General features: G+C 60.0%; 58 protein-coding genes (1 of these 58 cut by a window edge). 29 read left to right on the plus strand and 29 right to left on the minus strand.

Annotated features, from left to right (window positions below):
- Positions 1–247 precede the first annotated feature (247 nt).
- On the minus strand, positions 248–1,468 hold the full coding sequence (locus EI969_RS15070; protein ID WP_160388497.1) for a CaiB/BaiF CoA-transferase family protein: 1,221 nt from the start codon (positions 1,466–1,468) through the stop codon (positions 248–250).
- A gap of 11 nt (positions 1,469–1,479) precedes the next feature.
- Positions 1,480–2,661, minus strand: coding sequence for an acyl-CoA dehydrogenase (locus EI969_RS15075; protein WP_007969743.1), 1,182 nt, complete (start codon positions 2,659–2,661; stop codon positions 1,480–1,482).
- Between the two features lie 157 nt (positions 2,662–2,818).
- Here EI969_RS15075 and EI969_RS15080 point away from each other — a divergent pair, with 157 nt between their 5' ends.
- From EI969_RS15080 to EI969_RS15125, 10 genes are all read left to right on the plus strand, one after another.
- Positions 2,819–3,718 (plus strand): LysR family transcriptional regulator, encoded by a 900-nt coding sequence (locus EI969_RS15080; RefSeq protein WP_160388498.1) that lies wholly within the window; start codon positions 2,819–2,821, stop codon positions 3,716–3,718.
- 435 nt (positions 3,719–4,153) lie between these two features.
- The gene (locus tag EI969_RS15085; protein WP_160388499.1) at positions 4,154–5,275 is read left to right on the plus strand and encodes a Re/Si-specific NAD(P)(+) transhydrogenase subunit alpha; all 1,122 of its coding nucleotides are present in this window, start codon (positions 4,154–4,156) and stop codon (positions 5,273–5,275) included.
- 11 nt (positions 5,276–5,286) lie between these two features.
- Positions 5,287–5,637: an NAD(P) transhydrogenase subunit alpha gene (locus EI969_RS15090; RefSeq protein ID WP_053152987.1), complete on the plus strand. Its 351-nt coding sequence runs from the start codon at positions 5,287–5,289 to the stop codon at positions 5,635–5,637.
- On the plus strand, positions 5,634–7,067 hold the full coding sequence (locus EI969_RS15095) for an NAD(P)(+) transhydrogenase (Re/Si-specific) subunit beta (protein WP_095967830.1): 1,434 nt from the start codon (positions 5,634–5,636) through the stop codon (positions 7,065–7,067). Before EI969_RS15090 ends, EI969_RS15095 begins: the two co-directional genes overlap by 4 nt.
- 213 nt (positions 7,068–7,280) lie before the next feature.
- Positions 7,281–8,774 carry an acetyl-CoA hydrolase/transferase family protein gene (locus EI969_RS15100; protein WP_160388500.1) on the plus strand — a complete coding sequence of 498 codons (1,494 nt, stop codon included), beginning with the start codon at positions 7,281–7,283 and terminating at the stop codon, positions 8,772–8,774.
- Between the two features lie 321 nt (positions 8,775–9,095).
- Entirely contained in the window at positions 9,096–9,311 is a 216-nt protein-coding gene (locus tag EI969_RS15105) for a DUF1127 domain-containing protein (RefSeq protein WP_007969750.1), read from the plus strand.
- Between the two features lie 409 nt (positions 9,312–9,720).
- Positions 9,721–10,041, plus strand: a complete 321-nt coding sequence (locus EI969_RS15110; RefSeq protein ID WP_095967832.1) for a DUF2388 domain-containing protein — start codon at positions 9,721–9,723, stop codon at positions 10,039–10,041.
- 109 nt (positions 10,042–10,150) lie between these two features.
- On the plus strand, positions 10,151–10,468 hold the full coding sequence (locus EI969_RS15115; RefSeq protein ID WP_160388501.1) for a DUF2388 domain-containing protein: 318 nt from the start codon (positions 10,151–10,153) through the stop codon (positions 10,466–10,468).
- A gap of 27 nt (positions 10,469–10,495) precedes the next feature.
- Positions 10,496–10,816 carry a DUF2388 domain-containing protein gene (locus EI969_RS15120; protein ID WP_103397965.1) on the plus strand — a complete coding sequence of 107 codons (321 nt, stop codon included), beginning with the start codon at positions 10,496–10,498 and terminating at the stop codon, positions 10,814–10,816.
- Positions 10,813–12,774 (plus strand): DUF4105 domain-containing protein, encoded by a 1,962-nt coding sequence (locus tag EI969_RS15125; RefSeq protein ID WP_160388502.1) that lies wholly within the window; start codon positions 10,813–10,815, stop codon positions 12,772–12,774. The genes EI969_RS15120 and EI969_RS15125 overlap by 4 nt, the downstream gene beginning before the upstream one ends.
- A 108-nt stretch (positions 12,775–12,882) precedes the next feature.
- On the opposite strand, the gene trpA is transcribed toward EI969_RS15125, so the two are convergent.
- Together trpA and trpB are read right to left on the minus strand one after the other, a co-directional pair.
- Positions 12,883–13,695: a tryptophan synthase subunit alpha gene (gene trpA, locus EI969_RS15130; RefSeq protein ID WP_160388503.1), complete on the minus strand. Its 813-nt coding sequence runs from the start codon at positions 13,693–13,695 to the stop codon at positions 12,883–12,885.
- Positions 13,695–14,930 (minus strand): tryptophan synthase subunit beta, encoded by a 1,236-nt coding sequence (gene trpB / locus EI969_RS15135; RefSeq protein WP_160388504.1) that lies wholly within the window; start codon positions 14,928–14,930, stop codon positions 13,695–13,697. Before trpB ends, trpA begins: the two co-directional genes overlap by 1 nt.
- Before the next feature lie 112 nt (positions 14,931–15,042).
- Here trpB and EI969_RS15140 point away from each other — a divergent pair, with 112 nt between their 5' ends.
- The gene (locus EI969_RS15140; protein WP_160388505.1) at positions 15,043–15,936 is read left to right on the plus strand and encodes a LysR family transcriptional regulator; all 894 of its coding nucleotides are present in this window, start codon (positions 15,043–15,045) and stop codon (positions 15,934–15,936) included.
- Here EI969_RS15140 and EI969_RS15145 read toward each other — a convergent pair.
- A complete protein-coding gene (locus tag EI969_RS15145) occupies positions 15,933–16,256 on the minus strand; it encodes a YqjD family protein (protein WP_095967836.1) in 324 nt (107 codons plus the stop codon). The genes EI969_RS15140 and EI969_RS15145 overlap by 4 nt on opposite strands.
- A 157-nt stretch (positions 16,257–16,413) precedes the next feature.
- Here EI969_RS15145 and EI969_RS15150 point away from each other — a divergent pair, with 157 nt between their 5' ends.
- Positions 16,414–16,629 carry a dodecin gene (locus EI969_RS15150; RefSeq protein ID WP_095942957.1) on the plus strand — a complete coding sequence of 72 codons (216 nt, stop codon included), beginning with the start codon at positions 16,414–16,416 and terminating at the stop codon, positions 16,627–16,629.
- A 121-nt stretch (positions 16,630–16,750) separates the two neighbouring features.
- Positions 16,751–16,972 carry a DUF1161 domain-containing protein gene (locus tag EI969_RS15155; protein WP_160388506.1) on the plus strand — a complete coding sequence of 74 codons (222 nt, stop codon included), beginning with the start codon at positions 16,751–16,753 and terminating at the stop codon, positions 16,970–16,972.
- 68 nt (positions 16,973–17,040) lie between these two features.
- Here EI969_RS15155 and EI969_RS15160 read toward each other — a convergent pair whose 3' ends face one another.
- The gene (locus tag EI969_RS15160; protein ID WP_160388507.1) at positions 17,041–18,042 is read right to left on the minus strand and encodes an LLM class flavin-dependent oxidoreductase; all 1,002 of its coding nucleotides are present in this window, start codon (positions 18,040–18,042) and stop codon (positions 17,041–17,043) included.
- 240 nt (positions 18,043–18,282) lie between these two features.
- Between EI969_RS15160 and EI969_RS15165 the strand changes: the two genes are divergently transcribed.
- Entirely contained in the window at positions 18,283–18,714 is a 432-nt protein-coding gene (locus EI969_RS15165) for an OsmC family protein (protein WP_160388508.1), read from the plus strand.
- A 180-nt stretch (positions 18,715–18,894) separates the two neighbouring features.
- Positions 18,895–19,128, plus strand: a complete 234-nt coding sequence (locus EI969_RS15170; RefSeq protein ID WP_160388509.1) for a DUF1161 domain-containing protein — start codon at positions 18,895–18,897, stop codon at positions 19,126–19,128.
- A gap of 4 nt (positions 19,129–19,132) precedes the next feature.
- Here the strand turns inward: EI969_RS15170 and EI969_RS15175 are convergent, their stop codons facing one another.
- Positions 19,133–19,555, minus strand: a complete 423-nt coding sequence (locus EI969_RS15175) for a hypothetical protein (RefSeq protein WP_150718202.1) — start codon at positions 19,553–19,555, stop codon at positions 19,133–19,135.
- Between the two features lie 40 nt (positions 19,556–19,595).
- The gene (locus tag EI969_RS15180) at positions 19,596–20,018 is read right to left on the minus strand and encodes a hypothetical protein (protein WP_160388510.1); all 423 of its coding nucleotides are present in this window, start codon (positions 20,016–20,018) and stop codon (positions 19,596–19,598) included.
- Between the two features lie 59 nt (positions 20,019–20,077).
- Between EI969_RS15180 and EI969_RS15185 the strand changes: the two genes are divergently transcribed.
- Positions 20,078–21,175: an aminopeptidase gene (locus tag EI969_RS15185; RefSeq protein ID WP_160388511.1), complete on the plus strand. Its 1,098-nt coding sequence runs from the start codon at positions 20,078–20,080 to the stop codon at positions 21,173–21,175.
- Here EI969_RS15185 and EI969_RS15190 read toward each other — a convergent pair.
- The 4 genes from EI969_RS15190 to EI969_RS15205 form a co-directional block, all read right to left on the minus strand.
- A complete protein-coding gene (locus tag EI969_RS15190) occupies positions 21,157–22,386 on the minus strand; it encodes a nucleoside recognition domain-containing protein (protein WP_150718205.1) in 1,230 nt (409 codons plus the stop codon). The two genes, EI969_RS15185 and EI969_RS15190, sit on opposite strands and share 19 nt — an antisense overlap.
- Positions 22,387–22,578: 192 nt before the next feature.
- Positions 22,579–23,910 (minus strand): glutamate/aspartate:proton symporter GltP, encoded by a 1,332-nt coding sequence (gltP, locus tag EI969_RS15195; protein ID WP_110662245.1) that lies wholly within the window; start codon positions 23,908–23,910, stop codon positions 22,579–22,581.
- A gap of 841 nt (positions 23,911–24,751) precedes the next feature.
- Entirely contained in the window at positions 24,752–24,916 is a 165-nt protein-coding gene (locus EI969_RS15200; protein WP_003177151.1) for a DUF1328 domain-containing protein, read from the minus strand.
- A 71-nt stretch (positions 24,917–24,987) separates the two neighbouring features.
- Entirely contained in the window at positions 24,988–25,275 is a 288-nt protein-coding gene (locus EI969_RS15205) for a hypothetical protein (RefSeq protein ID WP_160388512.1), read from the minus strand.
- Positions 25,276–25,713: 438 nt separating this feature from the next.
- Here EI969_RS15205 and algB point away from each other — a divergent pair, with 438 nt between their 5' ends.
- Positions 25,714–27,060, plus strand: coding sequence for a sigma-54-dependent response regulator transcription factor AlgB (gene algB / locus EI969_RS15210; RefSeq protein WP_160388513.1), 1,347 nt, complete (start codon positions 25,714–25,716; stop codon positions 27,058–27,060).
- 10 nt (positions 27,061–27,070) lie between these two features.
- Positions 27,071–28,861, plus strand: a complete 1,791-nt coding sequence (locus EI969_RS15215) for a KinB sensor domain-containing domain (protein WP_160388514.1) — start codon at positions 27,071–27,073, stop codon at positions 28,859–28,861.
- Between the two features lie 7 nt (positions 28,862–28,868).
- Here EI969_RS15215 and EI969_RS15220 read toward each other — a convergent pair whose 3' ends face one another.
- From EI969_RS15220 to EI969_RS15250, 7 genes are all read right to left on the minus strand, one after another.
- Positions 28,869–30,488 (minus strand): EAL domain-containing protein, encoded by a 1,620-nt coding sequence (locus EI969_RS15220; protein ID WP_160388515.1) that lies wholly within the window; start codon positions 30,486–30,488, stop codon positions 28,869–28,871.
- A gap of 76 nt (positions 30,489–30,564) precedes the next feature.
- On the minus strand, positions 30,565–31,344 hold the full coding sequence (locus EI969_RS15225; protein ID WP_160388516.1) for an N-acetylmuramoyl-L-alanine amidase: 780 nt from the start codon (positions 31,342–31,344) through the stop codon (positions 30,565–30,567).
- A 92-nt stretch (positions 31,345–31,436) separates the two neighbouring features.
- Entirely contained in the window at positions 31,437–33,440 is a 2,004-nt protein-coding gene (locus tag EI969_RS15230) for a GGDEF domain-containing protein (protein ID WP_160388517.1), read from the minus strand.
- Positions 33,437–34,315 carry an endonuclease/exonuclease/phosphatase family protein gene (locus tag EI969_RS15235; RefSeq protein WP_160388518.1) on the minus strand — a complete coding sequence of 293 codons (879 nt, stop codon included), beginning with the start codon at positions 34,313–34,315 and terminating at the stop codon, positions 33,437–33,439. Before EI969_RS15235 ends, EI969_RS15230 begins: the two co-directional genes overlap by 4 nt.
- 14 nt (positions 34,316–34,329) lie before the next feature.
- On the minus strand, positions 34,330–34,971 hold the full coding sequence (locus EI969_RS15240) for a thiol:disulfide interchange protein DsbA/DsbL (protein WP_160388519.1): 642 nt from the start codon (positions 34,969–34,971) through the stop codon (positions 34,330–34,332).
- A gap of 200 nt (positions 34,972–35,171) precedes the next feature.
- Entirely contained in the window at positions 35,172–35,801 is a 630-nt protein-coding gene (locus EI969_RS15245) for a cytochrome c (protein ID WP_103397942.1), read from the minus strand.
- 46 nt (positions 35,802–35,847) lie between these two features.
- On the minus strand, positions 35,848–36,138 hold the full coding sequence (locus EI969_RS15250) for a cytochrome c5 family protein (RefSeq protein ID WP_060540368.1): 291 nt from the start codon (positions 36,136–36,138) through the stop codon (positions 35,848–35,850).
- Between the two features lie 191 nt (positions 36,139–36,329).
- On the opposite strand from EI969_RS15250, the gene yihA reads away from it, so the two are divergent.
- Complete coding sequence (yihA, locus tag EI969_RS15255) at positions 36,330–36,974, plus strand: ribosome biogenesis GTP-binding protein YihA/YsxC (protein ID WP_008002192.1); 645 nt, start codon at positions 36,330–36,332, stop codon at positions 36,972–36,974.
- Positions 36,975–37,296: 322 nt separating this feature from the next.
- On the opposite strand, the gene polA is transcribed toward yihA, so the two are convergent.
- Positions 37,297–40,101 carry a DNA polymerase I gene (gene polA / locus EI969_RS15260; RefSeq protein WP_160388520.1) on the minus strand — a complete coding sequence of 935 codons (2,805 nt, stop codon included), beginning with the start codon at positions 40,099–40,101 and terminating at the stop codon, positions 37,297–37,299.
- A 74-nt stretch (positions 40,102–40,175) separates the two neighbouring features.
- On the opposite strand from polA, the gene EI969_RS15265 reads away from it, so the two are divergent.
- Both EI969_RS15265 and EI969_RS15270 read left to right on the plus strand, forming a co-directional pair.
- Entirely contained in the window at positions 40,176–40,466 is a 291-nt protein-coding gene (locus tag EI969_RS15265; protein ID WP_110658219.1) for a DUF2782 domain-containing protein, read from the plus strand.
- Positions 40,467–40,523: 57 nt separating this feature from the next.
- Positions 40,524–41,474: a homoserine kinase gene (locus EI969_RS15270; RefSeq protein WP_160388521.1), complete on the plus strand. Its 951-nt coding sequence runs from the start codon at positions 40,524–40,526 to the stop codon at positions 41,472–41,474.
- Positions 41,475–41,567: 93 nt separating this feature from the next.
- Here EI969_RS15270 and znuA read toward each other — a convergent pair whose 3' ends face one another.
- Complete coding sequence (gene znuA / locus EI969_RS15275; RefSeq protein ID WP_160388522.1) at positions 41,568–42,488, minus strand: zinc ABC transporter substrate-binding protein ZnuA; 921 nt, start codon at positions 42,486–42,488, stop codon at positions 41,568–41,570.
- 66 nt (positions 42,489–42,554) lie between these two features.
- On the opposite strand from znuA, the gene zur reads away from it, so the two are divergent.
- Genes zur through EI969_RS15295 form a run of 4 tightly spaced genes read left to right on the plus strand, consistent with a single transcriptional unit; the run spans position 42,555 to position 45,357 of the window.
- A complete protein-coding gene (gene zur, locus EI969_RS15280; protein ID WP_160388523.1) occupies positions 42,555–43,037 on the plus strand; it encodes a zinc uptake transcriptional repressor Zur in 483 nt (160 codons plus the stop codon).
- The gene (znuC, locus tag EI969_RS15285) at positions 43,037–43,822 is read left to right on the plus strand and encodes a zinc ABC transporter ATP-binding protein ZnuC (RefSeq protein WP_007989407.1); all 786 of its coding nucleotides are present in this window, start codon (positions 43,037–43,039) and stop codon (positions 43,820–43,822) included. The genes zur and znuC overlap by 1 nt, the downstream gene beginning before the upstream one ends.
- Positions 43,815–44,603, plus strand: coding sequence for a zinc ABC transporter permease subunit ZnuB (znuB, locus tag EI969_RS15290; RefSeq protein WP_015092904.1), 789 nt, complete (start codon positions 43,815–43,817; stop codon positions 44,601–44,603). The genes znuC and znuB overlap by 8 nt, the downstream gene beginning before the upstream one ends.
- Positions 44,604–44,640: 37 nt before the next feature.
- Positions 44,641–45,357, plus strand: a complete 717-nt coding sequence (locus EI969_RS15295; RefSeq protein WP_160388524.1) for a PA5502 family lipoprotein — start codon at positions 44,641–44,643, stop codon at positions 45,355–45,357.
- A 119-nt stretch (positions 45,358–45,476) separates the two neighbouring features.
- Here EI969_RS15295 and katE read toward each other — a convergent pair whose 3' ends face one another.
- Complete coding sequence (katE, locus tag EI969_RS15300; RefSeq protein WP_160388525.1) at positions 45,477–47,615, minus strand: catalase HPII; 2,139 nt, start codon at positions 47,613–47,615, stop codon at positions 45,477–45,479.
- A 209-nt stretch (positions 47,616–47,824) separates the two neighbouring features.
- Between katE and EI969_RS15305 the strand changes: the two genes are divergently transcribed.
- The 3 genes from EI969_RS15305 to EI969_RS15315 all read left to right on the plus strand — a co-directional run bounded on the left by EI969_RS15305 (position 47,825) and on the right by EI969_RS15315 (position 50,339).
- Positions 47,825–48,832 (plus strand): methionine ABC transporter ATP-binding protein, encoded by a 1,008-nt coding sequence (locus EI969_RS15305; RefSeq protein ID WP_160388526.1) that lies wholly within the window; start codon positions 47,825–47,827, stop codon positions 48,830–48,832.
- Positions 48,832–49,506, plus strand: a complete 675-nt coding sequence (locus EI969_RS15310; RefSeq protein WP_008002212.1) for a methionine ABC transporter permease — start codon at positions 48,832–48,834, stop codon at positions 49,504–49,506. The genes EI969_RS15305 and EI969_RS15310 overlap by 1 nt, the downstream gene beginning before the upstream one ends.
- Positions 49,507–49,568: 62 nt before the next feature.
- Positions 49,569–50,339: a MetQ/NlpA family ABC transporter substrate-binding protein gene (locus EI969_RS15315; protein WP_160388527.1), complete on the plus strand. Its 771-nt coding sequence runs from the start codon at positions 49,569–49,571 to the stop codon at positions 50,337–50,339.
- 154 nt (positions 50,340–50,493) lie between these two features.
- Here EI969_RS15315 and EI969_RS15320 read toward each other — a convergent pair whose 3' ends face one another.
- The 5 genes from EI969_RS15320 to EI969_RS15340 are packed head-to-tail and all read right to left on the minus strand — an operon-like array spanning position 50,494 to position 54,396.
- Positions 50,494–51,129 (minus strand): SCO family protein, encoded by a 636-nt coding sequence (locus EI969_RS15320; protein ID WP_160388528.1) that lies wholly within the window; start codon positions 51,127–51,129, stop codon positions 50,494–50,496.
- Entirely contained in the window at positions 51,126–52,025 is a 900-nt protein-coding gene (gene cyoE / locus EI969_RS15325) for a heme o synthase (RefSeq protein WP_160388529.1), read from the minus strand. Before cyoE ends, EI969_RS15320 begins: the two co-directional genes overlap by 4 nt.
- On the minus strand, positions 52,013–53,086 hold the full coding sequence (locus EI969_RS15330; RefSeq protein ID WP_160388530.1) for a heme A synthase: 1,074 nt from the start codon (positions 53,084–53,086) through the stop codon (positions 52,013–52,015). Before EI969_RS15330 ends, cyoE begins: the two co-directional genes overlap by 13 nt.
- A gap of 10 nt (positions 53,087–53,096) precedes the next feature.
- Entirely contained in the window at positions 53,097–53,690 is a 594-nt protein-coding gene (locus EI969_RS15335; RefSeq protein ID WP_160388531.1) for a hypothetical protein, read from the minus strand.
- Positions 53,656–54,396 carry an SURF1 family protein gene (locus EI969_RS15340; RefSeq protein WP_160388532.1) on the minus strand — a complete coding sequence of 247 codons (741 nt, stop codon included), beginning with the start codon at positions 54,394–54,396 and terminating at the stop codon, positions 53,656–53,658. The genes EI969_RS15335 and EI969_RS15340 overlap by 35 nt, the downstream gene beginning before the upstream one ends.
- Before the next feature lie 71 nt (positions 54,397–54,467).
- Here EI969_RS15340 and EI969_RS15345 point away from each other — a divergent pair, with 71 nt between their 5' ends.
- Positions 54,468–54,671, plus strand: a complete 204-nt coding sequence (locus EI969_RS15345) for a twin transmembrane helix small protein (protein ID WP_160388533.1) — start codon at positions 54,468–54,470, stop codon at positions 54,669–54,671.
- Positions 54,672–54,737: 66 nt separating this feature from the next.
- On the opposite strand, the gene EI969_RS15350 is transcribed toward EI969_RS15345, so the two are convergent.
- A complete protein-coding gene (locus EI969_RS15350; RefSeq protein ID WP_160388534.1) occupies positions 54,738–55,625 on the minus strand; it encodes a cytochrome c oxidase subunit 3 in 888 nt (295 codons plus the stop codon).
- A 25-nt stretch (positions 55,626–55,650) separates the two neighbouring features.
- Positions 55,651–55,936: the 3' portion of a cytochrome c oxidase assembly protein gene (locus EI969_RS15355; RefSeq protein WP_160388535.1), read on the minus strand. The gene runs 266 nt beyond the window's last position; only the last 286 of its 552 coding nucleotides appear in the window; its start codon lies beyond the right edge, outside the window — the gene reads right to left on this strand; its stop codon occupies positions 55,651–55,653.

Genomic DNA, 55,936 nt, shown 5'->3' on the forward strand with positions numbered 1-55,936 from the left:
CCTCTTTTTCAACTTCCTTTTGGCTTCGATGACCTGAAGCACCTGCTGTCGAAATCTGCGTAACTCATTGTTTACCAAGGAGTTTTCCGTTTCGACTGCGCCGGAAGTGGGGCGAATTATAGGCTTCCAGAATCTGCCGTCAAGCACTGATTTAGCTTTTCTATCAATGACTTGCAGAAAGGGCCAAAACAGCCCAAAGGGGACTATATAGAAGAGCCGGAACGCCCCTCTATATAGAAGAGACCAATCAGAGAACGCCCGAAGCCTTGAATGCAGACACCGTCCCGGCATCCAGGCCCAACACCCGCTGCAAAACCTCCAGCGTGTGCTCTCCCAGCAAAGGAGGTGCATAGCGGTATTCCACCGGCGTCTGCGACAGTCGAATCGGACTCGCCACCTGAGGCACCATTCCGGCCAGCGCATGCGGCAGCTCGATAGCCAATCCGCGTGCCTTGACCTGAGGGTCGGCAAACATCTGCGCCAGGTCATTGATAGGCCCGCAAGGCACGCCAGCCTGCTCAAGCTGCGCCACCCACTCGGCAGTGGTCTTGAACACCGTAGCCTGGCGGATCAGCGGAATCAGTACCGCCCTGTTTGCCACCCGCAGCTTGTTGGTCGCAAAACGCGGATCATCCGCCCATTGCGGCTGCCTGGCCACTTCCGCGAACTTGCGGAACTGCCCATCGTTCCCGACGGTAAGGATGAAATCGCCATCCGCCGTAGGAAAATCCTGATAGGGCACGATGTTCGGATGAGCATTACCCAGGCGTTTAGGCGCATTGCCTGTCGTCAGGTAGTTCATTGCCTGGTTGGCCAGACAAGCCACCTGCACATCCAGCAGCGCCATGTCGATATGCTGACCACCGCCGTCGTGGTCCCGATGCGCGAGCGCGGCCAGGATCGCGACAGTCGAATACAGCCCGGTCAGGATGTCCGTGAGTGCCACGCCAACCTTCACCGGCCCCTCGCCATCTTCGCCTTCAGGTCTGCCCGTCAGGCTCATGAGGCCGCCAAGCCCCTGGATCATGAAGTCATAACCCGCACGCTTGGCGTAAGGACCGGTCTGGCCGAACCCGGTGATCGAGCAGTAGATCAGATCCGGATTGATCGCCTTCAACGATTCATAGTCCAGGCCATAAGCCGCCAGACCACCGACCTTGAAGTTCTCGATCAGGATGTCCGACTTGGCCGCCAGCTCGCGCACCAGCTTCTGGCCTTCGGGGCGCGTGAAGTCGATGGTGACCGATTGCTTGTTGCGATTGGCCGACAGGTAATAGGCGGCCTCGCTGGTGTTCTCGCCATAAGCGTCCTTGAGGAAAGGCGGCCCCCAGGCGCGCGTGTCATCGCCGTTACCCGGGCGCTCGACCTTGATCACTTCGGCGCCAAGGTCGGCCAGGATCTGTCCGGCCCAAGGCCCGGCCAGCACCCGCGATAAATCCAGTACCCGTAGATGCGATAGCGCGCCCATGGACGTTCTCCTTAATAGAACGCCTGGATGCCGGTTTGCGCACGGCCAAGGATCAGCGCGTGGACGTCATGAGTACCTTCATAGGTATTCACCACCTCCAGGTTGACCAGGTGACGCGCTACGCCGAACTCGTCGGAGATGCCGTTGCCACCGAGCATGTCACGAGCCATGCGCGCGATGTCCAGGGACTTGCCGCAGGAGTTGCGCTTCATCATCGAAGTGATTTCGACCGCCGCAGTGCCTTCGTCCTTCATGCGACCCAGACGCAGGCAGCCTTGCAGCGCCATGGTGATTTCGGTCTGCATGTCGGCCAGTTTCTTCTGGATCAACTGAGTGGCGGCCAATGGGCGACCGAACTGCTGACGATCCAGGGTGTACTGGCGAGCGGTGTGCCAGCAGAACTCGGCCGCACCCAGCGCACCCCAGGAGATGCCGTAGCGCGCCGAGTTCAGGCAGGTGAAGGGACCTTTCAGGCCGCGCACATCCGGGAAGATGTTCTCTTCCGGCACGAACACGTTGTCCATGACGATTTCACCGGTGATCGATGCGCGCAGGCCAACCTTGCCGTGAATCGCCGGAGCGCTCAGGCCTTTCCAGCCTTTCTCCAGAACGAAGCCGCGGATGTCGCCGGCATCGTCTTTGCCCCAGACCACGAACACGTCGGCAATCGGGCTGTTGGTGATCCACATCTTGCTGCCAGTGAGGCTGTAGCCGCCTTCCACTTTGCGTGCACGAGTGATCATCGCGCCCGGATCGGAACCGTGGTTAGGCTCGGTCAGACCGAAGCAGCCGATCCACTCGCCCGAGGCCAGTTTCGGCAGGTACTTCTGCTTCTGCGCTTCGGTACCGAATTCATTGATTGGCACCATCACCAGCGAGGACTGCACACTCATCATCGAACGATAGCCGGAGTCGATACGTTCGACTTCACGGGCAATCAGGCCGTAGCTGACGTAGTTCAGGCCACTGCCTCCGTACTGCTCGGGGATGGTTGCGCCCAACAGACCCACTTCGCCCATTTCGCGGAAGATCGCCGGATCGGTCTTCTCATGGCGGAAAGCTTCAAGAATGCGCGGCGCGAGGCTCTGCTGAGCGAACTGCGCAGCCGTGTCGCGAATCATGCGTTCTTCTTCAGTGAGCTGTTGATCCAGCAGCAGGGGATCGATCCAGTTGAAGCTAGCTTTACCGCCCATGAGTGTGTCCTCTCGAATCGGGTCAAATAACGTGGACTGATCCTAGGCCCGGATCGGCTCTACGGCAAACGAGGATTTCGCATACTGTTGTGCTATTTTCTCACTCCGAAAGGTCGAAAAAGAGCTTTTATGCGATCCATTAGTGAGGTTGACGTACATGCGCAGAAAGATACCCAGTACCACGGCCCTGATCAGCTTCGAGGCAGCGGCGCGCCACGAGAGCTTCACCAAGGCCGCCCAGGAACTTTCGCTGACCCAAGGGGCGATTTGCCGACAGATCGCCAGCCTTGAAGAATTCCTCAGCGTGGAACTGTTCCGACGCTCGCGGCGTGGAGTGAAGCTGACGGAGGCCGGGCTTTCCTACAGCCGTCGAGTGGCCACTCAGCTTGATGCGGTCGAGCGAGACACGCTGTCGGTCATGGGCCAGCAGGGCGCCAACGTGATCGAGCTGGCCGTGGTGCCGACCTTCGGCACCCAGTGGTTGCTGCCGCGACTCAAGGACTTCCAGCAAAAACACCCGGAAGTGACCGTCAACCTGACCAACCGGACGCGGCCGTTCCTGTTCGCCGACACTGATTTTGATGCCGCCATCTACTTCGGTGATGCGGATTGGTCAGGTACAGAATCCCACAGGCTGATGGGTGAAAATCCGATGCCTGTTTGCAGCCCCAGCCTACAGGGAAACAAGACCAGCCTGACGCCCGCGGACATCGCCGAGCTGCCTCTTCTGCAACAGACCACACGCCCCTACGCCTGGCGCCAATGGTTCGACTCCCAACACCTGAATGTCCCGCGAGACATGACAGGCCCGCGCTACGAGCTATTCTCAATGCTCGCCCAGGCGGCCATGCACGACATGGGGATTGCGTTGATCCCGCCGTTCCTGATTCAACGCGAGTTGAAAGAAAAACGCCTGGTGATCGCCAACCCCCAGGCACTGTCCAGCATCAAGGCTTATTACCTGATGATTCCTGAGCGAAAGGTCGAATCTGCGTCTTTGAGGGCATTTCGTGACTGGCTGGTAAATCAGGCGCACAGCTACAGCCTAGAGGGTTAAAGGCTCTCCAATGTTATTTGACCTCGTAGTCAGAAAAATAAAAGCCCTACAGATATACGTATTTGTCGCATAGCAGCAAACTGTATCGAGAAGTCGTACAAACGTCCCACAAGCGCCTGACCACGCGGCTTTGCGCCACTATTTCGAAGCGATGCCGCATCATTCATACGGCCGATGTGTAAATTCTTCAATTTCGGCCAGAATCCTTGAAAAGCACGGTCTGCAAGGGATCGAGCCGGTTGGTTGCGACATTCGGTCACGGGGTGACTTGTAGTTAATTTTCCGTCACCCGTCATAATCCCTTGAAGGGCACAAAGTTCGCCTGCAAAATGCCGCGCCCCGCCTCATTTTGGCGGGATCGTGCTGATCGGCCGCCCCAGCCGCACCATCCGTAGTGCATGGGTTTACTCAATAAGATCACGCAGGAGATTTGACGTGCACATTGGTGTTCCTCTCGAAACCCAGACCGGTGAAACACGGGTTGCTGCAACCCCGGAAACCATCAAGAAGCTGATCGGCCAGGGCCATAAGGTCACTGTACAAAGCGGCGCCGGCATTAATGCCAGCGTTGTCGACAGTGCCTATGAAGCGGCAGGCGCAACCATTGGCAGCGCCGATGACGCGTTTGGCGCAGAGCTGATTTTGAAGGTGGTCGCGCCCAGCGACAGCGAGTTGGCGCTGATTAAAAGCGGCACCGTCGTGGTCGGGATGCTCAATCCGTTCAACAACGAAACCATCGCCAAAATGGCCGAGTGCGGCATTACCGCATTTGCCCTGGAGGCTGCGCCTCGCACTTCCCGTGCGCAGAGCTTGGATGTGCTGTCGTCGCAAGCCAACATCGCCGGCTATAAAGCCGTGTTGCTGGCCGCGCACTACTACCCGCGCTTCATGCCGATGCTGATGACCGCTGCCGGTACCGTAAAAGCCGCTCGCGTGCTGATTCTCGGTGCTGGCGTGGCCGGTTTGCAGGCAATCGCTACCGCGAAACGCCTGGGTGCGGTGATCGAAGCGTCCGACGTGCGTCCTGCGGTTAAAGAGCAGATCGAATCCCTCGGCGCCAAATTCGTCGACGTGCCTTACGAGACCGACGAAGAACGCGAATGCGCCGTTGGTGTCGGCGGTTACGCCCGTCCGATGCCGGCCAGCTGGATGCAACGTCAGGCCCTGGCCGTGCACGAACGCGCCAAACAAGCTGACATCGTCATCACCACCGCACTGATTCCGGGCCGCAAGGCGCCGACGTTGCTCAGCGCGGAAACCGTGGCACAGATGAAACCGGGCTCGGTGGTCATCGACCTCGCGGCGGCGCAGGGTGGTAACTGTCCGCTGACCGTGGCCGATCAGGTGGTCGTCGAAAATGGCGTGACCATCGTTGGCCCGACCAACCTGGCCGGCGCAGTGGCGGCCGATGCTTCGGCGCTGTACGCACGCAACCTGCTGGACTTCATGAAACTGTTGTTCGATAAAGAAGGACAACTGGTGATCAACCTTGAAGACGATATCGTCGCCGCGTGCCTGATGTGCCGCGACGGCCAGATCGTGCGCAAGAACGGCTGAGGATAAAAACAATGGAAGACATGCTGATCTCTCACGGTATCTACAACCTGATCATCTTCGTGCTGGCCATCTATGTCGGCTACCACGTGGTCTGGAATGTGACACCTGCACTGCACACCCCACTGATGGCCGTGACCAACGCCATCTCGGCCATCGTCATCGTCGGCGCCATGCTCGCCGCCGCCCTCACCGTGACTCCACTGGGCAAGACCATGGGCACCCTGGCCGTGGCCCTGGCCGCCGTCAACGTGTTTGGTGGCTTCCTGGTGACTCGCCGCATGCTGGAAATGTTCAAGAAGAAAGCGGCCAAGGCTCCGGCTGCCAAGGCCGAAGCAGTCAAGGCTGAGGTGCAGCAAGCATGAGCATGAACCTGGTTACGTCCCTGTATTTGATCGCCTCGGTCTGCTTCATCCAGGCGCTCAAGGGCCTCTCGCACCCCACCACGTCGCGCCGCGGCAACCTGTTCGGCATGCTCGGCATGGGCCTGGCGATCCTCACCACGGTCGGCCTGATCTACAAGCTCGGTGCCGAGTTGGCGCAAGACGGTATCGTCTACGTGATCGTCGGCCTGCTGATCGGCGGCACTGCCGGCTCGATCATGGCCAAACGCGTTGAAATGACCAAGATGCCCGAGCTGGTCGCCTTCATGCACAGCATGATCGGCCTGGCCGCGGTGTTCATCGCCATTGCGGCGGTCGTCGAGCCGCAGTCGCTGGGTATCGTTGCGCAACTGGGTGACGCGATCCCGGCCGGTAACCGCCTGGAGCTGTTCCTCGGTGCCGCCATTGGTGCGATCACCTTCTCCGGTTCGGTCATCGCCTTCGGCAAGCTCTCGGGCAAGTACAAGTTCCGCCTGTTCCAGGGCGCACCGGTACAGTTCACCGGCCAACACAAACTGAACCTGCTGCTGGGCGTGGCTACACTGGGCCTGGGCATCACCTTCATGTTGACCGGCGACCTCAGCGCCTTCGCCCTGATGCTGGCCCTGGCCTTCATCATGGGTGTGCTGATCATCATCCCGATCGGTGGCGCGGACATGCCAGTGGTCGTGTCGATGCTCAACAGCTACTCCGGCTGGGCGGCGGCAGGTATCGGCTTCTCGCTGAACAACTCGATGCTGATCATCGCCGGTTCGCTGGTGGGCTCAAGCGGTGCGATCCTCTCGTACATCATGTGCAAGGCGATGAACCGCTCCTTCTTCAATGTACTGCTCGGCGGTTTCGGCAATACAGCCGACGCAGGCCCTGCAGGCGCCAAGGAAGCCCGTCCGGTGAAATCCGGTTCGGCTGACGATGCGACCTTCCTGCTGACCAACGCCGACACCGTGATCATCGTTCCGGGCTACGGCCTGGCGGTAGCACGGGCACAGCATGCGCTGAAGGAACTGACCGAGAAGCTGACCCATCGCGGCGTGACCGTGAAGTATGCGATCCACCCGGTGGCCGGTCGTATGCCGGGCCATATGAACGTATTGCTGGCCGAGGCCGAAGTGCCTTACGACCAGGTGTTCGAGATGGAAGACATCAACTCCGAGTTCGGCCAGGCCGACGTGGTGCTGGTGTTGGGCGCCAACGACGTGGTCAACCCGGCCGCGAAGAACGATCCGAAATCGCCGATTGCCGGCATGCCGATCCTCGAAGCGTTCAAGGCCAAGACCATCATCGTCAACAAGCGCTCGATGGCCAGCGGCTATGCCGGCCTGGATAACGAACTGTTCTACCTGGACAAGACCATGATGGTGTTCGGTGACGCTAAAAAGGTCATCGAAGACATGGTAAAAGCCGTCGACTAACCCTCTGCGGCACATAGAACGCCCCGACTTGTCGGGGCGTTTTTGTTTGCGCAAATCGTCGGACAAACTATTCTTTTGTTACCGATCCGGTAACGGTGTTTTGCTTGAAAGGCCCGGAATAGACGCCTCGATTGCGACCTTGGTAGCGGGACAGAAGCCGGCGCAATTCACTAGACTGCACGTCCTGCTACCTGTTGCCCGAGATAACAATCCATGTACCGTGACCGTATTCGCCTGCCTTCGTTGTTGGACAAAGTGATGAGCGCTGCCGACGCCGCCGCCCTGATTGAAGACGGCATGACCGTCGGCATGAGCGGCTTTACTCGCGCCGGCGAAGCCAAGGCCGTTCCTCAGGCGCTGGCCGAACGTGCCAAGGTCACGCCGCTGAAGATCAGCCTGATGACTGGCGCTAGCCTGGGCAACGACCTCGACAAGCAGTTGACCGAAGCTGGCGTGCTGTCGCGACGCATGCCGTTTCAGGTCGACAGCACCCTGCGCAAGGCGATCAACGCCGGTGAAGTCATGTTCATCGACCAGCACTTGTCGGAAACCGTGGAGCAATTGCGCAACCAGCAACTGAAACTGCCGGACATTGCCGTGATTGAAGCCGTGGCGATCACCGAGCAAGGGCATATCGTGCCAACCACCTCGGTAGGCAACTCGGCCAGCTTCGCGATTTTCGCCAAGCACGTGATCGTCGAGATCAACATGGCGCACAACCCGAACCTGGAAGGTCTGCACGACATCTATATCCCGACTTATCGCCCGACCCGCACGCCGATTCCACTGGTCAAGGTCGACGACCGCATCGGCAGCACCGCCATCCCGATTCCAGCGGAAAAGATCGTCGCCATCGTGGTCACCAACCAGGCTGACTCGCCCTCCACGGTGTTGGCACCGGACACCGAGACCCAGGCCATCGCCGACCACCTGATCGACTTCTTCAAGCAGGAAGTGGCAGCAGGACGCATGACCAACAAGCTCGGCCCGCTACAAGCCGGTATCGGCACCATCGCCAACTCGGTGATGTGTGGCCTGATCGACTCGCCGTTCGAAGACCTGACGATGTATTCCGAAGTACTTCAGGACTCTACCTTCGACCTGATCGACGCAGGCAAGCTGAGTTTTGCTTCGGGCAGTTCGATCACCCTGTCGAGCCGGCGCAACGCCGATGTGTTCGGCAACCTCGAGCGGTACAAGGACAAGCTGGTTCTGCGCCCGCAGGAGATCTCCAACCATCCTGAAGTCGTGCGCCGCCTCGGTATCATCGGCATCAACACGGCTCTGGAGTTCGACATCTACGGCAACGTCAACTCCACTCACGTCTGCGGCACGCGGATGATGAACGGCATCGGTGGCTCGGGCGACTTCGCACGCAACGCGCACCTGTCCGTGTTCGTGACCAAGTCAATCGCCAAGGGCGGCGCGATCTCCAGCGTGGTGCCGATGGTCAGCCACGTCGACCACACCGAGCATGATGTCGACATCCTCGTGACCGAAGTGGGCCTGGCAGACTTGCGAGGCCTGGCGCCCCGGGAGCGTGCCCGGGTCATCATCGACAAATGCGTGCACCCGGATTACCGCCAGGCGTTGAACGATTACTTCACCGCCGCGTGCGCCATCGGCGGGCACACCCCACACATCCTGCGTGACGCCCTGAGCTGGCACATCAACCTGGAAGAAACCGGGCAGATGCTGAAGAAGTAATTGGTACAGAAAAGCAGCTGGCGCAAACACAGTTTCGTCAGCTTGCTCTGACCATTCTCAAGAAGTGAAAAAAACTGTACTGCTGTACTGGTCATTTCTGACGGAAAACTCCTACCTTTTCGAGCAGAAACTGCATTTTTGCACTTAAACAGTGCAGATAGGTACAGTTGCCTCAATTTTGACCAGTACACCCCCTATAAACAGTTAACTGAGCTCTCACAATACAGATGAACTGTATCTACAGAGACTAGGCAAACAAGAGGATCATGGGCACCAGTTAAACCACTACCTAATCCCGCCACAAGCGGAAGGATGACCACCATGGAACGTACACTCAGTTCCGATCTGTTCTTCGAAGACACTGCTGCAAAAACCCAGGCTTCCCTGCCTCTGCGCGTTATCGCCAACCTGATGCTGTGGCAGCGCCGCATCACCAGCCGCCATCAACTGGCTCGCCTGGATTCGCGTCTGCTGGCTGACGCCGGGATTAGCGAAGCACAACGCTACGAAGAGCTGAGCAAGCCGTTCTGGCGCTAACTCAGCGTCGCTGGCTCTGACCTCAAGGTCCACCGCCAGCAACCCGAATTGAAAAAACAAAACCCGTCGTGGGAAACCACGACGGGTTTTGTCGTTTTGGCCTGTCGATTCTGCACTTACAGTAGGGAAACCTCGATACCAGTACAGTTTGAAAAACATGCAAACTGAATGAGTACAATATCGCCTTCGAGGCTCGTCAGCTCTCGGACCCGGGCATCAGCCACGCCGAGCGCAGCAATGAATTGGACAAACCGTTCTGGCGCTGACTGCCTGCTCGCATGGCCAGGACTGTTCGAACCGACACATACAGGCCTAATATCAATGCAGAACGTGGCGAACGCCGAGTGCCTGGCGTCTGACTTGCAGACACTGCGCCATATTTCAAATGGTCTACCAAAAGGAGTTACCCATGTCCCGTCTTCGCCTGCTTAGCGCTGCGGCTCTGTTTGCCGTGGCTGCCAGTGCCCAAGCCACCAGCTTCATCGTGACCACGGATGCGGTTGTCAACGCGCTCAAAGCCACGTCCGATGCGACCACCAACATCGTCTCGTCGTCGTTCAAGGATGACAAGATCGTCCTCGCCGCCCGTGACGACGCCGCCAGCTTCGTCGCCAGCGAAGGCTCCATCCGCGGCGTGAAACTGGAAAGCGCCCTCGACCACATTCGTCACAAGGCGCCGCAACTGAGCGCAACAGACGCACAACTGGCGCAAGCGATCCTGACGATCTAAGCGACAGCTCAAGACTTGGGGGCACGCTTGAAGTGTCCCCATGTTTCGACGCTGGCTCAAGAATGGACCTTGCGTTAGCCTTGCGGCTCACTTTCAACAGTCGAGTCACATGCGCTTTCTTTCAAATACACTGATCGCTCCAGTCTTTCTTGCGCTTGGCTACTCGGGTTCGGCCCATGCCTTCGACGCCTTCAATCTGTCCACCCAGGGCACCGTTGCCAGTGGTTACGCCACAAGCCTCGTGACCTCCGCCCCCTTCGACCATAAACTACTGCTCGCCGCCCATGATGACGCCGCGGCGTTCATTGCCAGTGACGGCCAGTTGCGAGGCGCACGGCTGGAGTCAGCCCTGCGGTACCTGCGCCAAACCCGGGCAAAACTTCATGCCAGCGACCTTGAACTGGCGCAAGCAATTCTCGTCCAATAGTTATCCCTGTTTTTCTGGAGTCGTTCCATGCGTAATCCGCTGATTGCCGCCACCTTAGGCCTGCTGCTGTTGGCTGACGTGACCCAGGCACATACTCTGGTTGCCACCAGTAACATTCTGATCCGTGCTACCCAGCGCACCCTCGATTTCACCTCCGATACCACCACGTCCATCCGCGACTCGAAAATCGTGCGCGAGGCCCAGGACGATGCCGCCAGTTTCGTTGCCAGCAACGGCGACATTCGCGGCGCTCACCTGGAATCCGCTTTCGACTTGCTGCGCACCCGCGTGCCGGAAGCGCGCGACGCCAGCGATCAGGATCTCGCCGAAGCCATCCTCGCACTGTGAGGCGTGCACGCGCCTGGCTGCTGACCGGGGCCCTGTTGCTGTTCGGCAACACGGCCCACGCAGGCCTTCAGCTACAACTCAAGACCGAAGGTCTGACTCCCACGCAACAGCAAGCCAGCCAGGCGTTGCTCGATGAGGCCATGCAGGCATTGCCGCCACGCTTTATCGAGCAACTGGATCGACGCATCGTTGTCGGCTGGACTGATGACATGCCGCGCAACGCCTACGGCCAGGCCTCGCTGGTGTCCGAGCTGGATCTGAACCGCAACCTGCTGGCCGGCCTCACCGATGGCAGCGCCGCGAGCAAGAAAACCCATCGCCCCCACGGCACCGTGCGCCGGGAAATGCTGGCCACGGTGTTGCACGAGCTGACTCATATCTATGATCGCTCGCGCCTGTGGCCGGACCCCGAACGCAAGCTGATCCAGCGCTGCACCCAGCGCAGTGACAGCTCAGGGCTGGTTGGCATTCCCGACCAATGCCGGGGTCAGTCCGGTCGGCGTTTTACCCTCAGCGACGATCCGCGCCTGCTCGACCTCGCCGGCTGGCAGCAATACGTAGGCCGCCGCGGGGAACGCGAACAGCACAATCGCCAGATTGCCCGCACTCCGGATATCTACGAGACCAGCAGTCCAAAGGAATTCGTCGCGGTCAACATGGAGTATTTCCTCCTCGACCCGACCTACGCTTGCCGCCGTCCCGCACTGTACCGCTACTACAAAGAGCATTTCGGCTGGGCGCCTGCCGCCAGGGAAACCTGCAGCAAAACCGTCTCCTTCCTCAATGCCGGTAACGACTTCGCCAAGACGCCATTGGGTCAGGTCGATCCGGAGCGGGTCTATGCCGTCGACTATCTGCTGGCCGAAGCCAACCAGAACCTGTTCAGCCGCTGGGGCCACAGCATGTTGCGCCTGGTGATCTGCGCACCCGGCCGACCACGCGGACCGGACTGTCGACTCGATCTCGATCAGCATCTGGTGCTGTCGTACCGCGCCTTTGTCGGCGACGTGCAGCTGTCGAGCTGGGATGGCCTGGTCGGCAAATACCCGTCGCGGCTGTTTATCCTGCCGCTGTCCCAGGTCATCGACGAATACACCAAGACCGAACTGCGCAGCCTGGCCTCCGTGCCCCTGAACCTGTCGCGCACAGAGATTGAAGACGTCGTGGAACGTGCCGCCGAGATGCACTGGAGCTACGACGGCAACTATTTCTTCCTGTCCAACAACTGCGCGGTGGAAGAGCTGAAGTTGCTGCGCGGCGGCACCAACAACCCGAAGTTGGTAGGGCTCGACAACATCATGCCCAACGGCTTGCTGGAAGTGCTCAAGGGCCGCGGGCTCGCCGATACCAGCGTGCTCGACGATCCCAAGGAAGCGCTGCGCCTGGGCTATCGATTCGATTCTTTCCGCGAGCGCTACCAGGCCATGTTCGAGATCCTGAAAAAGCACTTGCCGATCAAGCAGGAAACCGTCGAAGACTGGCTGGACCTGAAAGCCGCGCAACGCCGGCAGTGGTTCGAGCAGGCCGATTTGCGCACCAGCGCCGCGTTGCTCCTGTTGGAGCAGGCCAGTTACCGTCAGCAGTTGCTGCTGGCCCAGGATGAAGTGAAACAGCGCTATCTGGGCGCCCGGGAACTGAAGAGTGGTGGCATGGACAAGGCCAACGAGACCCTCAAGGACATTCTCGCCAACAGTGGCTTCCTCAGCCGTCCGGCGGAACTGCTGGGCACCAACGGTTATGGCTTGCCGCAGCCGAGCGAGTGGGAGCATCTGGAATCGGAAAGCAGCCAGCGCCAGAAACAGCTCCTGGCGCTGTCCGGGGATCTGGACAAGGAAGTGAGAGCGTTGCTTGAACCAGACCGCGCCGCCGAAATGGCCGCCAACGAGGCCAACCTGAAGCAGATTGGCGAGCACTTGCGCAAACTGCATAAGGCAGCGGGCGGGCTAGAGTTGCCTTGACCCGTAACCTGGAGGAGCGAGCCTGCTCGCGAAAGCGGTGAATCAGTCAACATGGATGTTGAAGCTGATGGCCTATTCGCGAGCAAGCTCGCTCCCACAGGGTTTTAGTCAGCTGACGCGGGCTTTACGCACGCCTTCGGCCAACGCCGAACACAGGCTCAGCACGCCATCCACGGCTTGCTCCGGGGTGGTGGCATTGGCGATGTGATCGATCAGTGCCGAACCCACCACAACACCATCAGCCAGACGCGCAATGGACGCTGCCTGCTCCGGCGTCCGGATACCGAAACCGATGCTGATCGGCAGGTCGGTATGGCGACGCAGACGGGCGACAGCCTCTTCGACGTGTTCCAGCGTGGCGGCACCGGCACCGGTCACACCGGCTACCGAGACGTAGTAGACGAAACCCGAGCTGCCATTGAGAACGGTCGGCAGGCGCACATCGTCGGTGGTTGGCGTCGTCAAACGGATAAAGTCCAGGCCCGCAGCCTGTGCCGGGTCGCACAGTTCGCCGTTATGTTCAGGCGGCAGATCGACCACGATCAGGCCATCGACACCAGCCTCCTTGGCTTCGGCAATGAAGCGCGGTACGCCGTACATGTGGATCGGATTGAAGTAACCCATCAGCACCAGCGGCGTTTCGTTGTTGTCCTGGCGGAACTCGCGAACCATTTGCAGGGTTTTCGCCAGATTCTGTTTGGCACCCAACGCACGGATGTTGGCGAGCTGGATGGCCGGGCCGTCAGCCATCGGGTCGGTGAAGGGCATGCCCAGTTCGATCACGTCGGCGCCGGCGGCCGGCAAGCCCTTGAGGATGGCCAGCGAGGTGTCATAGCCCGGGTCGCCAGCGGTCACGAAAGTCACGAGGGCGGCGCGGTTCTGTTCCTTGAGTTCGGCAAAACGCGTTTGCAGGCGGCTCATCAGTGTTTCTCCTGCTTTACTGGCTCTTGTAGAGAGTTTTCCATGTGGTGCATCACGGTCTGCATGTCTTTGTCGCCACGGCCGGACAGGTTGACGACCATCAGGTGATCCTTTGGCAGGCTCGGCGCGCGCTTGAACACTTCAGCCAGGGCATGGGCGCTTTCCAAGGCAGGAATGATCCCTTCCAGGCGGCAGCACTGGTGGAACGCAGCGAGAGCTTCGTCGTCAGTCACCGAGGTGTACTGAACGCGGCCGATGTCATGCAACCAGGCGTGTTCCGGGCCGATACCCGGGTAGTCGAGGCCGGCAGAAATCGAGTGGGCGTCGATGATCTGGCCATCGTCGTCCTGCAGCAGGAAAGTGCGGTTGCCGTGCAACACGCCCGGTACGCCGCCATTCAGGCTGGCAGCGTGCTTGCCGGTTTCGATGCCATAACCGGCGGCTTCAACGCCGATGATCTCGACACTCTTGTCGTCGAGGAACGGGTGGAACAGGCCCATGGCGTTGGAACCACCGCCAATGCACGCCACCAGGCTGTCCGGCAGGCGGCCTTCCTGGGCTTGCAGTTGCTCACGGGTTTCCTTGCCGATCACGGCCTGGAAGTCGCGAACCATTGCCGGGTAAGGGTGCGGACCGGCCACTGTGCCGATCAGGTAGAAGGTGCTGTCGACGTTGGTCACCCAGTCACGCAGGGCTTCGTTCATCGCATCCTTGAGCGTACCGGTGCCGGCGACCACCGGGATCACTTCGGCGCCCAGCAGCTTCATGCGGAACACGTTGGCCTGCTGACGTTCGATGTCAGTGGTGCCCATGTAGATCACGCAATCCAGGCCGAAACGCGCAGCCACGGTAGCAGTTGCCACACCGTGCATGCCGGCGCCGGTCTCGGCGATGATGCGTTTCTTGCCCATGCGCCGCGCCAGCAGGATCTGGCCGATGCAGTTGTTGATCTTGTGCGCGCCGGTATGGTTCAGCTCTTCGCGCTTGAGATAAATCTTCGCGCCACCGCAGAACTCGGTCAGACGTTCGGCGAAGTACAACGGGCTTGGACGTCCGACGTAGTCGCGCTGGAAGTAGGCCAGCTCTTCCTTGAATGCAGGATCTTCCTTGGCCAACTCATATTCGCGGGCCAGGTCGAGGATCAACGGCATCAGGGTTTCGGCGACGTAACGGCCGCCGAACGCGCCAAACAGGCCGTTGGCGTCAGGGCCGTTGCGCAGATTAGTCTGGGTCATGGGGCGCTCCAGTTGAATGCGGGAAGTGACAATGAAGTCCACTCTACCCCTGACGTACCAGACTGAAAACCGATAAGATCGCCGCAACCTGTTAGGAAAACTCACAGATCCCATGAGCCACGACCTCCCACCGTTGAACGCCCTGCGCGCCTTCGAGGCGACGGCCCGCCTGAACAGTGTCAGTCAGGCCGCCGAGCAGCTACATGTCACGCATGGTGCGGTCAGCCGACAGCTGAAAGTGCTTGAAGAGCACCTCGGCGTGAGTCTTTTCATCAAGGATGGTCGCGGCCTGAAACTCACAGATGCCGGCCTGCGTTTGCGCGACGCCAGCGCAGAAGCGTTCGAGCGCCTGCGTACCGTGTGCGCTGAACTCACCCAGAGCACGGCCGATGCGCCTTTTGTCCTCGGCTGTTCGGGAAGCTTGCTGGCCCGATGGTTCATTCCGCGTCTTGGACGGTTGAATGCCGACTTGCCCGACCTTCGATTGCACCTGTCGGCCGGAGAAGGCGATCTCGACCCACGCCGTCCGGGCCTGGACGCCTTGCTGGTGTTTGCCGAGCCACCCTGGCCGGCGGACATGCAGGTATTCGAGCTCGCCAGCGAACGGATCGGCCCGGTCATGAGTCCACGGTTTTCCGGATATGAACGGCTCAAGTCGGCGCCCGCCACAGCGCTGCTGAGCGAAACAGTACTGCGCACCACTTCGCGTCCGCAAGCCTGGCCTAGCTGGGCGCAGCAAAGCGGCCTCGATGCCAAGGCGTTGAAGTACGGACAAGGTTTTGAGCATTTGTATTACTTGCTGGAAGCGGCCGTGGCCGGGCTGGGCGTGGCGATTGCCCCTGAACCACTGGTGACCGAAGACTTGAAGGCGGGTCGCCTGGTCGCACCATGGGGTTTCAGCGAAACCCCGGCGCATCTGGCGTTGTGGTTACCCAAGCGCGCCGCGGACGGGCGCGCCCGGCAACTGGCGCAGTGGCTCAAGAACGAACTGCGGCGAGCGGATTAATCACGCTTGCACAACAGATAAGCGGCCAGCAGGCCCAATGCGCCCACGGCGACACCGGCTGTTGTCCAGGGGTGTTCCTGGGCGTAGTCCCGGGTGGCAATTCCGGTTTCGCGGGTTTTGACCTTGACCTCTTCATAGGCGTCGGCAAGCAGATGGCGCGAGTGCTTCAAGGCATTCTCGGCGTTGCCTTTCAGGGTCTTGAGGGTTTTACGCGACTCGTCCGAGGCGTCGTCCTTCAGATTTTCCAAAGACTTGAGCAGACTCTCGATCTCCGCTTCCATGCTTTGCAATGAGGCTTTGCGTAACGAGGTGTTGGCCATGGTGGCTCTCCTGCATTGGTGATGAGTGGCGTGTGTTGGTTGGGACTTCAGGGGTTGGAGAAAGTGCAGAAAATCTGAACTTCATCCTCAGAACGGCCAACAGAAGAAATAGGAAAAATCACTGCTAGGCTGTAATTCACACGCCGAGGAGAACGCCATGTCTGACCATCACACCTACAAGAAAGTCGAGCTGATCGGCTCGTCCACCAGCAGTATCGAAGATGCAATCAACAACGCGCTGACCGAAGCCAGCAAAAGCATCAAGTACATGGAATGGTTTGAAGTGACCGAGACCCGTGGGCATATCAGGGACGGCAAGGCTGCACACTTTCAGGTTACCCTGAAAGTAGGATTCCGCATTGCCAGCAGCTGACTTTGCGCTAGTCTTCTGAACTTGCACGCCGGCCGAATGCCATAGGGAATGGCAAAACGCTGAATGAGTACGTCCGGCTGACGGCTGGTTACCCCTATGATCCGACCAGGGAATGCAACCGATGAAGAAGTTTATGTTGGCGGTAGGTTTGTTAAGCCTTGCGGGGAGCGCATTGGCGGGTGGCAAGCCATGCGAAGAGCTGAAAGCCGAAATCGCAGCGAAACTTGATGCCAAGGGCGTTTCCGGTTATTCGCTGGAGATTGTCGATAAAGGTACCGCTGCCGGCGGCAAAGTCGTTGGTAAATGCGAAGCGGGCGCCAAAGTGATCGTCTATAAAAAATAGGCCGGTACGCGCCCGAATGAAAAAGCCGGCGTCCTGGCGCCGGCTTTTTCATGCCTGCCGTTTGAGTGTCAGCCTCGCATGACCTGCGCCAGCAGCTCGTAGGAATGCACGCGATCGGAATGTTCGTACAGGTCAGAGGTGAAAATCAGCTCGTCTGCCTGAGTCTGTTCGATCAGGACCTCGAGCTTGGCGCGAATTTTCTGCGGACTGCCGATCATCGCCAGACCAAGGAAATCATGCACAGCGTCTTTCTCATGGGGCAGCCACAGGCCGTCCATGGTCTTCACCGGGGGACGCTGCACCAGGCTTTGCCCGCGCATCAGGGCCAGTATCCGCTGGAACACCGAAGTCGCCAGGTAATCGGCCTGCTCGTCGGTATCGGCCGCCACCAATGGCACGCCGAGCATCACGTAGGGCTTGTCCAGAACTGCCGAGGGCTTGAAGTGGTTGCGGTAGACCCGAATCGCTTCATGCATGTAGCGCGGCGCGAAATGCGAAGCGAAGGCGTAGGGCAAACCGCGTTCACCGGCCAGCTGTGCACTGAACAGACTCGACCCCAACAGCCAGACCGGTACATTGGTCCCGGTTCCCGGCATGGCGATGATGCGTTGATCCGGGGTTCGTGGCCCCAGGTAGCGCACCAGCTCCGCCACATCTTCCGGGAAGTCGTCGGCGCTGCCCGAGCGCTCGCGGCGCAGTGCCCGTGCAGTCATCTGGTCGGAGCCGGGGGCGCGCCCCAGGCCCAGGTCGATCCGGCCCGGATAAAGGCTTTCCAGGGTGCCGAACTGCTCGGCAATCACCAACGGTGCGTGGTTGGGCAACATCACTCCGCCCGAACCGACCCGAATGGTTGACGTACCACCGGCCAGATAACCCAGAAGCACCGAGGTCGCGGAACTGGCGATGCCGTCCATGTTGTGGTGTTCGGCCACCCAGAAGCGGTTGTAGCCGAACTTCTCGACGTGCTGCGCCAGGTCCAGCGAGTTGCGCAGCGACTGGGCCGCGCTGCCGTTCTCGCGCACCGGCACCAGGTCGAGGGTCGAGAACTTGATATCGGACAGTCGTTTCATAAACCTGCTTCTCCAATTGAGGGCGCAGGTTTGTTCTTGCGAACGCAAACCTGCCGAATCCAAAAGCCTGTTCATGCAATGTGGGCATATACCCGAGTTTCAATAGCCAGGCTGAAAATCCCGCGGAAAAAAACAGATTGATCGGACGAGATGAACTTTGCCCCTGCGTCTATCCTCACAAGCCTTGCAACCGAAAACCACGCAGGCGCGACGTTTCGCGCCGATCTTGAGGAGGCAGACATGGCTATCGTGAAGAAAGCATCGGCTCATTGGGAAGGTGATCTGAAAACCGGCATCGGCTCGATCTCCACAGAAACCGGGGTACTGCGCGAAGCACCCTACGGTTTCAAGGCACGCTTCGAAGGCGGCCGGGGCACCAATCCGGAAGAGTTGATCGGCGCGGCCCACGCCGGCTGCTTCTCCATGGCGTTTTCGATGATTCTCGGTGATGCCGGCCTGAAGGCCGATAGCATCGACACCCAGGCAGAAGTCACCCTGGATCAAGTGGACGGCGGCTTTGCGATCACCGCAGTGAAATTGATTCTGAAAGCGAAAATCCCCGGGGCATCCCAGGCGCAGTTCGAAGAACTCAGCAACAAGGCCAAAGAGGGCTGTCCGGTATCCAAGGTACTGAATGCGAAGATCAGCCTGGAAGCAACATTGGTCGGCTAGATTTTAGTTGAAATCAAAAGATCGCCGTCTTGCGCAACCTGCCGGGATCATTCGGTAGAGGTTACTCAGGGTTGCGATCTTTTTTGCGTCGCGACAGATTTGCCCGCTAAAAATATGGTCGAATAAATGACAGCAGCGAAAACCCGTGAATCGGCGTGCTGCCTCAAAGGAGCTTCAACCATGAAACGTTTTGCCCTGGCGGTTATCTGTTGCGTACTGGCCACCTCCGCCCTCGCAGCACCGAAACCCTGCGAAGAACTCAAGGCCGAGATCGAAGCCAAGATCCAGGCCAGTGGCGTCACCGCCTACACGCTGGAAATCGTCACCAACGACGAAGTACACGACCAGAACATGGTCGTGGGCTCGTGCGAAAATGGCACCAAAAAAATCATCTACCAGAAGAACGAGCGCTGACCCCTCACATCAGGCAGTAGGATTCCCGATCTTCAGCGACGATCTCCCGCTTGGCGTTGTAAAGCCGGGCGCCGGGCGTGAAGGCGATTGAGCGACCTTCGAGCACATAACGCTGCCCGGCTTCGAAATGATCGTATTTGATGGTCAGGTAGCACAGCCGCTCAGAGGGCCCGCTCATCGTACTCAGGCCACCGCCGCCGGGCACCTCAAAGTCGAAGCGCACGATCAGTTCGTGGCTACCGGGCATCACTTCGAAATAACGCCCGTCACGCAGGCGTTGTTTATCCAGCCGTTCGGCCATCAACAATTTGTCGTTAGGGAAGGGCGTCGAGAATTCAACCCAGGCCATTTGTGGATTGGGTGTCGGCATCGGGCTTTGACAGCCCGCGACGACACCGGCGGCGAGTAACAGCATCAACCTGCGCATGATGAATGTCCCTAGGGATATTCATTCAGCATAACGCCGATCAGGTTCGTTGGCAGCCCGCAGGAGTGCCCTGGCCGATCACTTTGCGCTGTTGATCATAGAGTTTCGCCCACGGCCGGAAACCGATGTTTCCCGCTTGCAGTTGATAACGTTCGCCCGCGTTGAAGCCATTGAATTTCACGTTCAACTGACAATCGCGCCACAACGGTTCGGCATCTGGGCCGATGTTGGTGGGTTGCACCGCAAACTGGTAGCGCACCGTCAATTCGTGGCTTCCAGGCTGGACTTCGAAGTAGCGTTTATCATCCGTGGTCTTGTCATCGACCTCCAGCGCCTGCAACGCCGTGTCTTCCTGCTTTGAATCCAGGTCGATCCAGGCTTGCGCAGGATCAGGGCGGGGTATTCCGAAGCCGGCACAGCCGGCCAGCAACAGCAGGCTTGCTGTCAGTATCAACGTGCGCATAGCGGAGCTCCAGTCTGGCGGGATAGTCTTGCGGGAAGACTCTCCAAGGAAGAATTATTGTGATCAGGCCGCTTCCTAGCCTTGGGTTACTTGATCGCGTTTTTCGCGTTTTGTTTCCGGGTGTGTTGTTTTTGTTGCTCAACGGTTGCGCCAGCGTCAGCTATTACAGCCAGCTGGCCAGCGGTCAACTGCAGTTGCTGCGGGCCAGGGAGCCGGTTTCCCGCGTGGTTGCCGACCCGACGCGCGACCAAAAACTGCGGACACACCTGGAGCAATCACAAAAAGCGCGCACGTTCGCCAGCCGGCAATTGCACCTGCCGGACAACCAGAGCTACCGCTTGTACGCGGACATCGGGCGTCCCTTCGTCGTCTGGAATGTCTTCGTCACGCCGGAGTTTTCCCTGAAACCCGTAAACCACTGCTTCCCCATCGCCGGTTGCGTGGCCTATCGCGGTTACTACAGCCAGGGCGCAGCCCGCGGCGAAGCGGCTGTGCAACGCTTGCAGGGCATGGACGTGTCGATTGGCGGCGTTGAAGCCTATTCGACACTTGGCTGGTTCAACGATCCGATTCTCAACTCGATGATGGGTTGGGGCGATGAGCGCCTGGCCACGCTGATCTTTCACGAATTGGCCCATCAACGCGTCTATGTGAAGGACGACACGGAGTTCAACGAGTCCTTCGCCACCTTCGTCGAGCAGGAAGGTACCCGCCAATGGCGCGCCTACCGCCACCTGCCACCCGACAACAATGCACAGGCGCGTCAACGTGACCAATTTACCGAGTTGGTGCTGAGGGCTCGCACCCGCCTGGAAAAACTCTACACTTTGCCGTTGCCAGCCGAACAAATGCGCCAGCGCAAGGCGGCCGAGTTCGAGCGCTTGCGCAGTGAATACCGCCAGCTGCGTGACAGTCAGTGGGCTGGAGACAAACGCTATGACGCCTGGATCAATGCCCCCATGAACAACGCCCGGCTATTGCCCTTTGGTTTGTACGACCAATGGGTGCCGGCATTCGACGCGCTGTTCCATCAGGTGGAGGGCGATTGGCTCAGGTTTTATGCCTCCGTGGAAAAGCTCGGCAGCCTGCCGACGGCTGAGCGCAAGGCCGCGCTGAAGGCGTTGGCTGATGGCGCGGATCAACCAAAGAACCAGTAGCAGACCCCGATTGCACCCAGCACCCCGGCCAACTCTGCCAGCAGTGCACAGCCAACCGCATGGCGTGCGCGCTGGATGCCCACGGCACCGAAGTACACCGCCAGCACATAGAACGTGGTCTCGGTGCTGCCCTGGACAGTCGCCGCGACCAGCGCCGGAAAACTGTCCACGCCTGAGGTCTTCATGGTTTCAATCAGCATCGCTCGCGCGGCGCTTCCCGAGAAAGGCTTGACCATCGCGGTCGGCAGCGCATCGACGAAGCGCGTGTCCCAACCGGCCCATTCCACCAGGTGACGGATCCCGTCCAGACCGAAGTCCAGCGCCCCGGAGGCCCGCAAAACACCCACCGCACAAAGCATCGCCACCAGGTAGGGGAGCAAGTTTTTGGCGACGTCGAAACCCTCTTTGGCGCCTTCGACGAAGGCCTCGTAGACCTTCACTTTGCGCAGCGCGCCGATCAGCAGAAACAGCATGATCAGGCCAAACAGCGTCAGGTTGCCGAGGATCGATGACAGGCCGGCCAGTGCGGTTGCCGAAAGGGTCGCCAGCAATGCCATGAAACCACCGAGAGCAAGCGCGCCGGGGATCAGGTAGGCCAGCACCACAGGGTCCCAGATGCGCAAACGCTGCATGAACGCCACCGACAGGAAGCCGACAATGGTCGAGCAACTGGTCGCCAGCAGGATTGGCAGGAACACCAGCGTCGGATCCGGCGCGCCTTGCTGGGCGCGATACATGAAGATCGTCACCGGCAGCAGGGTCAGCGAGGAGGCGTTGAGCACCAGGAACAGGATCTGGGCATTGCTGGCGATGGTCGCGCTGGGATTGAGTTCCTGCAGCGCCTTCATGGCCTTGAGGCCGATCGGCGTGGCGGCGTTGTCCAGCCCCAGGCCGTTGGCGGCGAAGTTCAGGGTGATCAGGCCGATGGCCGGATGACCCGGCGGGACTTCTGGCATCAGGCGCAGAAACAGTGGCCCCAGAGCCTTGGCCAGCCATTCGACGATGCCGGCTTTCTCGGCGATGCGCAGAAAACCCAGCCAGAGGGTGAGGGTGCCGAACAGCAGCACCATGACTTCGACCGACAGCTTGGCCATGGCGAAAATGCTCTCCACCATTGCCGCGAATATTCCGGCATTGCCACCGATCAGCCACTGCGCCAGCGCCGATACGGCTGCCACGATGAAGAAGCCAAGCCACAGGCCATTGAGCATCAGTCAAATCCCCCAAAAGATGCGCGAATGATAGCGGGGTGACCAGAAACGACAAACCCCGGATTTCTCCGGGGTTCATGTCAATGCCATACATCTGTAGGTGCCGGCTTGCTGGCGATGAACGATAACGCGGTGCACCTGTTACACCGCGTTGTGGCAATCGCCAGCAAGCCGGCTCCTACAGAGGGTGTATCAGCTCTTGGAAACTTCACCCGCCGGCAGCTTTTCCTTGCTGCGCCAGTGCGGCAGGGAGTTCCAGTAGCGCTGGCCCTTGGCGTCGTCGTACATGCCTTCCCAACGAGCGATAACCAGGACAGCCAGGGCGTTGCCGATCACATTCAGTGCAGTACGCGCCATGTCCATCACGCGGTCGACACCGGCGATGAATGCCAGGCCTTCCAGTGGAATGCCGACACTGCCCAGGGTGGCCAGCAGTACTACGAAGGACACGCCCGGTACGCCGGCGATGCCTTTGGAGGTGACCATCAAAGTCAGTACCAGCAGCAATTGCTGACTGATCGACAGGTCAATGCCATACAGCTGGGCAATGAAGATCGCCGCGATGCTTTGGTACAGGGTCGAACCGTCCAGGTTGAACGAGTAACCGGTCGGCACCACAAAGCTGCAAATGGCTTTCGGCGCGCCGTAGGCTTCCATTTTCTCGATCACGCGCGGCAGCACGGTTTCGGAGCTGGCGGTGGAGTAGGCCAGTACCAGCTCATCCTTGAAGATGCGCATCAGCTTGATCACCGAGAAGCCGAACAGGCGAGCGATCAGGCCCAGGACCACGAAAGCGAAGAAGGCGATGGCGACGTAAACCAGGATCACCAGTTTGGCCAGCGGTATCAGCGAAGCGAAACCGAAGTTGGCCACAGTCACTGCGATCAGTGCGAATACGCCGATCGGGGCGTAGTTCATGATCATGTGAGTGACCTTGAACATGCTTTCCGATACGCCCTGGAACATTTTCACCAGCGGCTCGCGCAGATCTGCCTGCAGGCTCGACAAACCGAGGCCGAACAACACGGAGAAGAAGATGATCGGCAGCATTTCACCGCGAACCATGGCCGCGAAGATGTTCGACGGGATCAGGTTGAGGATGGTTTCGATAAACGCGTGTTCATGCTGAACCTCGGCCGCCGTCGCCTGGTACTTGGAAATGTCCACAGTGCCAAGGGTGCTCATGTCGATACCGGCACCCGGGTGGAACAGGTTGGCCAGCAACAGACCGACCACGATCGCGATGGTGGTGACGATCTCGAAGTAGATGATGGTCTTGAGGCCGATACGCCCCAGCTTCTTGGCGTCACCGACGCCTGCAATGCCGACGATCAAAGAGGAGATGACGATCGGAATCACGATCATCTTGATCAGACGGATAAAGATATCGCCTGCCGGTTGCAGGACGTTGCTGATCCACCAGGCTTTTTCGGCACTGAAATGGTTGAGCAGCGCACCGATTGCAATCCCCAATACCAGACCGATGAGGATCTGCCAGGCGAGGCTAAGCTTTGCCTTCTTCATATCTTTACCCTTACTTGTTGTTTGACTCAGGGAGATGCGCGAACTGGAACGCTTGTGGCGAAAAAGCCCAGTGCATCTGCCCCCCGTATAAGGTGCCCCGGAGCGCGTTTTGCGGCTCTCTGGCAGGCGAAAAAAGGCGCAACTATTCCGATGCAAGGAAGCGCCGTCTAATGCCGTAAACGCCTACCCTATGCCGAATCGGCATGAGGTTTTTTTAGCGAAACGCGCGTCCCAACCGGTTCGAATACGACATTTCGGCAGGCATAAGTGCCGTGAACCGGTCATCACAGAGCAGATTGAGTGTTTTTCGAGCAGCGGCCGAGCATTGATTTTTAAGCAGAATCGCGCAGGACGAAGGGAAAAATCGAGGCGAAAAAAAGGGGATTTTTCTCGATATACGGTCGCCGGTGAAACACCGGGAAAAGTAATTTTCGACTTAACAAGGACAAGGCCGCGGTTTCAGTGATGTAACCGGGATGAGCGCTCTATTTCAATGTGTTGCTTGATCAAGCCCTTCGCAAGCTCGTCGAGCCATGGCGGTCCGGCGAACTTGCGCAGCAGCTTTCCTGACCCGGCCCTTGCGCAGGTACTCCCTGTACCCGTAGGTCACTCCGCCCCTGAAACAGGCAGAACGTCCCGACCCCTTGGTCATGCGCCTGCCTTCCTCGGGTGGCGCAAGTGGAAAGAGGCGCTGTGACCTCCTTCGTGTACAAATTCTGGTGTATCAACCAGCCCCTCCCAGAGGAGGGATCAGGCATGTCGGGGAAAAGCCAACCCGCATGCCCTGGCATCACCGCCCAATAGCAGGGCGGCTGCCAGCGTCTTGAACAAACCGTTCATGTCAGCCTCGACCGCGACGGCCAAAGAAGAACGAAGCAATGAACATCACCAGGAACACGACAAACAGAATCTTGGCGATACCCGTGGCGGTGCCCGCGATACCACCGAAGCCCAGTACTGCGGCGATGATGGCAATGATCAGGAATGTGATTGCCCAGCTCAACATGGTGATTCTCCTTACGCTTCTATTTAGAGGTGCTGCGTTTCCCGGCGCATCGTCTGCGGCGGAGGTTTTGCCTAGAACACCCAACGCTCTTGATGACGTATCTCACCCACAGGGCTGGCCTGGTCGACGTCCATCATGCGCATCGGGGTGCTATCAGCTTGAAGGCTGCCAACAGCACTGAAATGGGTTTGGCTCGGATGCTCAATCGACAACTGTGGCGCCTGCGGCTGCTGGCTCTGTTCCCAGCGCAGAAACTGCTGGCCGCCGATCAAGGTGATCAACAGCGCCAGCACAGCGAACAGTCCTTGCTGGATATGCACTGGCGACAGGTGCAGGTGGGCGGCACGTTGACGGTTCATCCTGGAGCTCCTACCACTCGGGTCGGTATTCGAAAGCGGGCGTTTGTTTTTGAATGCCCTGGTTAACCAGACAATTGCAGTCCGCATGCCAGCCTTGTTTCGAAATAATTCCTTTAAATATCAATATTTTATGATCGCAGAAGAAAAAACATCGTACGCATCCTGCACGATGCCACTTACGCGGTCGTGCGTATTGCACGATTCATTTGCAGGCAGGCGTAAATTTTTTGAATTGCGAGAGGGCCACGGATGTCAGAAATACACGCTGGCCGATGTCGAAAACCGGAAATCCATTGAAAGACCCGCTAAAAGAGGCGGCTAACCGAGACATCGGATGAAAGCTACCCTGCCATGACAGGAATGGCTCAGAATCAATCATGCAACTTGCCCGATTTCTCCGGGACAAAATAAAGATCATTCATTAAGGAGCGTAGGAAAATGGAATCAGCCACGGAGCACCAAGGCCGCATTCTGCTGGTGGATGATGAGTCCGCCATCCTGCGTACTTTCCGTTACTGCCTCGAAGACGAAGGCTACAGCGTGGCCACCGCCACCAGCGCCGCGCAGGCAGACGCCCTGTTGCAGCGCCAGGTTTTTGATCTGTGCTTCCTCGATTTACGCCTGGGTGAAGACAACGGCCTCGATGTACTGGCCCAGATGCGTATCCAGGCGCCTTGGATGCGAGTGGTGATCGTCACTGCGCACTCCGCTGTCGACACGGCGGTGGATGCGATTCAGGCAGGTGCGGCCGACTATCTGGTCAAACCTTGCAGCCCCGATCAATTGCGGCTGGCGACCGCCAAGCAACTGGAGGTTCGGCAGCTGTCGGCGCGACTGGAAGCCCTGGAAGGCGAAGTGCGCAAGCCCAAGGATGGCCTGGACTCCCACAGCCCGGCCATGAAAGTGGTGCTCGAAACCGCGCGGCAGGTTGCCACAACCGATGCCAATATCCTGATACTCGGTGAATCCGGTACCGGCAAGGGCGAACTGTCTCAAGCCATTCACGGCTGGAGCAAACGCGCGAAAAAATCCTGCGTCACGATCAACTGCCCTTCGCTGACTGCCGAGCTCATGGAAAGCGAACTCTTCGGCCACAGCCGCGGCGCTTTCACCGGTGCCAGCGAAAGCACCTTGGGCCGAGTCAACCAGGCTGACGGCGGCACACTGTTTCTCGATGAAATCGGCGATTTTCCCCTGACACTGCAGCCGAAGTTGCTGCGTTTCATTCAGGACAAGGAATATGAGCGCGTCGGTGATCCGGTGACCCGCCGAGCCGACGTGCGCATCCTTGCGGCCACCAACCTCAACCTCGAGGACATGGTCCGCGACGGTCGTTTCCGTGAAGACCTGCTCTATCGCCTGAACGTCATTACCTTGCACCTGCCACCGCTACGCGAACGTCGCGAAGATATTCTCAACCTCGCCGACCGTTTCCTGGCGCGCTTCGTCAAGGAGTACGCCCGTCCCGCGCGGGCCTTCAGCGATGAGGCCCGGGAAGCCCTGCTGAGCTACCGCTGGCCGGGCAACATCCGCGAGCTGCGCAACGTGATCGAGCGCGCGAGCATCATCTGTCCGCAGGAGCGAGTCGAGATCAGTCATCTGGGCATGGCCGAAACCCCGGTCAACAATGCACCGCGCATTGGTGCGGCACTGAGCCTGGACGAGTTGGAAAAGGCCCACATCGGCGCGGTCCTCGCCACTGCCGACACGCTGGATCAAGCGGCCAAAACACTGGGCATCGACGCCTCGACGCTGTACCGCAAACGCAAGCAGTACAACTTGTGAGCAATACCCGATGAAACTGGCGATGAAATTGCGGACCCGGCTTTTCCTGAGCATCTCCGCACTGATCACCGTCGCCTTGCTCGGGCTCCTGCTCGGGCTGGTCAGCGTGATGCAGATGGCCGGCAGCCAGGAAATGCTCATCCGCAACAACTTCGTCACGCTGGACCTTGGGCTCAAGCTGCGTCAGACCTTGGGTGATCAGCTGATCATCATGCTCAGCGACAAGCCTGACTCCGCCGCTTTCGCTGCCTCCAGGCAGCATTACTTCGAACTGCTCGAACAAGGCATCGCCCAGGAACCGGAGGAAACGGGAAGCGAATACGGCTTCAGAAAAGCCAAGGTCGACTACGAGCGCTTTATCCAGGCTTATGAAACGTCCCCGGACCCGTCGAAGGTGCTCAGCAGTAACGACAACCTGACGGAAAAATTCAACGCGCTACGCAATGGCCTGATCACCGAGCACAAGCGCGCACTGGATAACATCAACGATCTCGAGCGCCAGGCCCGGGAGCGGGCCTTGCTGATTGCCGGGTTACTTGGCCTGGTGGGGCTGGCGGTGCTGATCATCGGCTTCGTGACCGCGCAGGCCATCGCCCGGCGTTTCGGCGAGCCCATCGAGGCCTTGGCCAAGGCGGCGGACAACATTGGCCAGGGTAACTTCGATGTCACCCTGCCGATCTCTTCGGCGATGGAACTCAACCAGCTGACGCGGCGCTTCGGGATCATGGCCCAGGCGCTGCGTGAACATCAGGCCACCAACGTCGATGAGTTGCTGGCCGGTCAGCAGCGGTTGCAGGCCGTGCTCGACAGCATCGACGACGGACTGCTGATGATCGACCGCCAGGGCCATCTGGAGCACCTTAACCCTGTGGCCCAGCGTCAGTTGGGCTGGGACTCCGATCGCCTGGGTCAAGGCTTGGGCACGGCGCTGGAGCGTCCCGAACTCGATGAGCAACTGCAACTGGTGCTGCGCGGCGGCATGCTGGAGCGAGCGCCGGAAGACTTGAGCGTCGAAGTCGACGGCGAGTTGCGATTGCTGACCTATAGCCTGACCCCGGTCAGCCATACCCAAGGCCATATTCTCGGTGCCGTGATGGTGCTGCATGACGTCACGGAGCAGCGTGCCTTCGAACGGGTACGCAGCGAATTTGTATTACGCGCCTCCCATGAATTGCGCACACCGGTCACCGGCATGCACATGGCCTTCGGATTGTTCCGCGAGCGCGCGCACTTTGCCCCGGACTCCCGGGAGGCCGACCTGCTCGATACCGTGAATGAAGAGATGCAGCGGCTGATGCAGTTGATCAATGACCTGCTGAATTTCTCCCGTTACCAGAACGGCTTGCAGAAACTCAGCCTGGCGCCGTGTGCCATCGAGGCGCTGCTTGAGCAGGCTCGGTTGCGCTTTGCCACATCGGCTGAAGAGAAAGAGATCAACCTGCTGGTGGAAGTGCAGGGGCCATTGCCGCGATTGCAGGCCGACCAACCACAGCTGGAGCGGGTACTCGATAACTTGCTGGACAATGCCTTGCGTCATACCGGCTCCGGCGGGCGGATACGCCTGCACGCCCGGCGCCACGGCGACCGGGTCATCATCAGTGTCGAGGACAACGGCGAGGGCATTGCCTACGGTCAGCAGGGGCGGATCTTCGAGCCATTCGTGCAGGTCGGCCGCAAGAAGGGCGGAGCCGGTCTCGGCCTGGCATTGTGCAAGGAAATCGTGCAATTGCATGGCGGGCGCATGGGCGTCTATTCGCGGCCGGGGCAGGGTACTCAGTTCTACATGGCGCTGACCGTTTAAATCGCGGTCACGCTTCGTCATCCAGGCGTCGGCCAGCGCTGGCCAGACGTCGTCCCCGGGTTATCAATTCAATGAACTGAACCGCGCTCAGCGCATGGGCAAACAGCCAGCCCTGGCCGAACTTCACGCCTTCACTGCACAGGAACTCGGCCTGGGCCTCATGTTCGATGCCCTCGGCAATCACCTTCAAGTGCAGCGACTGGGCCATGTGAATGATGTGCGGGGCCACACCGCTGCTGGCGGCGTCATGGCCCAATGCATCAATGAATGCCTTGTCGATTTTCAGGCAATCCACCGGTAGGGTCTGCAAATAGGCGAGGCTGCAATAGCCGGTGCCAAAGTCATCGATCAGCACCTGGTGCCCGACATCCCGCAGCGATTGCAGGTTTTCCCGGGCCACCACCACATCGACCAGCCCGCGCTCGGTGACCTCAAAGGCAATTTGCCGCGCAGCGACGCGGTGCAGGGTCAGCAGCCGAGCCATCACCTGGCCGATTCGCGGAACCATCACATCACACGCCGCGAGATTGACCGAGATGTACAGTTGCGGGTTGGCACGCAGCAACTGGCCGAGTTGCTCGAGCAAGCGTTGCAGGACAAAGTCCGTCATCTGGCGAATCTGCCCGGTGTTCTCGGCCATCGGAATGAACAGGTCGGGACTGGTCAGGGTGCCGTCCGGCCTGCGCCAGCGCAGCAGTGCTTCAGCCCCGACACAGTTGCGGCTATCGAGGTCGAAGATCGGTTGGTACAGCACCTGCAACTCGCCACGGCGAATCGCGCCGGTCAGTTCGGCGTCCAGCGACTGTCGCTGTTGCACCAGCAGGAACACCAGGAACCCGACGCAGATGCCCAGCACCAGGCTGGCCGGCAGCAGCCACCACCAGACTGCCGGGATATGCATGCCGGAACGCGGGCTGATCAACACCAGTTGATACTCCGGGTTGTCGGTGGGCATGCGATATATCAGGCGTGCCTGGGTTATCTGCAGCGCATCACGGGTTTTCGGCGGCCAGGCCTCGACGGGCGGCCAGATCTGGGACGACCCCAGCACCGGAATCGCCCGTGTGCCATGGTCCAGGACTACCAGCAAGCTGCTGCCCGGCGACAAGTCGACCATATCGGTCAAATGCCCACGAGAGGTCGCGACCCGGAAATTCCCGCGCCCGAGCATCAGCGCGGCGCGGTTTTCATCGGGTTCGGTGGTGGTGTTGAGCCAATAGCTGTAAGTCGGGCCTTTTATGTCTGGCGATCGACTCAGCGACAGCCCTTCCTGGCGCGGTCGATTGGAGCAGATTCGCGAGGAGTCCATATAGGCCGCTTCATAGACGAAGCGATAATTGAACGTAACCTGTTGCAAGGTCGCGATCATTTCCGCATCGCAACCACGCAACGGTTGCGCTTCAAGGTCATCCAGGCTTTCCCGCAGTTGCCCGAAGAGCTGTTCGAGACGGGCGAGAAAGCGTTCACCCTGAGCATTCATTTCTTCGCTTTCGTTTTGCTCGAGCTGATGAATGGCGACGAACAGGCTGCCGGCCATCAATAACGTTGCGCTCAAGACAGCCGACATCACCCCCAGGAACCAGGGGCGATGGAACCAACTACGGAAGGTCTCTCGAGCAGCAGTCATTGCGTAATATCCGAAGGATTACCAATGAGTTATAGCTGCTGATTGGAAAAAAGCCCTGACCGTCGGGCGGGCGTCATTATTTTGTCTGGTTCAACACCAGAAGCAGGGCCGCAGTTTGCGCATCCGGAGTGCCATCGAAACGGGTCGGGCGGAAATGCATCTGGAATGCCGCTATCACATGCCGGGTCGCGACATCGAGCTCGCCGGTTTGTGGCGAGGCATACCCCAGGCGGGCCAATTGCGCCTGAAACCAGCTGACGCTCGGCAACTGTTCGGCGAACAGCATTTGCTGACGCGCCACCGCCTGTTCATTCGGCCAGATACCCAGGCCTTCTGCAGCCAGACGTTTCCAGGGGAACAGCGGCCCCGGATCCAGTTTGCGCAACGGGGCAATATCGCTATGGCCAATGATATCGCGAGGCTTGATGCCCTGACGCTTGCTGATGTCCTTGAGCAATACGATCAAGGACTGCACCTGATCTTCGCTGTAGGGGTACCACACGCGCCCGGTTGGCGTGTCGTCGAAGCCCGGATTGACGATTTCGATACCGATGGAACTGGAATTCAGCCAGGTCCGGCCATTCCATTCGCTCTCCCCGGCGTGCCAGGCGCGCTGGTTTTCATCCATCAGCTTGTAGATGGTGGCGCCCTTGTCGTCACCGATCAGGTAATGACTGCTGACTTCGCCGCGGGTCAGCAGCTGCAGCGAGCGTTCCAGCGAGGCGTTGGTGTAATGCACCACTACGAACTGCACACGGCTGTCGTAGTTGGCTGAAGGATGACTGGTGTCAAAACGGGGGCCGCTGGCGCAGCCTGCCAGCAGAACAAGTGACACGATCAGAGCAAAATATTTCATGGCGAAGGCAGTACACACAAGACAGTAATGCAACAGTGTAACGTAATGCCTGGCGGGCTGACGGCAATCAAACAAAATGGAACAAATAATGATCAGCCCGGCTCCACGCGGTTGCGTCCTGCATTTTTTGCGCGGTACAACGCCTGATCGGCCCTTTTCAGCACTTGATCACCGTGCTCACCCGGCCTGAACGCCGACATGCCGATAGAAACGGTGATGGTCACCGGCTCTCCCTTGAAGTGGAACGGACAGGCCTCGATGGCGGCGCGCAGGCTTTCCAGCAACTTCGCCCCCGCCGACGGCACCGTGGACGGCATTAACAGCACAAACTCTTCGCCGCCAAACCGGGCAATGAAATCTGTTCCGCGCAGACGCTTGCGCAGCACGCTGGCAATGATTTTCAGTACTTTGTCACCGGCCAGGTGCCCGTAGTTATCGTTGATGCGCTTGAAGTGATCGAGGTCGAGCATGGCCAGCAGCAGCGTGTTGCCATGTTGCTGCCATTGTTTGACTTCATGCTCCAGCCGCTCGCTCCAGGCCGCGCGGTTGGGCAGGCCGGTCAACGGGTCGACCAATGCCTTTTGCCGCTGCTCTTCAAGGTGCTCGCGGTAACCCTGGGCCTCCTGCTCCATATGGGCGACCCGCTCGGCCAGGCTGTGCAGGCGCGCAGCGACCTCTTGCTCACGCTCATCGCGTTGTTTCTGGTGCTGGTCCATGGTGCCCAGCAAGCCCTCGAGATGGTTTTCCAGAACGTGCTTGAGGTCTTCCAGGTCCGCGGCTTCCTGCATGCTGTTTTGCAAGCCATCGACCTGTTCGCGGATCTGCGTGTCCATCTGCCGCGCCGCCGAACGGTTGTCGGCATGCCCTGCGGTGGCGGCTTGCAGGTTGCTCTGGAACGATTCGAGGCGCTCGTTCAGACGTTGCAGATAGGCTTCGAACTCGTGCTGGCCGCTGTCGGTAATGGCCAGCATCAACGTGGCGAAGTCGTCGAGGATGGGTAGCAGTTCGTACCAGTTCAGACCGTTTTTCAGCCGATCACGCATGGACTCGGCTTGCGGGCGGTGACGCTCGGGCAATGTCAGGTCTTCGAGCAGCCCCAGCAGCGTGTCTTCGATGTGTCTGGCCACCGAGCTGTAGGAGGGCTCAGGGGAATCCGGGAGTGCGTAGAGGATGTCGTGCTCGGAAGGCGGCTGATCGGCGTCGACCACGTCCGCAGCCGGAGTCGCAGGCAAGGGCAGGCTATCGGGTAATGCTTGCGCGATCAGTTCGTCGGGGTTCGCTTGCGCCTCGGGCGGTGTCGCGATGGTTTGCGGGATCGGGTTCTCAGTCGATTCGACGGCGGCTGCACTGGCGGATTGAGGCTGCGCAGCGGGAGGTGCAAAGGCCACCCCTGCCGGAACGGGCTCGGCCACGGTCGGTGCGCAGTCGTCTTCAACTCGTTCGGTAACGGGCGCTTCGCAGATTTGCGGCTCGATCACCACCGGAGCCGACTCGATAATCGCCGCAGGCCTTTCGACTACCGTGGCGGCCGGAGCAGGAGAGGCAAGCGCTGAGGCCGCCGTCTCCTCCGCTTCACGACCGCCGAACAAGCGCTGCAGCAAACCCGGGCGACCGGCTTCCGTCGGGGTTTCCAGCTGGCTCAGGGCCTTGCCTTGCAAACCACTGAGCTCGCTGAGCAACAAGGGTATCTCGCGTGCCTGACTGACCCGCGCATCCAGCTGTTTGGCGAAGTTCTTGAGTGGTCGGCTCACATCGCGGGGCAACGGCAATGTTTGCAGTTGAGTGACCAGCGCAGTCAGGGCGGCACTGGTCTGGTTGATCCGGGTTTCCCGACGCTGCTCGGAGTCGAGCACGGCTTTTTCCAGACGTGGAATCAGCGCGGCCAGGCCGGCGTCCATGTCGTCGGTACGCACGACCTCGCGCATTTCCTTCATGCATTGGTCTACGGCGCGGTCAGTGCCTTCGGCCGCCAGGGTGCTGCGCACCAGTCCACGACGCAGCAAGTCGAGCCGCGCGTCCCAGCGTCGTTCGAGCTTTTCCTGTTGTTCAATGCTTTTGAGGTATTTCTCTTTCCAGCGCTGTGTTTCGTCGCTCATTCATGGGATCCGCGAGGGGCAGGACTCAACGCGGGCAATGCATCGGCCGTGAGCGAACCCGGCAGACGAATCTCTACCGCGACCGGCAGGTGATCGGAAATGGGCTGTGCCAGCACCTCGACCTTTTCCAGGGTCAGGCTCGGGCTCAGGAGGATATGGTCCAGGCAGCGCTGTGGGCGCCAGCTGGGAAACGTTGCTTCCAGTTGCGGCGCAAGCAGGCCGAGGTCACGCAACGGGGAGTGCAGCAGCAGGTCACTGGCATGGGTGTTCATGTCGCCCATCAGGACCTGGTGTTTGTAATCGCCAATCAAATCGCGGATGTAAGCCAGTTGCAGGCTGCGCGCCCGAGCGCCCAGCGCCAGGTGCATCATGACCACCACCAGCGCTTCCGGGCCTTCGCCGAACCGTACCAGAATGGCTCCGCGGCCCTTTGGCCCCGGCAACGGATGATCTTCAATCGCCCATGGGCGCAAACGGCTGAGCACGCCATTGCTGTGCTGGGCCAGACGACCAAGATTGCGGTTGAGTTGTTGATACCAGTAGGGAAAGGCCCCGAGGTGGGCCAGATGCTCAACCTGATTGACGTAGCCTGATCGCAGGCTGCCGCCATCGGCTTCCTGCAAGGCGACCAGATCGAAGTCGCCGAGCAGACTGCCGATTTTCTGCAGGTTGTCGGCACGCCCGGTGTGTGGCAGCAGATGCTGCCAGCCACGGGTCAGGTAATGCCGGTAGCGCTCGGTACTGATGCCGACCTGGATATTGAAGCTGAGCAAGCGCAAACGACTGTCTGCGGGCAGGCCCGTGGACTCCAGATGATGCTCGTTGACCCGCGGATCATGCAGGCCAACAATGCGTTCAGTACCCCATCGGCGCATGGCAGTGACTGCCTTTAGTTGGCGGCAGCCTTGTTAGCCGCTCGCTCTTTGTCGATCAGTTTGTCGGCCAGTTGCAGGGCCTGTTCCGCACCGCCGGCGGAGCCTACGTCGAAGCGGTATTTGCCGTTGACGACCATGGTTGGAACGCCAGTGATTTCATACTTCTTGGCCAGCTCACGAGCCTTGACGATCTGACCCTTGATAGCAAAAGAGTCGAAGGTTGCGAGGAACTTGTCCTTGTCCACGCCCTGGGTAGCGAGGAAGTCGGCCATGTCATTCTTGTCGATCAGCTTCTTGTGTTCTTTCTGGATCGCGTTGAACACTGCGGCGTGAACGTTGTGCTCGACGCCCATGGCTTCAAGGGTCAGGAACATCTGGCCGTGAGCATCCCACGGGCCACCGAACATGGCTGGAATACGTACGAAATTCACGTCTGAAGGGAGTTTCTCGACCCACGGATTGATCACTGGCTCGAAGGCGTAGCAATGCGGGCAGCCGTACCAGAACAGCTCTACCACTTCGATCTTGCCAGGCACGGCGACCTGGACCGGATTGGCCAGTTCGACATAAGGTGCGGCGGGGGCTTCAGCGGCTTGGGCAGTCATGCCGAACAGGCTGGCAGCGGCAAAAACGGCGCTGATGATCAGATTACGCATGCTTCACTCCTGGACAAATTTTTTCGCCTCGCGCGACCTGTTATCAGACAGATCCTGGCGGGCTTGAGTTCTGTAGTGTAACGGCAGCGGCCACAAAAAAGGGCGGCCAAGGCCACCCTTTTTATACTCGTTGCAACGGATTAATCGAGCGTTAACGTTGCAGGCGATAACCGCCGCGTTCAACGCCCGATCCGCAGGCCTTAGTGCAGGCCTTGAATGTAGCTGGACACCGCGGCGATGTCTTCGTCGCTCAGTTTCTTGGCGATAGTCTGCATGGGTTTGGTATCGCCGTCGTTGTTGCGGCCGCCTTCTTCCTTGCGGAAATCGGTCAGTTGCTTGGCGATGTACTGGGCGTGCTGGCCGCCCAGGTGCGGGAAACCGGCAGGTGCGTTGCCCGCGCCGTTTGGCGAATGGCAACCGGTGCAGGATGGCAGGCCCTTGGCCAGGTCCCCACCACGGAACAGGGCTTCACCGCGAGCCACGACCTTAGGGTCGGCGGCGCCGACGCTGCCTTTCTGGCTGGCGAAATAGGCGGCGATGTCCGCCAGGTCCTGGTCGCTCAGGTTGGTCAGCAGGCCGGTCATTTCCAGGACGGTGCGCTTGCCCGACTTGATGTCGTGCAACTGCTTGGTCAGGTAGCGTTCACCCTGACCCGCCAGTTTTGGAAAGTTTGGTGCCATGCTGTTGCCATCCGGGCCGTGGCAGGCGCCACAGACGGCGGCTTTGGCCTGGCCGGCTTTTGCATCTCCCGGTTGTACTGCCTCACCTGCAGCATGAGCCATGCTGGAGATGCCCACGGTCAACAGCAGACTCACGATCAATTTCTTCATCAGCTAATCCAACTACGGCTAAGGGTTAAAGAGTTATGGACCGGGCTTACTCGCTCATCCAATGGATGATGGCTTGGTAATCCTCGGCACTGCAGTCCATGCACAAACCACGCGGCGGCATCGCCTTGAAACCCTGGGTCACGTGTTGCACCAGCGTCTCCATACCTTTCGCCAACCTCGGCGTCCAAGCTTCCTGATCGCCTTTTTTCGGCGCCATGGGTAGTTGGCCGGAATGACAGGCACCACAAACACGGTTGTACACAGCTTCCGGATCCTGTGTAGCCTGAGCGCTGTAAAGCGGCATCAAGACACCGGCAGCTAGCAGCCATTTCGTCATAAAACGACCTTTTCAGGGTTGAGAGCGTGCTGCGTTCTAGTGCGCAATCAAGGTCTGTCGCTCTCGTGAACTTCATCCTACGCTGGGACAAAGCGCACACAAAATCTGCGGCATTATATACTGGCGTCACTGAAACGGAAGCGACACTGCTTGCCGCACCCATTCCTGGCGCCGCCCACATCGGAAATCCCATGCAACTCAAGAATCCCATCCTCGGTCTGTGCCAACAGTCCACCTTCATGCTCAGCGCCGCCAAAGTCGACCAATGTCCGGATGACGAGGGCTTCGAAGTCGCCTTCGCCGGGCGTTCCAACGCCGGCAAGTCGAGTGCCTTGAACACCCTGACCCACGCCAGCCTGGCGCGCACCTCGAAAACTCCGGGGCGCACGCAACTGTTGAATTTCTTCAAGCTAGACGATGAACGCCGTCTGGTCGACCTGCCGGGCTACGGTTATGCAAAAGTACCGATCCCGCTCAAGCAACACTGGCAGCGTCACCTGGAGGCATATCTGGGTGGACGCGAGAGTTTGAAGGGTCTGATTCTGATGATGGACATCCGCCATCCGATGACCGATTTCGACCTTCTGATGCTCGACTGGGCCGTGGCTGCCGGCATGCCGATGCACATTCTGCTGACCAAAGCGGACAAGCTCACCTACGGCGCGGCCAAGAACACGCTGCTCAAGGTTCAGGCGGAAATCCGCAAGGGCTGGGGCGATCTGGTGACGATCCAGCTGTTCTCGGCACCAAAACGTATGGGCCTCGAAGACGCCTACACGGTGCTGGCAGGCTGGATGGAGCTGGCGGACAAGGGTGCCGAGGTGGAAGCCCAGTAAGCAGCAAAAGCTGCCTGGGGCGTCCCTGGGCAGTTTCCTGCAGGCAAAAAAAACCCCGGACTTCATATGGGGAGGGAGAAGTTCCGGGGTTCAAGCTCTAGACCGCTAGGGCGGGGTCCAGATATCTGCCAACACTTAACACAACATAGGAGCATCGAAGGGCTTCACCAGCCATTCAGTAACTCTGAGTGTTGGCTGCAAGATTAGTTCAGATTTTTTTCAAACCGCTTTGGAATAACTCTGATTATCTTCAGGACTAAGCAATTCGCGCCCTTCTGCCGCGGCGCTATGCCGCAGCAGAAAGCGAAAATTTTCTGATGGCTCAGTGAGCCTCATCCCAGTTATTTCCAATACCTACTTCGACCAGCAACGGAACATCCAGTTTCGCGGCCTCGCTCATGTGCAGGCGAATTTCATCGCGAACCTGGTCGACCAGGTCTTCACGCACCTCAAGCACCAGTTCGTCGTGCACCTGCAAAATGACTTTGGCGTCGAGGCCGGACACGCTCAGCCAGTTATCCACAGCGACCATTGCTTTCTTGATGATGTCCGCAGCCGTGCCTTGCATCGGTGCGTTGATCGCCGTGCGTTCGGCGGCGGCGCGCTCTTGCGGCTTGTTGGAATTGATGTCCGGCAGGTACAGGCGACGGCCGAAGAATGTCTCGACATAACCTTGCTCGGCGGCCTGGGCCCGCGTGCGGTCCATGTACTGGCGAACGCCGGGGTATCGGGCGAAGTAGGTATCGATGTAAGCCTTGGCGGTCTTGGTGTCGACGCCGATGTCCTTGCCGAGCTTCTGCGCGCCCATGCCGTAGATCAGGCCGAAGTTGATCGCCTTGGCGCTGCGGCGCTGGTTGGAGGTCACCTCGGCAAGCTCGACCTTGAACACTTCGGCAGCAGTGGCGGTGTGCACGTCCAGATTGTGCCGGAAGGCATTCATCAGCCCTTCATCCCGGGACAGATGCGCCATGATGCGCAGTTCGATCTGCGAATAGTCCGCCGCCAGCAGCTTGTAACCGGCCGGGGCCACGAAGGCCTGGCGGATGCGCCGCCCTTCGGCGGTGCGCACCGGGATGTTCTGCAGGTTCGGATCGCTGGAGGACAGGCGCCCGGTGGACGCCACCGCCTGATGATACGAGGTATGGATCCGCCCGGTACGCGGGTTGATCTGCTCCGGCAGGCGGTCGGTATAGGTGCTTTTCAGCTTGCTCATGGAGCGGTATTCCATGAGCACTTTCGGCAATCGATAGTCGTCTTCCGCCAGTTTGGCCAGCACTTCCTCGGCAGTGGACGGCTGGCCTTTGGCGGTTTTCTTCAATACCGGCAGGCCGAGTTTTTCGTAAAGGATCACACCCAGTTGTTTGGGCGAACCGAGGTTGAACTCCTCGCCGGCAATCTCGAAGGCTTCACGCTCCAGCGCCACCATCTTGTCGCCCAGTTCGATGCTTTGCACACCCAGCAGGGCGGCGTCGACGAAGGCGCCCTGGCGCTCGATGCGTGCCAGCACCGGCACCAACGGGATTTCGATATCGGTCAGCACGCTGGCCAGGCTCGGAATGGCCGAGAGCTTTTCGAAGAGGGTCTGGTGCAGACGCAAGGTGATATCCGCGTCTTCGGCGGCGTAAGGCCCGGCCTGCTCGAGAGCGATCTGATCAAACGTCAGCTGTTTCACGCCTTTGCCGGCAATGTCCTGGAAACTCACCGTGGTGTGATCCAGGTACTTCTGCGCCAGGCTGTCCATGTCATGGCGCGTGGCCGTGGAGTTGAGCACGTAGGACTCGAGCATGGTGTCGAAGGCGATGCCACGCACGGTGATGCCGTTGGCCTGATCGCCGCCGATGGCGCAGTTGGCCAGGATGTTCATGTCGAACTTGGCGTGCTGGCCGACCTTGAGCTTGTTCGGGTCTTCCAGAATCGGCTTGAGCGCGCGCAGCACAGTGTCGCGGTCGAGCTGCTGCGGTACGCCGATGTAGGAATGGGTCAGCGGGATGTAGGCCGCTTCGTTGGCCTGAACCGCGAACGACAGACCCACCAGCTGCGCCTGCTGCGCATCGATGCCGGTGGTTTCGGTGTCGAAGGCAAACAGCCTCGCGTTGTTGAGCTTTTCCAGCCAGGCATCGAATCGCGCCTGATCGAGGATGGTTTCATAGGCGGCTTCAGCAGCGGCGGCCGGTGCTTGGGCCTCTGGTTCGCTGAACAGATCGACGGCCGGTGCAGGCTCGGCGGCAGCACTCAGTTCCAGGCGTTTAGCGTCGCGATCAAGGTCGTTCAGCCAGCTCTTGAATTCCAGCAGGTTGTACAACTCGTAGAGTTTGGCCGGATCTTCCGGACCCATTTGCAAGTCGTCGAGCCCAACGTCCAGCGGCACATCGACCTTGATGGTCGCCAGCTGATACGAAAGGAACGCCATCTCCTTGTGCTCTTCGAGCTTGGCCGGCAAGGTCTTGGCGCCGCGAATCGGCAGGGTCGGCACAATGTCGAGCTGCGCATAGAGTTCGGTCAGGCCGCCGTTCACACCGACCAGCAGGCCTGAAGCCGTCTTCGGGCCGATACCCGGAACGCCCGGAATGTTGTCGGAAGAATCGCCCATGAGCGCCAGATAATCGATGATCTGCTCGGGAGCGACGCCGAATTTCTCCTTCACGCCCTCCACGTCCATGCTGCTACCGGTCATGGTGTTGACCAAGGTAATGTGACCGTCGACCAGTTGCGCCATGTCCTTGTCGCCAGTGGAGATGATCACCGGACGATCCGCCGCCGCGCTGCTGCGGGCCAGGGTGCCGATCACGTCATCGGCCTCGACCCCTTCGACGCACAGCAACGGGAAGCCCAGGGCGATCACGCTCTGGTGCAGCGGCTCGATCTGCACGCGCATGTCGTCCGGCATGCTCGGACGGTTGGCCTTGTATTCGGCGTACATGTCATCGCGAAAAGTCCCACCCTTGGCGTCGAACACCACGGCGAACGGACTGTCCGGATATTGCTTGCGCAGGCTCTTGAGCATATTCAATACGCCCTTGACCGCACCGGTCGGCAGGCCTTTGGACGTGGTCAGCGGCGGCAGCGCGTGAAAGGCGCGATACAGGTAAGAAGAACCGTCCACCAGGACGAGGGGGGCTTGGCTCATGAGCAGGATCAACCTTTTCGGCGGGTCCGGCGCTAGAATAGCGGGACCGTTGACGACAAAGGGACAAGGTTATCATGCGCACACTAAATCGCCTGTTGCTGGCTGGCTTGTTTGCAATTACCCCACTGGCCGTCATGGCGGCGGACGATGCGCCGACACCGGATCCGGAAGTCACGATCCGCACGGAAGGGGACAAAGTCATTCAGGAATACCGTCAGAACGGTTTCCTCTACGCAATCAAGGTCACGCCCAAGGGCGCACCGCCGTATTTTCTGGTGCGCGCCGACGGAACAGATGCAAACTTTATCCGCTCGGACCAGCCCGATATGCTGATTCCGTCGTGGAAGATCTTTGAGTGGAAGTAGTTTCTTAATTTCAATTGGCGCCGGCCCACGAGCGGCGCCCGTACTGGCAGCTTAAACATGTCTGTGTTCACCCCCCTGGCTCGGCCCGAGCTGGAAGCTTTTCTCGCCCCCTATGGCCTCGGCCGCCTGCTTGATTTCCAGGGGATTGCCGCCGGTAGCGAAAACACCAATTTCTTTATCAGCCTGGAGCAGGGCGAATTTGTCCTGACCCTGGTCGAACGCGGTCCGGTTCAGGAAATGCCGTTCTTCATCGAGCTGCTCGACGTGCTGCACGCCGCCGACCTGCCGGTGCCTTACGCCCTGCGCACCACCGACGGCGTGGCCCTGCGTGAAATGGCGGGCAAACCTGCGTTGCTGCAACCGCGCCTGGCCGGCAAGCACATCAAGCAGGCCAACGCGCAGCATTGCGCACAGGTCGGTGAGCTGCTCGGCCACCTGCACCTGGCGACCCAGGCCAACATGATCAAGCGCAAAACCGATCGCGGCCTGGACTGGATGCTCGAGGAGGGCACACAGTTCCTGTCACACCTCGCGGCCGAACAGAAAGACCTGCTGCAGCGGGCGCTGGACGAAATCACCCTGCAGAAAGAAAAAATCCTCGCTCTGCCGCGGGCGAACATTCACGCCGACCTGTTCCGCGACAACGCGATGTTCGAAGGTACGCACCTGACCGGGCTGATCGATTTCTACAATGCCTGTTCCGGGCCGATGCTCTATGACGTGGCGATTGCCTTGAACGACTGGTGCTCGGACGACGATGGCGTGATCGATGGAGCGCGGGCGCGGGCCTTGCTGGGCGCTTACGCGGCCTTGCGACCGTTCACCGCTGCCGAAGCCGAGTTGTGGCCGACCCTGCTGCGGGTGGCTTGCGTACGGTTCTGGCTGTCACGCTTGATCGCGGCGGAGTCGTTCGCCGGGCAGGACGTGTTGATTCACGATCCGATGGAGTTCCAGCTGCGCCTGGCGCAGCGGCAGACGGTCAGCACCCCGCTGCCTTTCGCCCTCTAAAAAGCATCGCGGGCAAGCCCGCTCCCACAGGTTCGCGATGATCTCTGTGGGAGCGGGCTTGCCCGCGATTGGGGACGACGCCGATGCTGGAAGTTACAACGACTCCAGGCACCCCGCCAGATCATTCCCCAGCTTTTCCAGCACCTGCTCATAACCCTGAGCCGTCGCCGGTGTGTAGCCGCCCAACGCATCCAGCTCAGCCAGCTTCACCGGCAAACCCGCCACCAGGGTTTCCGCCAGGCGCGGACGCAACGGTGGCTCGCTGAACACGCACGTCTTGCCGACTTCCTGCAACCGCGTGCGCATTGCCGCGACATGCTGGGCACCGGGTTGTACCTCGGCTGCGACACTGAACACACCCGCGTGCTTGAGCCCGTAAGCGTCTTCGAAGTAATCGAAAGCTTCGTGGAACACGAAGTAGGGTTTGCCCTGAACATCGGCCAGACGTTTTTTCAGGCGCACATCCAACGCATCGAGACGCTCGTCAAAAGCCTTGAGATTGCTCTGATAACGCGCGGCATTGTCAGGATCGGCGGCACTCAGGTCAGCCGCCATTTTCGCGGCGATGACCCGGGCGTTGACCGGCGATAGCCACAAGTGCGCATCGAGGCTGCCCGGACGGTGATCGTGGTCGTGTTCGTCGGCTTCTTCGGCATGTGAGTGGTTATCTTCGGTGAAGTGACGCAGTTTCATGCCTGACAGATCCTGCACGGCGACGCTGGGCAGCGTACGGCCATTGAGCACCCGGGGCAGAAAGCCTTCCATGTCCGGGCCGATCCAGTACAGCAGGTCCACCGATTGCACCTTTCGTACGTCGGAAGGGCGCAGGGCATAGTTATGCGGTGAGGCACCCGGTGGCAGCAAAACCTCGGGAATCGCCACGCCATCCTGCACCGCCGCGGCGATCAACTGCAGGGGCTTGATGCTGGTAAGGACTTTGACTTCGGCCTGCACCGGACCGATCAGCAGAAAACTTGCGATAAATGCGACAAAGATAGAAAAAAGTCGGGACACGATGACCACTCGAAGAGGCGAGAACGGGTAACATAATAACGTCTCTCACAAACGTCGTCGCCGCTCATGCTAAAAACACCGATTGCCAGCCGTCCCCACGACCACTCGCATTGCGTTCACAGCGCTTTGTCCGAGGCCGATGCCCTGTGTGCGCGTCAAGGTCTGCGCCTGACCGCATTGCGTCGGCGGGTGCTGGAACTGGTGTGGCAAAGCCATAAGCCGCTGGGTGCCTACGACATTCTTGCGGTCCTCAGCGAGCAGGACGGTCGCCGCGCCGCGCCGCCGACGGTGTACCGCGCGCTGGATTTCCTGCTGGAAAACGGCCTGGTCCATCGGATTTCCTCGCTGAACGCCTTCATCGGCTGCAATCATCCGGAACATGCTCACCAGGGCCAGTTCCTGATCTGCCGCCAGTGCCACGCCGCGATCGAGCTCGAGCAAAAATCCATCAGCGACGCGATCATCGCCAGCGCCAGGGATGTCGGGTTTATCGTCGAAGGCCAGACCGTCGAAGTGGTCGGTCTCTGCTCGGGTTGCCAGGGGGCTTGATGAGCAACGCGCTGATCCGACTTGAGCAGGTTGCCGTCACGTTCGCCGGGCAACCGGTGCTGGACAACATCGAGCTAAGCGTCGAGCCGGGGCAGATCGTTACCTTGATCGGCCCCAACGGTGCCGGCAAAACCACGCTGGTGCGGGCCGTGCTCGGTCTGTTGAAACCGGACAGCGGCAGCGTCTGGCGCAAGCCGAAACTGCGTGTCGGCTACATGCCGCAAAAACTCCATGTCGACCCGACCCTGCCGCTGTCGGTCTTGCGCTTCTTGCGTCTGGTACCGGGCGTGGACCGCGCGATGGCCTTGGCGGCACTCAAGGAAGTGGGAGCCGAGCAGGTCATCGACAGCCCGGTGCAAAGCGTTTCCGGGGGCGAAATGCAGCGTGTGTTGCTGGCCCGGGCCTTGTTGCGCGAACCGGAACTGCTGGTACTCGACGAACCGGTTCAGGGTGTCGACGTGGCCGGCCAGGCTGAGCTGTACAGCCTGATCACCCGTTTGCGTGACCGCCACGGCTGCGGCGTGCTGATGGTCTCCCACGATTTGCATCTGGTGATGAGCACCACGGACCAGGTGGTCTGCCTGAATCGTCACGTCTGCTGTTCCGGCCATCCCGAGCAGGTCAGCGGCGATCCGGCTTTCGTCGAGCTGTTCGGAAAAAACGCACAAAGCCTGGCGATTTATCACCACCATCACGACCACGCCCACGACTTGCATGGCTCGGTGGTCAAGGCGCCCGCGTCGGGCCAACCCCATGTTCACGGAGATAGCTGCAAGCATGGCTGATTTTCTGCTTTACGCCCTGCTTGCAGGCCTGGCCCTGGCCGTCGTCGCAGGCCCGCTGGGGTCTTTCGTGGTCTGGCGGCGCATGGCCTATTTTGGCGACACCCTGTCCCACGCAGCCTTGCTCGGCGTGGCTTTGGGCTTCCTGCTGGATGTCAGCCCGACGGTTGCCGTCACCGTTGGCTGCCTGCTGCTGGCGGTGTTACTGGTGACGTTGCAGCAACGTCAGCCATTGGCATCCGACACGCTTTTGGGAATTCTCGCACCCAGCACGCTCTCTCTGGGCCTGGTGGTACTAAGCTTCATGCACGAAGTGCGGATTGACCTGATGGCCTATCTGTTCGGCGACCTGCTGGCAATCAGTCCAACCGACCTGGCGTGGATTCTTGGCGGCAGTGCGGCCGTGCTGGCCTTGCTGGTTGCGTTGTGGCGGCCTTTGTTGGCGATCACGGTGCATGAAGAACTGGCCAGGGTCGAAGGCCTGCCGGTGGCAGGATTGCGTCTGGCCTTGATGCTGCTGATCGCCGTGGTGATTGCCGTGGCGATGAAAATCGTCGGCGTGTTGCTGATCACCTCGTTGCTGATCATCCCGGCGGCTGCGGCACAACGTCACGCCCGCTCGCCGGAACAGATGGCACTGGGCGCGAGCCTGCTGGGCATACTCGCCGTGTGTGGCGGGCTGGCGCTGTCCTGGTTCAAGGACACCCCTGCCGGCCCATCGATTGTGGTGGCAGCCGCGGCGCTGTTTCTGCTGAGTTTTGTTCTGCCCCGTCGAGGGGTGTAGACTTGCTCGTTTTTTGCGCAAATAGAGAGTCGCAGGAATGAAGTCGTTCGCCTCCCGTTATCTGCTCCTTGTCGCATTTTCTTTGCTGCTGGGCGCCTGCCAAAGCACGCCACCGGCGGCCACCGAGGCCGCCAATGCGCGAGCCACGGCCATCGTACAGCTGGAACAAAACATCGCCAGCGATGAACTGGCCACGGCCGAAGACCAATTGGCCGCCTTGCAGGCCGAATCGCCCAACGATGCGTCCCTTGAGCAGTACCAGCGGCAACTGGCCGAGGCCTACTTGCGCCGCAGCCAGATCGTGCTGCAAAAGGGCGACGTGGATGCCGCCGCGACGGCCCTGAGCCGCGCCCGCGCGCTGATGCCCAAGGCTCCGGCACTGACCGGCGGGGTCAATGGCTCGATTGCCCAGGCGCGCAAGGCCGAACTGGAAAAAGCCGAGGCCGCCCTCAAGGCCGCCGAAGCCAAGCCAAAAGCCAAGGTGATCGACCTGACGGCTGAAAGCACCACGGTCGCACTGAATATCAACGATATGGGCAAACTGCGTCGCCAACTGGATGCCATCGCCGCCGATGTGGTGAATTTCCAGTGCGATGTGACCATTCAGGCTCCGCGCACGGATGATTACCCTTGGCTGGCTAACTTGCTGAGCAAGCGGGTGAAGAAGCTCGATCCCGAGTTTGACCTGAAGCTGGAGCGGCAGATCTTGCGCAGTGTTCCGGCACAGATGGTTCTGAGTCCGCGTAAACCCTGAAACCCTCGCGAGCAGGCTCGCTCCCACAGTAGAGAGGTGTTGGTCACAAAATATGTGAGCAACACAAATCCATGTGGGAGCGAGCCTGCTCGCGATGGTCTATCTGGCTCCGAAGATCCTCAGGCCGGAATCGCCCTGGCCTTCGCCTCCCTGGCCCAGACCCGATGCTGCCCGATCGCCAGCAAAAACGGCTTGATCAACTTCGCATCCGCCCCCACGACCAACCCCGCATCAACCTCGAGCTTCAACACATCCAGCAACTGCTCCGCCTCGCCCTGCAACGCAATGGCCTTCAGATGCTTGTACGCCTCCAGCAGGTAGTGAAGCGCCACCCCGTCAGAACTCAGCGCCTTGATCGACGCCGCTCCGCCCGGCACGAACACCGCATCGAACGCCACAGACGGCGAGCCTTCCATCGAAGCATCGACAGCCAGGGTTTTGCCGTCCGCGGTTTTCACCGGCGCAGAGGTCGGTCCAAGCACCTTCCCGTGGGCGCCCTCGGCCTCCAAGGCTGATTTCATTGCATCAATCGCAGCGCTATCGACGCCATTGGCCACCAGAATGGCGACTTTTCGCGTCTTGATGTTCTCCGGTAACAAATTCGCCTGGCTCAATGCCGGTGAATGATCCGGTGCAGTCTTGCGCACCTCCACGGTGCCGCGAGCCGGCGCGGGCAACCCAAGGTTCTGCGCCACTCGTTTGGCCAATTCCAGATCGATATTGGCGAGTATTTCGTTCACCTCCCGGGCACGAATCGCTTCACGCTCGACTTTGCCCAGCTCAAAGCTATAGGCCGAGATGATGTGCTCTCGTTCATGCTCACTCATGCTGTGGAAAAACAAACGAGCCTGGGAGAAATGGTCAGCGAACGACTCGCTGCGCTGGCGGATCTTGTTGGCATCGATCCGCTCCGGATAACTCTCGAAGCCACCCTCTTGCGCCGACGCTGGCGTTTCCTTTGGCCAGCCGCCATCAATGGAGTTCGGCTCGTAGGACGCACGCCCCTTGTCGATCGTGGTGCGGTGCTGCGCGTCGCGCTGGCCGTTGTGGAACGGCGACACCGGACGATTGATCGGGATCTCGTGAAAATTCGGCCCGCCGAGTCGGCTGATTTGCGTGTCGGTGTAGGAAAACAATCGACCTTGCAGCAGAGGGTCGTTGGAGAAGTCGATCCCCGGAACGATATGCCCGGGGCAGAAGGCAACCTGCTCGGTTTCGGCGAAGAAGTTGTCCGGGTTGCGGTTCAGCACCATCTTGCCCAACGGCGTGATGGGAACCAGCTCTTCCGGGATCAGCTTGGTGGGATCGAGAATGTCGAAATCGAAGGCATGTTCGTTTTCCTCTTCGATGACCTGCACCCCCAACTCCCACTCTGGGTAGTCGCCGATCTCGATCGACTCCCACAGGTCCCGGCGATGGTAGTCGGCATCTTTTCCCGCAAGTTTTTGCGCTTCGTCCCACACCAGGGAGCAAGTGCCGGCGGTGGGGCGCCAGTGGAATTTGACGAAGCGCGACTTTCCTTCGGCATTGATCAGCCGAAAAGTGTGCACGCCGAAGCCCTGCATGCTGCGCAGGCTTTTCGGGATCGCCCGGTCGGACATCGCCCATATCACCATGTGCGCCGACTCCGGCACCAGCGAGACGAAGTCCCAGAAGGTGTCGTGGGCCGAGCCACCGGTAGGGATCTCGTTGTGCGGCTCGGGTTTGACCGCGTGCACGAAGTCGGGAAACTTGATGGCGTCCTGAATGAAGAACACCGGCATGTTGTTGCCCACCAGGTCGAAGTTGCCTTCGTCGGTAAAGAACTTCACGGCGAAACCTCGTACGTCGCGCACGGTATCGCCTGACCCTCGCGGCCCCTGCACCGTGGAAAAGCGCACGAACACCGGGGTTTTCTTCGCTGGATCCTGCAGGAAACCGGCCTTTGTCAGCTCCGAATGGTTTTCATAACTCTGAAAATGGCCATGGGCGCCGGTGCCGCGGGCGTGAACGATGCGCTCGGGAATGCGCTCGTGGTCAAAGTGCGTGATCTTTTCACGCATGATGAAATCTTCCAGCAGCGACGGCCCGCGGGCCCCGGCCTTCAGAGTGTTCTGGTTGTCCGCGACCTTCACGCCCTGGTTGGTGCGCAAAGCCTGCTCAGAGGCATCGGAGCGAAAGGTTTCCAGGCTGTCGAGCTTGGCATTGGTGTTGTGGCGGTCCGGGGTATCGGTCCCGGCCAGGGCGCTCTTGGTGGCGGCAGGCTTCTTGGTAGTCATCAGGCGTGAACTCCTCAGGCGTTTTCCAGTGGCCTAAGTAGTGACTGACGAGCTTCTTCAGCCGTTCCTTTTTTCTGACCTTTGATCGCGTTATTGCCAAATGACAGGACAAATGCGAAATAAATGCTAAGAACCTCTATACGGACAGGCTAAAATGCGCGCCCGGCTAACCGCTGACCCTTTTCTAACGCGCCCACAAGGTTCGCTACGTGATCGAGTTTCAAAACGTCCACAAAACCTACCGCGTCGCCGGTAAGGAAATCCCCGCCCTGCATCCGACCAGTCTGACGATTGAGAACGGGCAGGTTTACGGCTTGATTGGTCATTCCGGCGCAGGAAAAAGTACCCTGCTGCGTCTGATCAATCGCCTGGAAAACGCCAGTGGCGGCAAAATCACCGTCGACGGCGAAGAAGTCACCGCGCTCGACGCCAATGGCCTGCGCCGCTTCCGTCAGCAGGTCGGGATGATTTTCCAGCACTTCAACCTGCTGGCTTCCAAGACTGTCGCCGACAACGTCGCGCTGCCGCTGACCCTGGCCGGCGAGCTGTCGCGCAGCGATATCGATTCGCGCGTGGCCGAGTTGCTGGCACGGGTCGGATTGTCCGACCACGCGAAAAAGTACCCGGCGCAACTGTCCGGCGGGCAAAAGCAGCGTGTCGGCATTGCCCGCGCCCTGGCGACCAAGCCGAAAATCCTGCTGTGCGATGAAGCCACCAGCGCCCTCGACCCGCAGACCACCGCATCGGTCCTGCAATTGCTGGCAGAGATCAATCGCGAGCTGAAACTGACCATCGTCTTGATTACCCACGAGATGGACGTGATCCGCCGGGTCTGCGACCAGGTCGCCGTGATGGACGCCGGCGTGATCGTCGAGCAAGGCTCGGTGGCCGAGGTGTTCCTGCATCCGAAGCACCCCACCACCAAACGCTTTGTGCAGGAAGACGAGCAGATCGACGAAAGCGAACAGCGTGACGACTTCGCGCATGTGCCAGGCCGCATCGTGCGTCTGACCTTCCAGGGCGAAGCGACCTACGCGCCGTTGCTGGGTACCGTCGCCCGGGAAACCGGGGTGGACTACAGCATCCTGGCCGGTCGTATCGACCGCATCAAAGACATCCCTTACGGGCAACTGACCCTGGCCGTAACCGGTGGTGACATGGAGGCGGCGTTCGCCCGCTTCACCGCAGCCGACGTCCACATGGAGGTGCTGCGCTAATGGAAGCCCTGACAAGTTTCTTCGCCAATATCGACTGGTTCGAAATCTGGCTGGCCACCGGCGACACCCTGCTGATGCTCGGTGGTTCGCTGTTGTTTACCGTGCTGCTCGGCCTGCCGCTGGGTGTGCTGTTGTTCCTGTGCAGCCCGCGCCAGTTGCTGGAAGCCAAAGGCGTCTACGCGATGTTGTCGCTGGTGGTGAACATCCTGCGTTCGCTGCCGTTCATCATCCTGTTGATCGTGATGATCCCGTTCACCGTGTTGATCACCGGCACGTCCCTCGGTGTCGCCGGTGCGATCCCGCCGCTGGTGGTGGGTGCCACGCCGTTCTTCGCCCGCCTGGTGGAAACCGCCCTGCGTGAAGTTGATCGCGGCATCATCGAAGCCACCCAGGCCATGGGCGCGACCACGCGCCAGATCATCACCAACGCGTTGCTGCCTGAAGCCCGCCCGGGCATCTTCGCGGCGATAACGGTGACAGCCATTACACTGGTGTCCTACACGGCGATGGCCGGTGTCGTCGGTGCCGGTGGTCTGGGTGATCTGGCGATCCGCTTCGGTTACCAACGTTTCCAGACCGATGTGATGGTCGTGACGGTGGTGTTGCTGCTGGTATTGGTCCAGGTGCTGCAAACCGTCGGTGACAAACTGGTTGTGCATTTCTCCCGTAAATAAGACATGAGCCGGCCATTCGCTGGCAGGCGCCGCAAACCGGTGCCGCACAAGGAGTTAGCTGAATGAAAAAACTACTCGTGGCCTTCGCGGCAGTTGCCGCGTTCTCTGCTCACGCTGAAACCCTGACCGTCGCGGCCACCCCGGTGCCGCACGCAGAGATCCTCGAATTCGTGAAGCCGACCCTGGCCAAAGAAGGCGTGGACCTGAAGGTCAAGGTATTCACCGATTACATCCAGCCGAACGTACAGGTCGCGGAAAAACGCCTGGACGCCAACTTCTTCCAGCACCAGCCGTACCTGGATGAGTTCAACAAGGCCAAGGGCACTAACCTGATTTCCGTGGCTGGCGTGCACCTGGAGCCTCTGGGCGCTTACTCCAGCAAGTACAAGACCCTCGCTGAACTGCCTGGCGGCGCCAATGTGGTGATCCCTAACGACGCCACCAACGGCGGCCGCGCACTGTTGCTGATGGCCAAGGCCGGGCTGATCAAGTTGAAGGATTCGAACAACATCCTGTCGACCGTGAAGGACATCACCGAGAACACCAAGGATCTGAAAATCCGTGAGCTGGAAGCCGCGACCATCCCGCGTGTGCTGACCCAGGTCGACCTGGCGCTGATCAACACCAACTACGCGCTGGAAGCCAAGCTCGATCCGTCCAAGGACGCCCTGTTCATCGAAGGCAGCGACTCGCCATACGTGAACATCCTGGTGGCTCGCCCGGATGACAAGGAAAGTGAAGCAATGAAGAAGCTGGTTGCCGCCCTGCACAGCCCGGAAGTGAAAGCCTTCATTCTCGAGAAGTACAAAGGCGCGGTAGTGCCGGCGTTCTGATCGAACTGCTGCAATGAAAAAGGGGCGCATTGAATGCGCCCCTTTTTTGTGCTTGAAACATGCACCCTTGTGGGAGCGAGCCTGCTCGCGATGGAGTGTCAGTCGACACCCATGCAGCTGACACACCTTCGCGAGCAGGCTCGCTCCTACAGGTTTAGTCGCGCTTGAGCATCACCGGCAACTGCGCCACCAGCTTCACATTGTTCAACGGCGCGCGGATGAAGCCGCGCTGGGTGCCGTCCGGGCCGATCACCGCGAGGTTGCCGCTGTGATCGACGGTGTAGTTCGGCTTGCTGGTGTCTGCCGGGATGAACGGAATGCTTACCGCGTTGGAGATTTTTTCCAGCTCAGCGATCGACGCCGGGGCCAGGCCGATGAACTGCGGGTCGAAATAGCTCAGGTACTGTTTGAGCTGCTTGGGCGTATCGCGATTGGGGTCGACGCTGACCAGCACGATCTGCAGTTTATCCACAGCCTCGGGTGGCAACTCGCTCTTGATCTGTCGCAGCTGGGCGAGAGTGGTCGGGCAGACATCCGGACAGAAGGTGTAGCCGAAGAACAGCAGGCTCCACTTGCCCTTCAGCTCATTGATCATGACCGGCTGACCGTCCTGGTTGGTCATCGTCACGTCCGGCAGATTACGGCTCTGCGGCAGCAAAATGATGCCGGCGTCGATCAGCGCCGTCGGATCGCCCTGGTTTTTCCCGGACAATACCTTGTTGACGGTCAGGCCCAGGATCAGTGCGATCAGGGCGACGAGAATGAAGACGGTTTTCTGGGTTCGAGTCATAGGTTCAACAGTAAGTAGTGGTCTACGAGCAGGGCGATAAACAGCAGGAACAAGTAGTAGATAGAGTACTTGAACGTGTTGATCGCCGCGTGCGGCCGAGTGCCACGGTACAGCACCACGGCCCATTGCAGAAACCGCGCGCCCAGCCCGAGCGCGCAGACCAGATAGAGCATACCGCTCATGTGGATCACATAGGGCATCAGGCTGACGGCGAGCAGTGCAAAGGTATAAAGCAGGATATGGATCTTGGTGTAGTGCTCGCCATGGGTGACCGGCAGCATCGGGATGTCGGCCTTGGCGTATTCCTCCTTGCGATGAATTGCCAGGGCCCAGAAGTGCGGCGGGGTCCAGGCGAAGATGATCAGCACCAGCAGCAGCGGCTCGGCGCTGACGTGACCGGTGGCGGCGGTCCAGCCGAGCAATGGCGGCGCGGCACCCGCCAGACCGCCGATGACAATGTTCTGCGGGGTCGCGCGCTTGAGGAATCCGGTATAGACCACCGCATAGCCGAGCAGCGAGGCGAGGGTCAGCCACGCGGTCAGCGGGTTGGTGAACGCCAGCAGCATGGCTTGCCCGAGGGCCGCCAATACCAGCGCAAACGTCAGCGCGGCCGTCGGCGAAACCCTGCCTTCGGCGAGCGGCCGTTTGTGGGTGCGTGCCATGACCGCGTCGATGCGCCGGTCCACCACATGATTGACCGCCGCCGCGCCACCGGCACACAGGGCGATGCCCAGGTTGCCGAAGATCAGCACCGTCCACGGCACGCCAGCTCGGGTCGCGAGAAACATCCCCACCAGAGAAGTGATGAGCATCAGCACCACGACCTTGGGTTTGGTCAGTTCCAGGTAGTCTCGCCAGATCGCCTGACTGGGACGTTCGCCGATCAGAATCGCCATGGCATCTCTCCTTTTATTGTTATGGGGCCGGCTGAGTGTTTACGCGGGCTGAAGTGCCAGCGCGCTGGCTGCCTGACCCGGACCAGACTGGTGCGGGCGTGATAATTGACCAGCACCATGGTCAGCAGCAGTGCTGCGCCGCCCGCGTTATGCGCGACGGCCACCGGCAGAGGCAGATGGAACAGCACGTTGCTGATGCCCAGGGTGATTTGTGCGCCCAGAGCGACCAGCACCAAACCGGCCAGGCGCGTCATGCCGACCACCTTCAATTGCCAGGCCAGCCCGAGCAAAACCAAGGTGACCAGCAACGCGCCGATACGATGGGTCAGGTGGATGGCCGTGCGGGCGTCGCTGTCCAGTTGCCCACCGAGATAGTTCGGGCCGATGTGTTGGGTCAGGTGAAAGCCGTTGGCGAAGTCTGCCGGTGGCAGCCATTGGCCGTGACAGGTTGGAAAGTCGATGCAGGCCACGGCGGCGTAATTGGAACTGACCCAGCCACCGAGGGCGATTTGCCCGATCACCAGCAACAGCCCCGCAGTCGCCCAATGCTGTAAACGTCGCGGCACGGTCAGCGCCGGCAGTACGCCGGACAGGCGCAAGGTCAGCAGGAACAACAGACTCAAGGTGGCGAAGCCGCCAAGCAAATGCCCGGTGACCACCTGCGGCCAGAGCTTGAGCGTGACCGTCCACATGCCGAACGCGGCCTGGCCAAAGACCACCGCCAACAGAAACAACGGCAACTTCACCGGTTGTCCCGGATGACGGCGGTGCAGCCACGCACGACTGGCCAACACCGCGATCAACACTCCCAGCGTGCCGGCGAAGTAGCGGTGGATCATCTCGTTCCAGCCCTTGTGGGCTTCGACCGGAGCGTCCGGAAAGTGCAATTCGGCATGGGCCAGCTGGGCTTCGCTTTTCGGCACGCTGATGAAACCGTAGCAGCCCGGCCAGTCCGGGCAGCCGAGGCCGGCGTGGGTCAGGCGGGTGTAGGCGCCGAGCAACACCACAATCAGTGCCAGCAAGGTGGCAAACAGCGCGAGGCGAAATCCAGGTTTGGCCATGACGATGCCCTTATCCGATGTTCGACAGTTTCAGCAGGTGGCGCAGATCGTTAAGCAGGTCCTTACCCTTCACCGACGGGTCGTAGCGCAGCACCAGATTGCCGTGGGGATCGATGATCCACAGTTGCGGCGCGGCCTTGTCGCCGGTGGCCTTGCTGAAAGTGGTCAGGTCCAGTGGATAACGTTGCAGCTGTGGATATTCGCGCTGCAGCTTGGCGTCGTACTCGCTGCTCAGCGGTTGTGCGGCGGCCAGGGCATGGCTGGCGCGGGAGGCGTCGCGACCCAGGCCGATCTGGATCTGCCGCGCCAGATACACCAGTTGCTGGCAGTCCACCGCGCAATCCCTGGGCGCCGTCACCAGTATCTGCCAGCGATCCTCCTGGGCCTGCACGCCGATGTCGGCACGGGTCTGGCCATTGCCGATCAGTTCGCCGTGGTAACTGCGGCCCTCGGGCACCCAGAAATTCAGCTTGTACATGCCGGTGGCGAGGATCATCGGACCGATCACCCCGAGCAGGATCAACAGCAGTTGCAAGCGACCCTTGCGCCGGTTCGCCGACGGTTTGGCCTCAGACATGCTGGGTGGATTCATGGCCGCTCCCATGGTGTTTCTCCTTTGCGTTGTGCCAACCGAGATAGATAAAAAGACCGAACAGGGCGATCGCCATGGCGAACCACTGCACGGCATAAGCGATGTGTTTTTCCGCCCCCATGGCGACCACCGGCCAGTCGGCCTGATAGGTGGCGGGGCCGGTTTCGGCGCGCAGTTCAAAGGCATAGCCTTCGCGGTTCAGCGCTTTCCAGAGACTGGTCGGTTCAACGGCTGTAATCAGCTTCGGCCATGTCGTAGTCGTTGGGTCTGCATGCAACTGGAATGTCGCACCGGGGGAGACGTAGACCCATGCGTCGAGGCTGACTGCCTCGGCAGGGGTCTTGAATTGCACAGGCGTGCGGCGCTCCGGCCATGGCAGCCAGCCGCGATTGACCAGCAGCCAGAGCCCGCTGGCCTGATCGTGAAAGGGTTGCAACAGTTCGACGCCGACCTTGCCGTTGCGTTGACTGTTGTCCAGCAGCAGGCTGTGTTCGGCGTCGAACTGGCCGTGCAGGCGAACCCGGCGGAAGGCCGGGTCAGTGGTGTATTGCAGTTCGGTACTGGCCATCGGCTCGGCGGCCCGGCGCTCGGCGTAGGTTTGCAGCAGCGCGCTTTTCTCCGCGCCCCGGCTCAATTGCCAGAACCCCAGGAACACCAGCAGCGGCAGCAACAGCGCGACCACCAGCGTCGGCACGACACCCGGCCGAAAGCCCTTCATGGCATCGCCAGAAAGTCGGTCATCGCGATAGCTATACTCAAGTGCATCGCTTGTCCCCCCGGAGTCCCACCATGCTCAAAACAGCCATCGTCCTGATGCTGATTGCCACGGTTGTCAGCCTGTTCAGCGGCCTGTTTTTTCTGGTCAAGGACGACAGCCGTTCAAACCGCCTCGTCATTGCCTTGAGTGTGCGTGTCACTCTGGCCGCCATTACCCTGGGTCTGATCACCTGGGGTTTTTTCAGCGGCCAGCTGGTGTCTCATGCCCCCTGGTAGCTTGCTCGTGAAGGTGTGTCAGTTACCCTGACTTCGACAGATAGACCTTCGCGAGCAAGCTCGCTCCTACAGCACATAGACGAAAACAAACAAACCGATCCACACCACGTCCACGAAGTGCCAGTACCAACTCGCCGCTTCGAAACCGAACTGATGCTCGTTGTCGAAGTGCCCGCGCATGACCCGCATCAGCATCACGAACAGGATGATGGTGCCGATGGTCACGTGGGCGCCGTGAAACCCGGTAAGCATGAAGAAGGTCGCGCCGTAGATGCCCGAGCCCAGGGTCAGGCCCAGTTCGCGGTAGGCGTGCATGTATTCTTCGGCCTGGAAGGTGAGGAACGCACAGCCCAGCAGGACGGTGATCGCCAGCCACAGCTTGAGTGCGCCGCGATGGCCCTTTTTCAAGGCGTGGTGGGCGATGGTCACGGTCACGCTGGAGCTCACCAGCAACACGGTGTTGAGCAGCGGCAGACCCCAGGGGCTGATGACTTCCTTGGGCGGCGGGAACAGTTTCGAGTCAGGGTTGTTGAGCAACGGCCAGACGAATTCGAAGTTCGGCCACAGCATGTGCGCTATGCCCTTGGTGCCTTCGCCACCGAGAGCCGGCCCGGAGACGTGGCGCACATAAAACAGCGCGCCGAAAAAGGCGATGAAGAACATCACCTCCGAGAAAATGAACCAGCTCATGCCCCAGCGGAACGAGCGATCCATTTGTGCGCTGTACAAACCGCCACGACTTTCCTTGATCACCGTGCCGAACCAGCCAAACAGCATGTAGGCCAGCAGTAGCCCGCCGACGAAAAAGATCAGTGGCCCATGGGATTCCGGGCGCGCCGCTTTCAGATCGTTGAACCAGGTGCCCAGGCCGTACACCGTGATGGCCATGCCGAACGTGGCAATGATCGGCCATTTGCTCTGGGCGGGAACGTAATAATGTTCATGAGTTGCCATTTATTGTTCTCCTTATCGGGCACGCTCAACCGCCAGTGTTTACAGCTACCGGAGGATGTCGGGCGGTGATATCGAACAGCGTGTAAGACAGCGTCAGGTGCTTCACATCCTTGGGCATGTCACGGTCAACGATGAAACGTACCGGCATCTCGATCCGTTGACCGGGCTGCAGCACTTGCTGGGTAAAGCAGAAGCATTCGGTCTTGTGGAAGTACGCCGCCGCGCTGCTCGGTGCAATGCTCGGCACTGCCTGGGCACTCATCGGCTTGTCGGTGGGGTTGTGGGCGATGAAGATCATTTCGTTCACCGCC

The sequence above is a fragment of the Pseudomonas sp. PB101 genome (assembly GCF_009764265.1).
Taxonomy (GTDB): domain Bacteria; phylum Pseudomonadota; class Gammaproteobacteria; order Pseudomonadales; family Pseudomonadaceae; genus Aquipseudomonas.

Coding starts and splice junctions, on each gene's coding strand:
- EI969_RS15105 (WP_007969750.1), top strand. CDS start 9,096: ATGGAACGTACACTCAGTTCCGATCTGTTCTTCGAAGACACTGCTGCA.
- EI969_RS15160 (WP_160388507.1), bottom strand. CDS start 18,042: ATGAAACGACTGTCCGATATCAAGTTCTCGACCCTCGACCTGGTGCCG.
- EI969_RS15070 (WP_160388497.1), bottom strand. CDS start 1,468: ATGGGCGCGCTATCGCATCTACGGGTACTGGATTTATCGCGGGTGCTG.
- EI969_RS15110 (WP_095967832.1), top strand. CDS start 9,721: ATGTCCCGTCTTCGCCTGCTTAGCGCTGCGGCTCTGTTTGCCGTGGCT.
- EI969_RS15165 (WP_160388508.1), top strand. CDS start 18,283: ATGGCTATCGTGAAGAAAGCATCGGCTCATTGGGAAGGTGATCTGAAA.
- EI969_RS15115 (WP_160388501.1), top strand. CDS start 10,151: ATGCGCTTTCTTTCAAATACACTGATCGCTCCAGTCTTTCTTGCGCTT.
- EI969_RS15145 (WP_095967836.1), bottom strand. CDS start 16,256: ATGGCCAACACCTCGTTACGCAAAGCCTCATTGCAAAGCATGGAAGCG.
- EI969_RS15080 (WP_160388498.1), top strand. CDS start 2,819: ATGCGCAGAAAGATACCCAGTACCACGGCCCTGATCAGCTTCGAGGCA.
- EI969_RS15340 (WP_160388532.1), bottom strand. CDS start 54,396: ATGAAGGGCTTTCGGCCGGGTGTCGTGCCGACGCTGGTGGTCGCGCTG.
- EI969_RS15350 (WP_160388534.1), bottom strand. CDS start 55,625: ATGGCAACTCATGAACATTATTACGTTCCCGCCCAGAGCAAATGGCCG.
- gltP (WP_110662245.1), bottom strand. CDS start 23,910: ATGAAGAAGGCAAAGCTTAGCCTCGCCTGGCAGATCCTCATCGGTCTG.
- EI969_RS15140 (WP_160388505.1), top strand. CDS start 15,043: ATGAGCCACGACCTCCCACCGTTGAACGCCCTGCGCGCCTTCGAGGCG.
- znuB (WP_015092904.1), top strand. CDS start 43,815: ATGGCTGATTTTCTGCTTTACGCCCTGCTTGCAGGCCTGGCCCTGGCC.
- EI969_RS15330 (WP_160388530.1), bottom strand. CDS start 53,086: ATGGCCAAACCTGGATTTCGCCTCGCGCTGTTTGCCACCTTGCTGGCA.
- EI969_RS15220 (WP_160388515.1), bottom strand. CDS start 30,488: ATGACTGCTGCTCGAGAGACCTTCCGTAGTTGGTTCCATCGCCCCTGG.
- polA (WP_160388520.1), bottom strand. CDS start 40,101: ATGAGCCAAGCCCCCCTCGTCCTGGTGGACGGTTCTTCTTACCTGTAT.
- cyoE (WP_160388529.1), bottom strand. CDS start 52,025: ATGGCGATTCTGATCGGCGAACGTCCCAGTCAGGCGATCTGGCGAGAC.
- EI969_RS15090 (WP_053152987.1), top strand. CDS start 5,287: ATGGAAGACATGCTGATCTCTCACGGTATCTACAACCTGATCATCTTC.
- trpB (WP_160388504.1), bottom strand. CDS start 14,930: ATGACCCAGACTAATCTGCGCAACGGCCCTGACGCCAACGGCCTGTTT.
- EI969_RS15235 (WP_160388518.1), bottom strand. CDS start 34,315: ATGCGCCGATGGGGTACTGAACGCATTGTTGGCCTGCATGATCCGCGG.
- EI969_RS15320 (WP_160388528.1), bottom strand. CDS start 51,129: ATGACTCGAACCCAGAAAACCGTCTTCATTCTCGTCGCCCTGATCGCA.
- EI969_RS15345 (WP_160388533.1), top strand. CDS start 54,468: ATGCTCAAAACAGCCATCGTCCTGATGCTGATTGCCACGGTTGTCAGC.
- EI969_RS15295 (WP_160388524.1), top strand. CDS start 44,641: ATGAAGTCGTTCGCCTCCCGTTATCTGCTCCTTGTCGCATTTTCTTTG.
- EI969_RS15250 (WP_060540368.1), bottom strand. CDS start 36,138: ATGACGAAATGGCTGCTAGCTGCCGGTGTCTTGATGCCGCTTTACAGC.
- EI969_RS15270 (WP_160388521.1), top strand. CDS start 40,524: ATGTCTGTGTTCACCCCCCTGGCTCGGCCCGAGCTGGAAGCTTTTCTC.
- EI969_RS15095 (WP_095967830.1), top strand. CDS start 5,634: ATGAGCATGAACCTGGTTACGTCCCTGTATTTGATCGCCTCGGTCTGC.
- EI969_RS15180 (WP_160388510.1), bottom strand. CDS start 20,018: ATGCGCACGTTGATACTGACAGCAAGCCTGCTGTTGCTGGCCGGCTGT.
- EI969_RS15075 (WP_007969743.1), bottom strand. CDS start 2,661: ATGGGCGGTAAAGCTAGCTTCAACTGGATCGATCCCCTGCTGCTGGAT.
- EI969_RS15225 (WP_160388516.1), bottom strand. CDS start 31,344: ATGAAATATTTTGCTCTGATCGTGTCACTTGTTCTGCTGGCAGGCTGC.
- EI969_RS15335 (WP_160388531.1), bottom strand. CDS start 53,690: ATGGGAGCGGCCATGAATCCACCCAGCATGTCTGAGGCCAAACCGTCG.
- yihA (WP_008002192.1), top strand. CDS start 36,330: ATGCAACTCAAGAATCCCATCCTCGGTCTGTGCCAACAGTCCACCTTC.
- EI969_RS15170 (WP_160388509.1), top strand. CDS start 18,895: ATGAAACGTTTTGCCCTGGCGGTTATCTGTTGCGTACTGGCCACCTCC.
- EI969_RS15215 (WP_160388514.1), top strand. CDS start 27,071: ATGAAACTGGCGATGAAATTGCGGACCCGGCTTTTCCTGAGCATCTCC.
- EI969_RS15190 (WP_150718205.1), bottom strand. CDS start 22,386: ATGCTCAATGGCCTGTGGCTTGGCTTCTTCATCGTGGCAGCCGTATCG.
- EI969_RS15200 (WP_003177151.1), bottom strand. CDS start 24,916: ATGTTGAGCTGGGCAATCACATTCCTGATCATTGCCATCATCGCCGCA.
- znuC (WP_007989407.1), top strand. CDS start 43,037: ATGAGCAACGCGCTGATCCGACTTGAGCAGGTTGCCGTCACGTTCGCC.
- EI969_RS15310 (WP_008002212.1), top strand. CDS start 48,832: ATGGAAGCCCTGACAAGTTTCTTCGCCAATATCGACTGGTTCGAAATC.
- katE (WP_160388525.1), bottom strand. CDS start 47,615: ATGACTACCAAGAAGCCTGCCGCCACCAAGAGCGCCCTGGCCGGGACC.
- EI969_RS15175 (WP_150718202.1), bottom strand. CDS start 19,555: ATGCGCAGGTTGATGCTGTTACTCGCCGCCGGTGTCGTCGCGGGCTGT.
- zur (WP_160388523.1), top strand. CDS start 42,555: ATGCTAAAAACACCGATTGCCAGCCGTCCCCACGACCACTCGCATTGC.
- EI969_RS15120 (WP_103397965.1), top strand. CDS start 10,496: ATGCGTAATCCGCTGATTGCCGCCACCTTAGGCCTGCTGCTGTTGGCT.
- EI969_RS15150 (WP_095942957.1), top strand. CDS start 16,414: ATGTCTGACCATCACACCTACAAGAAAGTCGAGCTGATCGGCTCGTCC.
- EI969_RS15155 (WP_160388506.1), top strand. CDS start 16,751: ATGAAGAAGTTTATGTTGGCGGTAGGTTTGTTAAGCCTTGCGGGGAGC.
- EI969_RS15205 (WP_160388512.1), bottom strand. CDS start 25,275: ATGAACCGTCAACGTGCCGCCCACCTGCACCTGTCGCCAGTGCATATC.
- trpA (WP_160388503.1), bottom strand. CDS start 13,695: ATGAGCCGCCTGCAAACGCGTTTTGCCGAACTCAAGGAACAGAACCGC.
- EI969_RS15100 (WP_160388500.1), top strand. CDS start 7,281: ATGTACCGTGACCGTATTCGCCTGCCTTCGTTGTTGGACAAAGTGATG.
- EI969_RS15230 (WP_160388517.1), bottom strand. CDS start 33,440: ATGAGCGACGAAACACAGCGCTGGAAAGAGAAATACCTCAAAAGCATT.
- algB (WP_160388513.1), top strand. CDS start 25,714: ATGGAATCAGCCACGGAGCACCAAGGCCGCATTCTGCTGGTGGATGAT.
- EI969_RS15315 (WP_160388527.1), top strand. CDS start 49,569: ATGAAAAAACTACTCGTGGCCTTCGCGGCAGTTGCCGCGTTCTCTGCT.
- EI969_RS15265 (WP_110658219.1), top strand. CDS start 40,176: ATGCGCACACTAAATCGCCTGTTGCTGGCTGGCTTGTTTGCAATTACC.
- EI969_RS15240 (WP_160388519.1), bottom strand. CDS start 34,971: ATGCGTAATCTGATCATCAGCGCCGTTTTTGCCGCTGCCAGCCTGTTC.
- EI969_RS15245 (WP_103397942.1), bottom strand. CDS start 35,801: ATGAAGAAATTGATCGTGAGTCTGCTGTTGACCGTGGGCATCTCCAGC.